At 42.3% G+C, this 57671-nt stretch carries 58 protein-coding genes, 7 tRNA genes, 2 rRNA genes and 1 riboswitch (1 of these 68 running past the window's edge); of the genes, 51 read left to right on the forward strand and 16 right to left on the reverse strand.

What is annotated here, in order from left to right; translation table 11 throughout:
• The 6 genes from NSS80_RS00970 to NSS80_RS00995 form a co-directional block, all read left to right on the forward strand.
• Nucleotides 1–19, forward strand: a 23S ribosomal RNA gene (locus NSS80_RS00970); it begins 2912 nt to the left of the window's first position.
• A 61-nt stretch (nucleotides 20–80) separates the two neighbouring features.
• Nucleotides 81–196, forward strand: a 5S ribosomal RNA gene (rrf, locus tag NSS80_RS00975).
• A gap of 42 nt (nucleotides 197–238) precedes the next feature.
• Nucleotides 239–313: transfer RNA gene (locus tag NSS80_RS00980), tRNA-Asn, on the forward strand.
• Nucleotide 314: 1 nt separating this feature from the next.
• Nucleotides 315–387: transfer RNA gene (locus NSS80_RS00985), tRNA-Thr, on the forward strand.
• A 355-nt stretch (nucleotides 388–742) separates the two neighbouring features.
• A complete protein-coding gene (locus NSS80_RS00990) occupies nucleotides 743–2182 on the forward strand; it encodes a SulP family inorganic anion transporter (RefSeq protein ID WP_041115377.1) in 1440 nt (479 codons plus the stop codon).
• A gap of 62 nt (nucleotides 2183–2244) precedes the next feature.
• Nucleotides 2245–3210 (forward strand): bile acid:sodium symporter family protein, encoded by a 966-nt coding sequence (locus NSS80_RS00995; protein ID WP_041115375.1) that lies wholly within the window; start codon nucleotides 2245–2247, stop codon nucleotides 3208–3210.
• 43 nt (nucleotides 3211–3253) lie between these two features.
• Here the strand turns inward: NSS80_RS00995 and NSS80_RS01000 are convergent, their stop codons facing one another.
• From NSS80_RS01000 to murQ, 6 genes are read right to left on the reverse strand one after another with little or no spacing between them, the layout of a single operon-like run.
• A complete protein-coding gene (locus tag NSS80_RS01000; protein WP_317222263.1) occupies nucleotides 3254–4498 on the reverse strand; it encodes a DUF1343 domain-containing protein in 1245 nt (414 codons plus the stop codon).
• A gap of 11 nt (nucleotides 4499–4509) precedes the next feature.
• Nucleotides 4510–6429 (reverse strand): glycoside hydrolase family 3 protein, encoded by a 1920-nt coding sequence (locus tag NSS80_RS01005; protein ID WP_041115372.1) that lies wholly within the window; start codon nucleotides 6427–6429, stop codon nucleotides 4510–4512.
• Nucleotides 6430–6442: 13 nt separating this feature from the next.
• A complete protein-coding gene (gene pbp4b / locus NSS80_RS01010) occupies nucleotides 6443–7798 on the reverse strand; it encodes a penicillin binding protein PBP4B (protein WP_041115370.1) in 1356 nt (451 codons plus the stop codon).
• Between the two features lie 13 nt (nucleotides 7799–7811).
• Nucleotides 7812–9191 carry a PTS transporter subunit EIIC gene (locus NSS80_RS01015; protein ID WP_041115368.1) on the reverse strand — a complete coding sequence of 460 codons (1380 nt, stop codon included), beginning with the start codon at nucleotides 9189–9191 and terminating at the stop codon, nucleotides 7812–7814.
• On the reverse strand, nucleotides 9188–10057 hold the full coding sequence (locus NSS80_RS01020) for a MurR/RpiR family transcriptional regulator (RefSeq protein WP_041106088.1): 870 nt from the start codon (nucleotides 10055–10057) through the stop codon (nucleotides 9188–9190). Before NSS80_RS01020 ends, NSS80_RS01015 begins: the two co-directional genes overlap by 4 nt.
• A 14-nt stretch (nucleotides 10058–10071) precedes the next feature.
• The gene (gene murQ, locus NSS80_RS01025; protein ID WP_041115366.1) at nucleotides 10072–10983 is read right to left on the reverse strand and encodes an N-acetylmuramic acid 6-phosphate etherase; all 912 of its coding nucleotides are present in this window, start codon (nucleotides 10981–10983) and stop codon (nucleotides 10072–10074) included.
• A 220-nt stretch (nucleotides 10984–11203) separates the two neighbouring features.
• On the opposite strand from murQ, the gene NSS80_RS01030 reads away from it, so the two are divergent.
• From NSS80_RS01030 to NSS80_RS01160, 27 genes are all read left to right on the forward strand, one after another.
• Nucleotides 11204–11278, forward strand: a tRNA-Glu gene (locus tag NSS80_RS01030).
• A 6-nt stretch (nucleotides 11279–11284) separates the two neighbouring features.
• Nucleotides 11285–11360 (forward strand) — tRNA-Val (locus NSS80_RS01035).
• Between the two features lie 3 nt (nucleotides 11361–11363).
• Nucleotides 11364–11436 (forward strand) — tRNA-Thr (locus NSS80_RS01040).
• A gap of 28 nt (nucleotides 11437–11464) precedes the next feature.
• Nucleotides 11465–11549, forward strand: a tRNA-Tyr gene (locus NSS80_RS01045).
• A 4-nt stretch (nucleotides 11550–11553) separates the two neighbouring features.
• Nucleotides 11554–11625, forward strand: a tRNA-Gln gene (locus NSS80_RS01050).
• A 136-nt stretch (nucleotides 11626–11761) separates the two neighbouring features.
• The gene (gene rocF / locus NSS80_RS01055) at nucleotides 11762–12673 is read left to right on the forward strand and encodes an arginase (protein WP_024424450.1); all 912 of its coding nucleotides are present in this window, start codon (nucleotides 11762–11764) and stop codon (nucleotides 12671–12673) included.
• Nucleotides 12674–12857: 184 nt separating this feature from the next.
• Entirely contained in the window at nucleotides 12858–13421 is a 564-nt protein-coding gene (gene sigW / locus NSS80_RS01060) for an RNA polymerase sigma factor SigW (protein WP_024424449.1), read from the forward strand.
• 14 nt (nucleotides 13422–13435) lie between these two features.
• Nucleotides 13436–14062: an anti-sigma-W factor RsiW gene (gene rsiW, locus NSS80_RS01065; protein ID WP_024424448.1), complete on the forward strand. Its 627-nt coding sequence runs from the start codon at nucleotides 13436–13438 to the stop codon at nucleotides 14060–14062.
• 217 nt (nucleotides 14063–14279) lie between these two features.
• Entirely contained in the window at nucleotides 14280–15101 is an 822-nt protein-coding gene (gene cdaA / locus NSS80_RS01070) for a diadenylate cyclase CdaA (RefSeq protein WP_008344027.1), read from the forward strand.
• Nucleotides 15094–16521: a YbbR-like domain-containing protein gene (locus NSS80_RS01075; protein WP_041115364.1), complete on the forward strand. Its 1428-nt coding sequence runs from the start codon at nucleotides 15094–15096 to the stop codon at nucleotides 16519–16521. The genes cdaA and NSS80_RS01075 overlap by 8 nt, the downstream gene beginning before the upstream one ends.
• A 25-nt stretch (nucleotides 16522–16546) precedes the next feature.
• On the forward strand, nucleotides 16547–17893 hold the full coding sequence (gene glmM / locus NSS80_RS01080; RefSeq protein ID WP_034284242.1) for a phosphoglucosamine mutase: 1347 nt from the start codon (nucleotides 16547–16549) through the stop codon (nucleotides 17891–17893).
• 575 nt (nucleotides 17894–18468) lie between these two features.
• Nucleotides 18469–20271: a glutamine--fructose-6-phosphate transaminase (isomerizing) gene (gene glmS, locus NSS80_RS01085; RefSeq protein ID WP_007498541.1), complete on the forward strand. Its 1803-nt coding sequence runs from the start codon at nucleotides 18469–18471 to the stop codon at nucleotides 20269–20271.
• A gap of 134 nt (nucleotides 20272–20405) precedes the next feature.
• The gene (locus tag NSS80_RS01090) at nucleotides 20406–20693 is read left to right on the forward strand and encodes a hypothetical protein (RefSeq protein WP_157840121.1); all 288 of its coding nucleotides are present in this window, start codon (nucleotides 20406–20408) and stop codon (nucleotides 20691–20693) included.
• Entirely contained in the window at nucleotides 20680–21036 is a 357-nt protein-coding gene (locus tag NSS80_RS01095; protein WP_041115361.1) for a DUF2200 domain-containing protein, read from the forward strand. Before NSS80_RS01090 ends, NSS80_RS01095 begins: the two co-directional genes overlap by 14 nt.
• 162 nt (nucleotides 21037–21198) lie before the next feature.
• Nucleotides 21199–21390, forward strand: coding sequence for a PLD nuclease N-terminal domain-containing protein (locus tag NSS80_RS01100; protein ID WP_041115359.1), 192 nt, complete (start codon nucleotides 21199–21201; stop codon nucleotides 21388–21390).
• A 14-nt stretch (nucleotides 21391–21404) separates the two neighbouring features.
• Nucleotides 21405–22322, forward strand: coding sequence for an ABC transporter ATP-binding protein (locus NSS80_RS01105; RefSeq protein WP_041115357.1), 918 nt, complete (start codon nucleotides 21405–21407; stop codon nucleotides 22320–22322).
• Complete coding sequence (locus tag NSS80_RS01110; RefSeq protein WP_041115355.1) at nucleotides 22319–23083, forward strand: ABC transporter permease subunit; 765 nt, start codon at nucleotides 22319–22321, stop codon at nucleotides 23081–23083. The genes NSS80_RS01105 and NSS80_RS01110 overlap by 4 nt, the downstream gene beginning before the upstream one ends.
• A 115-nt stretch (nucleotides 23084–23198) precedes the next feature.
• Entirely contained in the window at nucleotides 23199–23597 is a 399-nt protein-coding gene (locus tag NSS80_RS01115; RefSeq protein WP_041115353.1) for a RidA family protein, read from the forward strand.
• 225 nt (nucleotides 23598–23822) lie between these two features.
• Nucleotides 23823–24545 (forward strand): ABC transporter ATP-binding protein, encoded by a 723-nt coding sequence (locus NSS80_RS01120; RefSeq protein ID WP_041115351.1) that lies wholly within the window; start codon nucleotides 23823–23825, stop codon nucleotides 24543–24545.
• Nucleotides 24538–25959 (forward strand): sporulation killing factor system integral membrane protein, encoded by a 1422-nt coding sequence (skfF, locus tag NSS80_RS01125; RefSeq protein WP_342498393.1) that lies wholly within the window; start codon nucleotides 24538–24540, stop codon nucleotides 25957–25959. The genes NSS80_RS01120 and skfF overlap by 8 nt, the downstream gene beginning before the upstream one ends.
• 19 nt (nucleotides 25960–25978) lie before the next feature.
• Complete coding sequence (locus NSS80_RS01130) at nucleotides 25979–26494, forward strand: HEAT repeat domain-containing protein (RefSeq protein ID WP_041115347.1); 516 nt, start codon at nucleotides 25979–25981, stop codon at nucleotides 26492–26494.
• 157 nt (nucleotides 26495–26651) lie between these two features.
• Nucleotides 26652–26846: a hypothetical protein gene (locus tag NSS80_RS01135; protein WP_317222261.1), complete on the forward strand. Its 195-nt coding sequence runs from the start codon at nucleotides 26652–26654 to the stop codon at nucleotides 26844–26846.
• Nucleotides 26847–26999: 153 nt separating this feature from the next.
• Nucleotides 27000–28127, forward strand: a complete 1128-nt coding sequence (locus NSS80_RS01140) for a DUF418 domain-containing protein (protein WP_041115343.1) — start codon at nucleotides 27000–27002, stop codon at nucleotides 28125–28127.
• A 169-nt stretch (nucleotides 28128–28296) separates the two neighbouring features.
• On the forward strand, nucleotides 28297–28668 hold the full coding sequence (locus NSS80_RS01145; protein WP_003217079.1) for a GntR family transcriptional regulator: 372 nt from the start codon (nucleotides 28297–28299) through the stop codon (nucleotides 28666–28668).
• A 5-nt stretch (nucleotides 28669–28673) separates the two neighbouring features.
• Entirely contained in the window at nucleotides 28674–29549 is an 876-nt protein-coding gene (locus NSS80_RS01150; protein WP_041115342.1) for an ABC transporter ATP-binding protein, read from the forward strand.
• Nucleotides 29533–30138, forward strand: a complete 606-nt coding sequence (locus NSS80_RS01155; protein WP_041115340.1) for an ABC-2 transporter permease — start codon at nucleotides 29533–29535, stop codon at nucleotides 30136–30138. Before NSS80_RS01150 ends, NSS80_RS01155 begins: the two co-directional genes overlap by 17 nt.
• A 286-nt stretch (nucleotides 30139–30424) precedes the next feature.
• On the forward strand, nucleotides 30425–31813 hold the full coding sequence (locus NSS80_RS01160) for an amino acid permease (protein ID WP_041115338.1): 1389 nt from the start codon (nucleotides 30425–30427) through the stop codon (nucleotides 31811–31813).
• A 38-nt stretch (nucleotides 31814–31851) separates the two neighbouring features.
• Here the strand turns inward: NSS80_RS01160 and NSS80_RS01165 are convergent, their stop codons facing one another.
• From NSS80_RS01165 to NSS80_RS01180, 4 genes are all read right to left on the reverse strand, one after another.
• Complete coding sequence (locus tag NSS80_RS01165; RefSeq protein WP_041115336.1) at nucleotides 31852–32733, reverse strand: glycerophosphodiester phosphodiesterase; 882 nt, start codon at nucleotides 32731–32733, stop codon at nucleotides 31852–31854.
• 92 nt (nucleotides 32734–32825) lie between these two features.
• Complete coding sequence (gene glpT, locus NSS80_RS01170; RefSeq protein ID WP_024424430.1) at nucleotides 32826–34160, reverse strand: glycerol-3-phosphate transporter; 1335 nt, start codon at nucleotides 34158–34160, stop codon at nucleotides 32826–32828.
• A 224-nt stretch (nucleotides 34161–34384) separates the two neighbouring features.
• Complete coding sequence (locus NSS80_RS01175; RefSeq protein WP_041115334.1) at nucleotides 34385–35155, reverse strand: SurA N-terminal domain-containing protein; 771 nt, start codon at nucleotides 35153–35155, stop codon at nucleotides 34385–34387.
• Nucleotides 35156–35307: 152 nt separating this feature from the next.
• Nucleotides 35308–37371: a thioredoxin domain-containing protein gene (locus tag NSS80_RS01180; RefSeq protein WP_317222260.1), complete on the reverse strand. Its 2064-nt coding sequence runs from the start codon at nucleotides 37369–37371 to the stop codon at nucleotides 35308–35310.
• 278 nt (nucleotides 37372–37649) lie between these two features.
• On the opposite strand from NSS80_RS01180, the gene NSS80_RS01185 reads away from it, so the two are divergent.
• On the forward strand, nucleotides 37650–38027 hold the full coding sequence (locus NSS80_RS01185) for a multidrug efflux SMR transporter (protein WP_034284218.1): 378 nt from the start codon (nucleotides 37650–37652) through the stop codon (nucleotides 38025–38027).
• Nucleotides 38028–38364: 337 nt separating this feature from the next.
• Here the strand turns inward: NSS80_RS01185 and fabF are convergent, their stop codons facing one another.
• Nucleotides 38365–39597 (reverse strand): beta-ketoacyl-ACP synthase II, encoded by a 1233-nt coding sequence (fabF, locus tag NSS80_RS01190; RefSeq protein ID WP_041115263.1) that lies wholly within the window; start codon nucleotides 39595–39597, stop codon nucleotides 38365–38367.
• Nucleotides 39598–39700: 103 nt separating this feature from the next.
• On the opposite strand from fabF, the gene NSS80_RS01195 reads away from it, so the two are divergent.
• From NSS80_RS01195 to NSS80_RS01230, 8 genes are all read left to right on the forward strand, one after another.
• Nucleotides 39701–40537 (forward strand): helix-turn-helix transcriptional regulator, encoded by an 837-nt coding sequence (locus tag NSS80_RS01195; RefSeq protein WP_111927596.1) that lies wholly within the window; start codon nucleotides 39701–39703, stop codon nucleotides 40535–40537.
• Nucleotides 40538–40699: 162 nt separating this feature from the next.
• Nucleotides 40700–40960, forward strand: coding sequence for a metal-sensitive transcriptional regulator (locus NSS80_RS01200; RefSeq protein ID WP_003217059.1), 261 nt, complete (start codon nucleotides 40700–40702; stop codon nucleotides 40958–40960).
• 124 nt (nucleotides 40961–41084) lie between these two features.
• On the forward strand, nucleotides 41085–41567 hold the full coding sequence (locus NSS80_RS01205) for a DsrE/DsrF/DrsH-like family protein (protein WP_041088802.1): 483 nt from the start codon (nucleotides 41085–41087) through the stop codon (nucleotides 41565–41567).
• A gap of 12 nt (nucleotides 41568–41579) precedes the next feature.
• Nucleotides 41580–41933: a rhodanese-like domain-containing protein gene (locus NSS80_RS01210; protein ID WP_041115258.1), complete on the forward strand. Its 354-nt coding sequence runs from the start codon at nucleotides 41580–41582 to the stop codon at nucleotides 41931–41933.
• Between the two features lie 47 nt (nucleotides 41934–41980).
• Nucleotides 41981–42541 carry a sulfurtransferase TusA family protein gene (locus NSS80_RS01215; protein WP_041115256.1) on the forward strand — a complete coding sequence of 187 codons (561 nt, stop codon included), beginning with the start codon at nucleotides 41981–41983 and terminating at the stop codon, nucleotides 42539–42541.
• 15 nt (nucleotides 42542–42556) lie between these two features.
• Complete coding sequence (locus tag NSS80_RS01220) at nucleotides 42557–43684, forward strand: MBL fold metallo-hydrolase (RefSeq protein WP_317222259.1); 1128 nt, start codon at nucleotides 42557–42559, stop codon at nucleotides 43682–43684.
• Between the two features lie 33 nt (nucleotides 43685–43717).
• Nucleotides 43718–43948 carry a sulfurtransferase TusA family protein gene (locus NSS80_RS01225; RefSeq protein ID WP_034283076.1) on the forward strand — a complete coding sequence of 77 codons (231 nt, stop codon included), beginning with the start codon at nucleotides 43718–43720 and terminating at the stop codon, nucleotides 43946–43948.
• Between the two features lie 58 nt (nucleotides 43949–44006).
• Nucleotides 44007–44780, forward strand: a complete 774-nt coding sequence (locus tag NSS80_RS01230) for a sulfite exporter TauE/SafE family protein (RefSeq protein ID WP_317222258.1) — start codon at nucleotides 44007–44009, stop codon at nucleotides 44778–44780.
• A 36-nt stretch (nucleotides 44781–44816) separates the two neighbouring features.
• Here the strand turns inward: NSS80_RS01230 and NSS80_RS01235 are convergent, their stop codons facing one another.
• Both NSS80_RS01235 and proS read right to left on the reverse strand, forming a co-directional pair.
• Complete coding sequence (locus NSS80_RS01235) at nucleotides 44817–44993, reverse strand: hypothetical protein (RefSeq protein ID WP_164512187.1); 177 nt, start codon at nucleotides 44991–44993, stop codon at nucleotides 44817–44819.
• 143 nt (nucleotides 44994–45136) lie between these two features.
• On the reverse strand, nucleotides 45137–46570 hold the full coding sequence (proS, locus tag NSS80_RS01240) for a proline--tRNA ligase (RefSeq protein ID WP_317222257.1): 1434 nt from the start codon (nucleotides 46568–46570) through the stop codon (nucleotides 45137–45139).
• 387 nt (nucleotides 46571–46957) lie between these two features.
• Nucleotides 46958–47057: riboswitch (purine riboswitch) on the forward strand.
• A 77-nt stretch (nucleotides 47058–47134) separates the two neighbouring features.
• Between proS and NSS80_RS01245 the strand changes: the two genes are divergently transcribed.
• Nucleotides 47135–48307, forward strand: coding sequence for an MFS transporter (locus NSS80_RS01245; protein ID WP_251232553.1), 1173 nt, complete (start codon nucleotides 47135–47137; stop codon nucleotides 48305–48307).
• A 53-nt stretch (nucleotides 48308–48360) separates the two neighbouring features.
• Here the strand turns inward: NSS80_RS01245 and NSS80_RS01250 are convergent, their stop codons facing one another.
• A complete protein-coding gene (locus NSS80_RS01250) occupies nucleotides 48361–49128 on the reverse strand; it encodes a GNAT family N-acetyltransferase (protein ID WP_317222256.1) in 768 nt (255 codons plus the stop codon).
• Between the two features lie 201 nt (nucleotides 49129–49329).
• Here NSS80_RS01250 and NSS80_RS01255 point away from each other — a divergent pair, with 201 nt between their 5' ends.
• The 5 genes from NSS80_RS01255 to NSS80_RS01275 all read left to right on the forward strand — a co-directional run bounded on the left by NSS80_RS01255 (nucleotide 49330) and on the right by NSS80_RS01275 (nucleotide 51937).
• On the forward strand, nucleotides 49330–49788 hold the full coding sequence (locus tag NSS80_RS01255; RefSeq protein WP_034283105.1) for a MarR family transcriptional regulator: 459 nt from the start codon (nucleotides 49330–49332) through the stop codon (nucleotides 49786–49788).
• A gap of 105 nt (nucleotides 49789–49893) precedes the next feature.
• Nucleotides 49894–50124 carry a hypothetical protein gene (locus tag NSS80_RS01260; RefSeq protein WP_046313666.1) on the forward strand — a complete coding sequence of 77 codons (231 nt, stop codon included), beginning with the start codon at nucleotides 49894–49896 and terminating at the stop codon, nucleotides 50122–50124.
• Nucleotides 50121–50582, forward strand: a complete 462-nt coding sequence (locus NSS80_RS01265) for a DUF523 domain-containing protein (protein WP_317222255.1) — start codon at nucleotides 50121–50123, stop codon at nucleotides 50580–50582. The genes NSS80_RS01260 and NSS80_RS01265 overlap by 4 nt, the downstream gene beginning before the upstream one ends.
• A 29-nt stretch (nucleotides 50583–50611) precedes the next feature.
• Nucleotides 50612–51028, forward strand: a complete 417-nt coding sequence (locus NSS80_RS01270) for a DUF5301 domain-containing protein (protein WP_342498394.1) — start codon at nucleotides 50612–50614, stop codon at nucleotides 51026–51028.
• Between the two features lie 81 nt (nucleotides 51029–51109).
• Nucleotides 51110–51937, forward strand: coding sequence for an aldo/keto reductase (locus tag NSS80_RS01275; RefSeq protein WP_034283114.1), 828 nt, complete (start codon nucleotides 51110–51112; stop codon nucleotides 51935–51937).
• A 51-nt stretch (nucleotides 51938–51988) separates the two neighbouring features.
• Here the strand turns inward: NSS80_RS01275 and NSS80_RS01280 are convergent, their stop codons facing one another.
• Complete coding sequence (locus tag NSS80_RS01280) at nucleotides 51989–53071, reverse strand: iron-containing alcohol dehydrogenase family protein (protein ID WP_065215399.1); 1083 nt, start codon at nucleotides 53069–53071, stop codon at nucleotides 51989–51991.
• A gap of 197 nt (nucleotides 53072–53268) precedes the next feature.
• Here NSS80_RS01280 and NSS80_RS01285 point away from each other — a divergent pair, with 197 nt between their 5' ends.
• Together NSS80_RS01285 and NSS80_RS01290 are read left to right on the forward strand one after the other, a co-directional pair.
• Entirely contained in the window at nucleotides 53269–54237 is a 969-nt protein-coding gene (locus NSS80_RS01285) for a rhodanese-related sulfurtransferase (RefSeq protein ID WP_039176148.1), read from the forward strand.
• Between the two features lie 343 nt (nucleotides 54238–54580).
• Nucleotides 54581–56200, forward strand: coding sequence for an APC family permease (locus tag NSS80_RS01290; protein WP_034283122.1), 1620 nt, complete (start codon nucleotides 54581–54583; stop codon nucleotides 56198–56200).
• Between the two features lie 35 nt (nucleotides 56201–56235).
• Here the strand turns inward: NSS80_RS01290 and NSS80_RS01295 are convergent, their stop codons facing one another.
• The gene (locus NSS80_RS01295) at nucleotides 56236–56436 is read right to left on the reverse strand and encodes a hypothetical protein (protein WP_034283125.1); all 201 of its coding nucleotides are present in this window, start codon (nucleotides 56434–56436) and stop codon (nucleotides 56236–56238) included.
• Between the two features lie 185 nt (nucleotides 56437–56621).
• Between NSS80_RS01295 and NSS80_RS01300 the strand changes: the two genes are divergently transcribed.
• A complete protein-coding gene (locus NSS80_RS01300; protein WP_024424409.1) occupies nucleotides 56622–57458 on the forward strand; it encodes a PRD domain-containing protein in 837 nt (278 codons plus the stop codon).
• The last annotated feature ends 213 nt before the right edge of the window (nucleotides 57459–57671 follow it).

Raw genomic sequence — 57671 nt, forward strand, 5'->3', positions numbered from 1 at the left:
AGATCGAGGACTTAACCTATATTCTAATGTGAAGCATGAACATTGTTATCTAGTTTTGAGAGAACATTCTCTCCATCAGGTTTGGTGGCGATAGCGAAGAGGTCACACCCGTTCCCATACCGAACACGGAAGTTAAGCTCTTCAGCGCCGATGGTAGTTGGGGGTTTCCCCCTGTGAGAGTAGGACGCCGCCAAGCTTTTTGTTTATATCCTTCCAATGGAAGAAGTTACTTTATCATTCCGCAGTAGCTCAGTGGTAGAGCTATCGGCTGTTAACCGATCGGTCGTAGGTTCGAGTCCTACCTGCGGAGCCATGCTTCCATAGCTCAGTAGGTAGAGCACTTCCATGGTAAGGAAGAGGTCAGCGGTTCGAGCCCGCTTGGAAGCTTTCCTCTATATGTTGATATGACAAGGTTTCTCGATGATGAGAAGGCTTTTTTTGTTTGTTTACATATATATTAAATTGCTCGATGATCAATAGACTGATGACTTTAGGAAAGCGAATAAAACGGCTTGCACAGCATTGTTGCATCGCTTTTTTACTTATCTCCTTCTTTTTGTTCTTGATTCTTCAGTCTCTTTCTTTTATTCTTACTAAAGTGATATCCGCTATATCAAAAGACTCTGTACGTTCCTCTTTTCCCCCGAAAGTGAAGTATCGTTTGTTTTTCCTTTCTTCATCTCCAGGTATAGTTGATCTTCTTTTTCCATGTACGGAATGTATATAAAAAGGAGTAGATGGTTTGAAAGATTTATTTGCAAAGCAAGAATGGTTTGGACATGTACGTCAGGACGTTCTTGCGGGTATATTAGTCGCACTGGCTTTAATTCCTGAAGCCATTGCGTTTTCGATTATTGCGGGCGTTGATCCGAAGGTTGGGTTGTATGCATCTTTTTGTATTGCGATTGTGATTTCGTTTGTTGGTGGACGCCCAGGCATGATTTCGGCTGCAACAGGGGCTATGGCTCTCGTCATGGTTCACTTGGTTGCTGATCATGGGTTGCAATATTTGTTTGCAGCTACGATTTTGACGGGGTTGATTCAAATTGTGTTCGGATTGTGCCGAGTGTCTCGTTTGATGAAATTTATTCCGAGGTCCGTCATGGTTGGCTTTGTCAATGCGTTGGCTATTATGATCTTCATGGCTCAGCTTCCACATTTCGTTGGGGAATCATTAGCCATGTATATGATGACAGGTGGTGCCCTGCTGATCATTTATTTATTGCCTATGGTGATAAAGGTGATACCTTCCCCACTCATTGCCATTATTGTAATGACGATATTGGCTGTATTTGGACATATTGATGTTAGAACAGTTGGAGATATGGGGGAACTTCCTAGTTCTTTGCCTGTTTTTCTGATTCCTCAAGTTCCGTTTAGCTGGGAAACACTTGCTATCATTTTTCCTTATTCTTTAGCACTTGCGATGGTTGGTTTACTTGAGTCTCTTTTAACCGCACAGATTGTCGATGATATGACAGAGACGTCTAGTAATAAGAACAAGGAAGCGAGAGGTCAAGGGATTGCCAATGTGGTTGCGGGATTCTTTGGAGGTATGGCTGGTTGTGCGATGATTGGCCAATCTGTGATTAATACGAAGGCAGGAGGACGAGGCCGGCTTTCTACCTTTGTAGCGGGTGCTTTTTTAATGGTGCTGATTTTTGTACTAGGTGATGTTGTGGTTCAAATTCCGATGGCTGCTCTTGTGGCTGTGATGTTCATGGTTTCCATTGGCACATTTGATTGGAGTTCTTTTCAGCAGCTAAAAAAGAATCCGAAAACAGATTCTATTGTGATGGTTGTCACGGTCGTGACGGTGGTGTTGACTCATGATTTATCAAAAGGCGTTTTCGCAGGTGTACTGCTTAGTGCGGTATTCTTTGTCGCAAAGATATCGAAGCTTCATATTACGTCTAAAGAAAGCCAGACAGGTACTTGGGAATATCGAGTTAAAGGACAAATTTTCTTTGCTTCTGTCACTGACTTGATCCAAGCTTTCCATCAGGGGAAAGAACTCCAATCTGTTGTGATTGATTTGTCTGAAGCACGTATATGGGATGAATCAGGTGTATCAGCGATAGAACGTATAAAGGAAAGGTATCAAGCAAATGGCGTCCAGGTGGACGTAGTTGGAATGGATACATCAAGTCAAAAGCTTATGAAACAGGTGAGTGGTTCTTAAAAAGGCCTTTCTGTCTGTTACAATAGAAAAGGTAAGAAAGTGAAGGGATGGAGGTGGCCGGCATGCTTGTGTGTTTGAATCAAGTACTCGGCCGGATGATGCCGCTCATTACACCTTTTAGTGTGTTACTCGGTGTTTTATTGGCGGCCTATTTAAAGGATTTTACGTTTTTAGTGCCATGGGTATTTGCTGTTATGACCTTTGCAGGGAGTTTGTCTTCTACTTTTTCGGCTTTAAAGCATACAGTGATGCACCCATTGCCTTTGATTTTATCGTTTATGATTTTGCACGTGTTGATGCCTCTTTATGCTTGGTCAGCGGGACATCTCATATTTGCGGGTGATGCTATGACGATCACCGGTTTGACACTTGCAATGGTGATTCCCACAGGAGTTTCTAGTTTAATATGGGCGGCAATGTATAAGGGGAATGTTGGGTTAACGTTATCCATTATTTTAATTGATACATTGCTTTCGCCATTGATAGTGCCAGCCAGTTTGTCACTTTTGGCCGGTACACAGGTTCATATGGACATGGTCGCGATCATGAAAGGGCTGTTTGGGATGGTGGTGCTTCCATCTATTTTAGGGATGCTCGTTCGTCAATATGCAAAGCCTGCTGTGACAAAAATGATTAGTCAGACACTGTCACCTTTTTCAAAAATAGGCTTGTTTGTAGTGGTGTCGATTAACAGTTCTGTTGTTGCGCCATACTTGCGTGAACTGGATGCCGCATTTTTTAGCAAGGCAGCGACTGTGTTTCTCATTGCGATGAGCGGATATGCGTTTGCATGGTTGATTGGAAAGACGATGAAATGTACTCAAGGAGAGATTGTGGCTATCGTGTATACAGGCGGTATGAGGAACATTAGTGCGGGGGCTGTGCTTGCCATTAGCTTTTTCCCGCCTGCTGTCGCTGTTCCTGTGGTGATTGGCATGCTGTTTCAGCAAGTGCTTGCTGCCTTGTTTGGTTTCTTACTCAATCGTTTTGAGCTGAAAGCACCTGCTGTGACCAAATCTTTCTCATGAAAAAACCTCCATCCTTTGATAGATGGAGGTTTTTTCTGTGATCTTAATAGATGAGATATTTTTTTCGTTTCTTTTCGAATGTTTTGAGGTCGTGATGATAGCGTTTCATCATATGTTTGACGGAAGTTCCTTTATTGATTTCTTCTTTCATCCAGCCATTCCCGATGAGTTTGTCAAAGCTGCCTGTTTGAAGGAACTCAAAGTCATTAGGGTATAAATCATGTATTGCTTTGATGATGGATAACCCCGTTTTCACCGCTTCGAAGGATGAGCGGTCTGTGACATATAACTGCACACCATGAGATAGTGTACCGGCATGTTTAGAAAATGTGGGGGTGAATGACACAGGTCTAAATTGAACGCCTTTTAGTTTTAGCTGATTTAAATGATCTGCCAGCTCGCTGCTATTGATATATGGTGCACCAATGAGCTCGAATGGTTTTGTCGTTCCTCTGCCTTCAGAGACATTTGTGCCTTCAATTAATCCTGTGGCAGGATATACAAAGGTACTATCTACTGTTGGCATGTTAGGAGAAGGAAGGACGAACGGCAGCTTTGTATCATCGAATGTCATGGACCGCTTCCAATTTTTCATTTTGATGACTGTTACATCAGCATTGATATGAAACTCTTTGTTAAACAGTTTTGCAAGTTCACCAGTGGTCATTCCATGTCTTAATGGGATGGGATAGAGCCCTACAAATGAGGCGTGTTCAGGCTCTAAAACAGGTCCTTCTCCTTTTAGTCCGCCAATGGGATTTGGGCGGTCTAGGACAACAAAGGGAATGTTGTTTTCCTTAGCGGCTTCCATCGCATAGGCCATCGTGTAAATATAGGTGTAATAACGAGTACCAACGTCTTGAATATCAAACAGCAGGACATCTACATTTTTCAGCATTTCAGAAGTTGGTTTTCTTGTTTTTCCATAAAGAGAGTAAACAGGAAGCCCTGTTTTTTCATCGGTATAGGATTCGACGCCTTCTCCTGCTTGTGCATCGCCGCGTACGCCGTGTTCAGGTCCATATAAAGCAGTGAGCTTGATATTTGGATGTTCAAATAGGAGATCGACACTGCTTTTCATATTTGCATCGATGCCAGTCGGGTTTGTAATGAGACCAATTCTTTTCCCTTCTAGCCATGAAAGATTGCTTGAGAGTAGTGTTTCGATCCCTGTTTTGACTGATGCTTTTTTCCCTTTTGTGACTGTTCGTTCTTCTGCGGGAGAGGCAGCGGTCAATGTGCTCATCATGAGAAAGCTTGCGAGTATGAAACTGACTGTTTTCTTCAAGAGAATCCCTCCTATTTGATCTGTTTCCCTTTCAAGTTGAGGCCATAGCCGAATGGGTAAAGGGTTTGATTTGGATGAGTGACAGATGGGATATCAACTGGCAGTTTCCCTTTAGGTGATGCAGCTCCAAATATCACTTCTAGTCCAGCAGGAATATTTGGCTGATTGAATTGTCCGTTTGAGTAGCCTTTAAAACCGTACACAGCTAGTAAGGCATCGGCTTCTTCAAAATTTGCCGCATCATAAGGATTTCTAAGACTCATGATGACCATTTTTTTGTTTTGTGCTGCTGCTTCTTTCATGACAGCACGAGGGAAGGCGGTTGCCCATTTTTTCGGATCCTGGACATTGTCATCAATTACGCCATCATTCACTGCTGGATCATTTTGGACAACGTAAGAGCCAGTGATGACATAGTCAGCTACTTGAATCAGTTTGGCTGTATCTTTGGTGAACGTTTTATCCGCAAAAGCATATGACTGGATGCGTACAGGTTTGATCTTTTTTTGTTTCATGAGAGATTCGACTGTGACAGACATTGCTTTTGTCTGATCTTCGTAAGGTGCCATGACCACGATTTTGTCATTCTTTTTAGGCTTGAAAGGTAAGGTTTTTTTGTTGTTTTTAAGCAGGGTGATCCCTTCACGTGCCATTTTTTGTTCTGCTTTAAGGTGCGACTTTTTCCCAACGACTTGAGTGGCTTTTTTGATTTTTTTCTCAAGACTGATTGGTTTTTTGGAGGAAATAATGCCGCGTTTGATTTTCAATTGAAGAATTTTTTCGACAGATTCGTTGATCTGCGACATCGGAATCTCTTTCTTTAAAATCGCTTGTTTGACAGCATTGAATACATTCTCTAGGTTTTTCTCTGTTTTTAACGAGGTGACTGGTGCTGGCATGAGAGCGATGTCGACACCTGCCTTAATGGCCATCACGACGGCTTCTTCCTGTCCGAAATTATCTGCAATCGCTTTCATGTTTAGAGCGTCTGTCACAACAACACCTTGAAAGCCCATCTCTTCTTTTAATAAGTGTGTGATGACTTTTTTTGATAAGGTTGCTGGAACCATGATGTCCTCGCCATCTTTTTTGCTTCGATACGTTGTGTCATCAATGGCAGGAAATTGCACATGAGCGGTCATGACCATATCTGCACCAGCATTGATCGCTTGTTGGAACGGATACAGCTCAACCTTTTTTAAACGATCTAGGTCATGCTCTACGAGTGGCAAGCCGTAGTGACTATCGACGGCTGTATCACCATGTCCCGGGAAATGTTTTAGTGTGGAAATGGTCTTTTCCTTTTGAAGTCCTTTCATGGTTTGAAGGCCAAGTCTAGAGACAAGAGCAGGATCAGAGCTAAAGGAACGGACACCAATGACGGGGTTGTTTGGGTTATTATTCACATCAAGCACAGGAGAGAAGTTTGTATTGATGCCTAAGGCGTTTAATTCTTTTCCGATGATTTTTCCTGTGTCATATGCATTTTTTTTGCTTCTAGAGGCACCAATCGACATATTTCCTGGGAAATGTGTTCCCTTTTGTAACCTTGTAACGATTCCGCCTTCTTGATCAATGGAAATGAGTAAAGGAATGTTTGGTGATGCTTTTTGAAATTCATGGGTTAGTTTCACGGTTTGTTTTGTATCAACGACATTCTCGGCAAATAAGATGACACCGCCTAGATGATATTTTTCTACTAGGTGAGATACTTCGTTATTCATCTTTGTGAAGCCTGTAGGTGCGGATTCATCTTTTGTTTGCCAATTGCGAAAGTCCGGCATGAGCATTTGACCTATCTTTTCATCCAGTGACATGTCTTGAACCATTTGTTTAGCGGTTGGCAGAGAGGCAGAGCTAACCTTTTCCGTTGGAATGGAAGAGGTTAGCAGGGCTAAAACCAGTGCAGCGGGAAAGAGAGCTTTCAACATCGAATTCCTCCTTTTACTGAAAAGATTCGTAGATTGCGGTCATGATGCTTCCATAAGTACCAGTTGGGAACAGGTCACCTTCAAATTGATTAGGATTTGTTTCTGGTGAAACAACGGGTGAATGTTTCTTATTCGTCAGCAACACGACACCTAAATTGTGTTTAGGATCAATCAACGTCATGGTGCCGGTCCAGCCAGTATGCCCATAGGCTTCGTTACTTGCATATTTTCCAAACATCCATTCCATGTCAGTATGACCGTTTTTTCGCCAGCCTAGCCCGTAAGTTGGGTTCGTATCAGATGAGTCTGTAAAGAGATCGATAGAAGCCTGATCAAAGATGGTTGTTTTTCCATAGCCTCCTTTATTAAGCATCAGCTGAAGCAGCACGGCCATATCTGAGGTATTCGAGAAAAGACCAGCGTGGCCGGAGATACCTGCCATTGAGTAATATGCTTTCTCGTCATGTACTTCACCTAGCAGGGTGTACCGTCGGATGTTTTCAAAATCGATGATACCGTCTCGTGAATTGCCTAAACGTTCAGTTGCTGCAAAATGCTTCGGCTTGAACCCTTTTTGCAGTGGATTGAACATTGTATGTTTGAGACCTAGCGGCCGATAAATCGTTGACTCGACATATTGATCAAGAGGCATGCCTGTTTTCTTCTCGATGATCATGCCTAGCAGCATGTAATCAATGTCACTATAAATGTGCTGGGTACCTGGCTTGTATTGCAGCGGTACCTTTGGCAGCCATTTCATCGTTGTTTTTCTGTCTTGAGAATAAAAAGAGCCAGCTGATTCTTTGCTATAAAATAAGACACTGGAAGGGAGACCCGCAGAATGGGTGAGAAGATCTTTTACCCTGAGCTGGTCTTTACCGGTTACTTTTGCATCAGGTTCATCCTGAAAATCTGGAAGGATGGTCTGTATTTTTTCGTTGACATCAAGTTTTTTCTCGTAGACAAGCTTTTGCAGGGCATAGTTGGTCGCATACATTTTTGTATTGGATGCCAAATCGAATAGTGTGTCCTTTTTCATTTTTTTATACGATTTGAGCTCTGTTGTGCCATCGTATTTTTGCCGGTAGCCATAGGCTTTTTGATGGACGATTCTTCCGTCCTTGATAATGATGAGAGCGGCTCCTGGAAATCCTGCTTTGATGTCATTTTGAATCATTTGATCAACCTTCCTCAGCTGCCTGGAAGAAAATCCTACTTGTTCCGGTCGTTTTGCTTTTTTTAAAACGGGATATTCTTCAGGTGCTGTTTTAGACAAAGACGATACAGGATGGGAGCTAGTTGCAAATGTTTGTACTGGTAACCCAAGGAGCATGAACAGACATGTGATCAAAAGAAAACATTTCTTCAAGGTCTAGACCTCCTTATTGATTGTGATCCTCGAATTCAACAGCCATATCATCATGAAATCCAAATAAGTATGTGAAGAAAAATCCAGCAACATATGCGATAAATAGTCCAATTAAGTAAAGAAGCATTTGATGTGTGTGAACAATAAAGGTTAATGGAAGACCGGATACCCCGATGGCTTTCGTCGCAATTTGGAAGTAGGCTTGAAATGCGCCGCCGATTCCTGCACCAAGACAAGCGGTGAGAAATGGTCGTCCCAGCGGGAGTGTGACACCGAAAATGAGTGGTTCGCCAATGCCCAGCATCCCTGAAGGAAGTCCGCCAGCGATGGCTCTTTTGAGCTTTTTCTTTTTTGTTTTCATATAAATGGCGAATGCAGCGCCGACCTGTCCTGCACCGCCCATAGCGAGAATTGGCAGAAGCGGGTCATCTCCAATTGAATTGATGAGTTCCATATGAATCGGTGTCAGCCCTTGGTGAAGTCCTGTTACAACAAGTGGGAGGAAGGTAGCACCAAGAACAAATCCTGCGAAAATTCCGCCCATATTCAATAGATAAGTCAGTCCTGAGGTGATGGCATCAGATATAAATCCGCCGACTGGCATGAAGACAACGTACGTGAAAATGCCTGTAATGAGTAGTGTGATGGTTGGTGTGACGATGATATCAAGTGATTGCGGGACGAAGCGTCTAATTCGGGTTTCCACAAGTGCCATAAAGATGGCGGCTAGAAGAACACCGATGAGTCCGCCTCTGCCTGGTAGAATATTTGTGCCAAATAACATAATGTCTGCGGAGGCTGGGTTAATAATGAGGATACCAGCTAATGCGCCTAATGCAGGAGAGCCTCCAAATTCCTTTGCGGCATTTGTTCCGACTAATATCCCGAGATAAGCGAAAAGTCCAGAACCGATAACCGTTAAAATAATCGCAGCTTGAGATTTTTCGTCAAGCCAGCCTGCTTGCACGATTGCTTTTGTTATCCCGGTAATCAGACCTGATGCGACAAGTGCAGGAATAATTGGAATGAAAATGCTGGCAATCCGCCGTAAGAACAGCTTGAACGGTGTGCGGTTCTTTTGTGAAATGGCTTGCTTGTTTTTTTGTGCTTCGTTGTTTAAATCATAAGAGCCAGAGGCATTTAGCAGCTCTTCAAACGCACTTGATACTTGGTTGACAACGCCAGTGCCTAAAATGATTTGAAGCGTTTCTGCTTCGACGACGCCAATGACGCCATCGAGTTCTTTGATTGCTGTGATGTGAACTTTTTCATTGTCGATCGGTGTAATTCGGAGCCTTGTCATACAATGTGTATGGGAAGAGATATTTTCAGAACCACCACAGAGTGAAAGAATATCTTTCGCCAACTGCTGATATTTCTTTTGATGACTCATGTTGAATCCCCCTTTGATTTTCGTTTCATGGAGCGGATGGCATGCCTTGTCTTGTCAATATATTGCGCTGTCTCTTCATATTGACGAGAAGCTAAACTGAGGAACAAGACATCAATTAAGTAGAGCTGTGCCATTCTAGAGGAAGTGGCAGCACTGCGAAAAGGTGCTTCATTGGAACCGGACGTCGATAGGTGAACATCACATAAAGCAGAAACGCTTGTATGACCTGGATGTGTTAAAGCAATGGTTTTCACTTGGTTGTCTTTTGCAAGCTGAAGGGCTTGAATGATGTCTAACGTTTCTCCTGAAAAGGAGATACCAAACACAATGTCATTCTCTCCCGCATTTGCAATGACCGTAGATGCAATGTGCATGTCAGTGAAGGCTGTCGCTGCATAGTTAATTCTGAGAAATTTCTGCTGGGCATCAGCTGCGACGATGCCAGATGCACCAACTCCGATAAAATGAATTTGATTTGCATGCAGCAGTAATTGAACAGCCTTTTCTAAAGCTTCTGGATTTAAAATAGAAGCGGTGTCCTTGATCGATTGAATTGAGTTTCCTGCTGTTTTTTGAATAATGGATTGAAGCGGTTCATCTTGTTCGATATCTCTGTAGCCTTGTTTATCGTCATGCATCAAGTCTCCAGCGATCCGCATTTTTAAATCGTGATAGCCATCCAGCCCGAGAGATTTACAAAGACGGATGACTGCAGAGCTGCTTGCGCCGGCTGCCTGACTGATTTCGTGTACTGTACTTTTAATGACTTTGTCAGGATGGGCAAGGATATAGTCTGCAATGATTTTTTCAGATTGTGGAAGCTTTGATTTGATTGTGTGTAGTAGGGTAAGTCCACCTGCTGACATGAGCTCTGCCTCCTTTAGGATTGATAACGTGAGATCGCTTTGTCGATGTGGCCATTCGTTTTGTTGAGTAAATCTTTGGCTGTTTTCTTGTCTGTGTTTGTTTGGAGCATGACGATGGCCGTTTTGACTTCTAAGTCTGCTGCTTCAAGAGTCTTCACGGCTTGTTCGTAGGAAGCGTTTGTCACATGTTGAATGATGGTGATGGCGCGTTCTTTTAATTTATGATTGCTGACTTTTACATCAACCATCAGATTTTCATATACTTTGCCTTGTCTAATCATGACAGACGTGGAAAGCATATTTAAAATCATTTTATGAGCGGATGCTGCTTTCATTCTTGTTGACCCAGTGATGGCTTCTGGTCCTACAATGACCTCAATGGCGCAATCTGCAAGCTCGCTAATTTCTGCTTGTTCATTGCAGCTGAGTGCTACTGTTTTAGCTCCAATTGACTTTGCATAGTTTAAAGCGCCGATGATATAAGGTGTCCTGCCGCTTGCGGCAATACCGACGACTGTATCTTTTGATGTCAGGTGGATGTGTACTAAATCCTGTTTGCCGGCTTCTTCACTGTCTTCCACATCTTCGGCAGCTTGAGAAAAGGCTGAGTCTCCGCCTGCCATGATGCCTACAATGACATCAGGTGAGACGCTATAGGTTGGGGGACATTCGACAGCATCCATTACGCCAATTCTGCCGCTTGTTCCGGCGCCTAAATAAATGAGTCTGCCTCCATTTGAGATGGATTCATAAGCAAAGTCACTTGCTGTTTTGACATGTGGAAGTACAAGGTTGACTGCTTGAGCGACCTTCATATCTTCTTCATTGATCATCTGGAGTATTTCAAGCGGATCTGCTTGAGAAATTCCCATTGTGTTTGGGTTTCTTGATTCTGTTGTCAAAGAACGCAGTTGAGATGGCTGCATGTGACATACCTCCTTATTTCTTCATTTTCAGTATATTGAGTATGATATGAAATTTCAATATTATATTTGAATATTGAAATTATATTTCAGTCAAATTGTTGAACGAATAGGGAGTAAATAGTTAGAAAATAAAAAAAATAAAAATCCCCTTTACAAAAGGGGGACAACCTGTATATAATAACTTTTGTCAGCTTCACGGAAACAACAAACTTGACAAACTGGCCCGTTGGTCAAGCGGTTAAGACACCGCCCTTTCACGGCGGTAACACGGGTTCGAATCCCGTACGGGTCACCATGATGTGGAGGATTAGCTCAGCTGGGAGAGCATCTGCCTTACAAGCAGAGGGTCGGCGGTTCGAGCCCGTCATCCTCCACCATATGCCGGTGTAGCTCAACTGGTAGAGCAACTGACTTGTAATCAGTAGGTTGGGGGTTCAAGTCCTCTTGCCGGCACTGTTTTTTCTTTATCAATTCCATATGTGGAGGGGTAGCGAAGTGGCTAAACGCGGCGGACTGTAAATCCGCTCCCTCCGGGTTCGGCGGTTCGAATCCGTCCCCCTCCACCATTTTTGGGCTATAGCCAAGCGGTAAGGCAACGGACTTTGACTCCGTCATGCGTTGGTTCGAATCCAGCTAGCCCAGTTAAGACACCTTTTTGAAAAAGGTGTCTTTTTTTATGTTGGCAGAGGGACTGTATAACTATTCAAAATGTTGTCGAGTTGAGTCAGAAGGCATCAAGAAAGTAAAATATAAGCATGAACGGAAAGGGGATGTACATATGGGAGAGCAAAAGAAGGTCACGATTATTGGAGTTCCAATGGACTTGGGTCAAACGAGAAGGGGCGTCGATATGGGCCCGAGTGCGATTCGTTGTGCAGGCGTAAAAGAAAAATTGGAAACGCTCTCATTTGATGTAGAGGATCTTGGAGATATTCCAGTTGAACAAAGAGATGATGAGAAAGGTTTATATACAAGTGAAAAGCTGAAAAATTTGACGGAGAATGCTGGGGCAAATCAGCTGCTTGCTGAGAAGGTTGACAGTATTGTGCAATCTGGTTCGTTTCCGCTCATTTTAGGCGGTGATCACAGCATTGCGATTGGCACACTTGCTGGGGTAGCCAAGCATTATGAAAACTTAGGGGTCATTTGGTATGATGCACACGGGGATTTGAATACGGAGGAAACCTCTCCTTCTGGAAATATTCATGGCATGCCGCTTGCTGTCAGTCTCGGTTTTGGGCATGCTGATTTAACGAACATTGGCGGTTATTCGCCTAAATTGAAGCCTGAAAATGTCGTTATAATTGGTGCTCGATCTTTAGATGAAGGAGAGCGGGCATTGATTCGAGAGAAAGGCATTAAAGTGTATACGATGCATGAAATTGATCGTTTAGGGATGACAAGGGTGATGGAGGAAGCGATTGCGTATCTAAAGGAGAGAACCGATGGTGTCCATCTGTCGCTTGATTTAGATGGATTAGATCCAGCGGAATGCCCTGGTGTAGGTACTCCGGTAGCAGGCGGCATTAGTTACCGGGAGAGTCATCTCGCAATGGAGCTTTTAGAGGAGGCGGGTATTTTAACGTCTGCTGAATTTGTTGAAGTAAACCCGGTTTTAGATGAGAAAAACAAAACCGCAGAAGCGGCAGTTGCGTTAATTGGTTCATTAATGGGTGAAAAGCTATTGTAGAGCGGGACTTGTTCCCGTTCTTTTTTTGTTTTGGGAAAATTTAAGGATATGTTAAGGTTTTTACCGGTTGATAAGCGTAACACACTGTCAAAAATTTGTTACACTATTTTTTAGAGGAGAATGAAACCTTTTGGAAAGAGGTTCGTATACATAAAGACCGGTGAAGGCAGAGGTTGAATATACTATGGACACAATGATTAAAAAGAGAATTAAGCAAGTGAAAAAAGGCGACCAGAACGCATTTGCAGACATCGTAGACCTGTATAAAGACAAAATTTATCAGCTGTGCTACCGTATGCTTGGGAATGCACATGAAGCGGAGGATATTGCGCAGGAGGCGTTTATTCGTGCTTATGTGAATATCGAAAGCTTTGATGTGAATCGCAAGTTTTCCACGTGGCTGTACCGCATTGCAACCAACCTGACCATCGACCGTATTCGCAAAAAAAAGCCGGATTATTATTTAGATGCAGAGGTGGCAGGAACAGAAGGATTAAATATGTATTCTCAAATTGCTGCTGATGGCATTTTGCCAGAGGATGAGGTGGTGTCTCTTGAATTATCGAGTACCATTCAGCAAAAAATTTTAAGATTACCCGACAAATATCGTTCGGTCATCGTATTAAAGTATATTGATGAACTCTCGTTAAAAGAAATTAGTGAGATTCTGAATATACCAGTTGGTACGGTGAAAACGAGAATACACAGGGGTAGAGAGGCTCTCCGGAAACAGTTGAGAGACCTTTGAGTGAGGTGATTTTGATGAGCTGTCAGGATAGAATCGTCCAGCTTATGCATCAGTATTTAGACGGGGACATTGAGCCCCAAGACGAAAAAGAATTAAAAAGCCATCTGCAATCGTGTGAGGAGTGCCGTACTCATTTTCAACAAATTGAGAAATCCATCGCGCTAGTGCAGAGTACATCTCATATAGAAGCACCATCTGATTTCACTGCAAAGGTGATGGCAGGTCTTCCAAAGGAGAAAAAGCGTGTGTCGGTTCAAAGATGGATCAAAGCTCACCCGCTGATGGTAGCCGCTGCCCTCTTTCTCATTTTAATGGGAGGCAGTCTGTTTACGAGCTGGAATACCGATCATAATTTCAGTGTGTCAAAGCAGCCGAATCTCGTCGTTGAAAATGATACAGTGACCGTACCTAAAGGGGAAACCGTAAAGGGTGATGTCACTGTCAAAAATGGCAAGCTGATTGTAGAAGGCAAGGTTGATGGAAATGTCACCGTCGTCAATGGGGAACAGTTGACTGCTTCTGCCGGACAAGTCACTGGTCAAATTAATGAAATTAATGAAGTATTTGATTGGATCTGGTACAAAATGAAATCAACAGCACAAAACGTGATGCGGGTCATTGGTCCAGAGGAGCAAAAGTAACTCAAGCGGTTTAAGAGCAGTCTCTAAGGGGGGCTGCTCTTTTTCTATACATTGCTGAGATTCAAGCATACTAGCAAGTCAGCCAGATATGGCAACTATTTTCCTTGCTGAAACAAAATGTGGTATAATAGCCACGCTATGTATTGATACATAGGCTCTTTTTTTATTAAAAAATGCATCAAACGAAGAATAACTGAAAATTCTGGAGGACGAGGAAATGGCTTTAGGGGATATTCCTTTTTTGCAGTACCTCGGTAATGCTGTTGATATTCTCGTTGTTTGGTATGTGATATATAAATTAATGATGGTCATCCGCGGAACAAAAGCGGTTCAGCTTTTAAAGGGAATTGTGGTCATTGTTCTCGTCAGGATGGGAAGTGCGTATCTCGGTCTTAACACACTTCAATGGCTGATGGATCAAGCGATTACGTGGGGATTCCTTGCGATCATTATTATTTTTCAGCCAGAGCTAAGGAGAGCGCTTGAGCAGCTTGGGCGCGGCCGTTTCTTCTCAAGAAGCGGGACACCTGTAGAGGAACAGCAGCAGAAAACGATCGAGGCAATTACAAAAGCAATTAACTATATGGCGAAACGCAGAATCGGCGCGCTGCTGACAATTGAGCGCGATACCGGAATGAATGATTACATAGAGACAGGAATTCCTTTGAATGCAAAGGTGAGTTCAGAGCTGCTCATTAATATTTTCATTCCGAATACACCGCTTCATGACGGTGCTGTCATTATGAAGCGGGATGAGATTGCAGCTGCAGCTTGCTATTTACCGCTGTCAGAAAGTCCTTTTATCTCTAAGGAGCTTGGGACGCGTCATAGGGCTGCAGTCGGAATTAGTGAAGTGACAGACAGCTTAACTGTCATCGTTTCTGAGGAAACTGGCGGTATTTCTGTCGCAAGGAATGGTGATCTCCACCGAGAATTGACAGAAGAAGCGCTTGAAGAAATGCTGATTGCTGAATTTAGTAAGAACAGCAAAGATGCTTCCTCGACCAAATGGTATTGGAGGGGCAAGAAAAATGGATAAGATTTTGAATAATCGCTGGGCCGTTAAGCTTCTTGCATTGGTCTTCGCTTTATTGCTGTATGGTGCAGTCAATTCAGCGCAAGCGCCCACGCCGAAAAAAATCGGTGAATCCTTTTTCCCAACATCGACGACAGATGAAGCAACTTTAACCGACATTCCTGTTAAAGCGTATTATGATGACGAGAAATACGTCGTCACTGGTGTGCCGCAGACAGTCAATGTCACGATTAAAGGATCAACTAGTGCTGTGAAAACAGCAAGACAAACAAAGAATTTTGAAATTTACGCAGACATGCAGAACTTATCGACAGGTACACATAAAGTGGAGCTGAAGGCAAGAGATGTATCGAAGGGACTCACACTATCGATTAATCCATCTGTGACGACTGTGACGATACAAGAAAAAACGACAGCTGAATTTCCTGTTGAAACCGAGTTTTATAATCAAAATAAAATCAAAGACGGCTATTCACCTGAACAGCCCATTGTGAATCCGAAAAAGGTCACAGTTACTGGATCAAAGGACGTCATCGACAAAATTTCTGTCATTAAAGCTTTTGTGAACTTAGAGGATGTCGATCAGCAAATTGAAAAAGAGGCGAAGCTCACTGTGTATGATAGCAGCGGGAATGAGCTGCCAGTTGAAGTAAGTCCGTCCGTGGTGGATATTACGGTCCCAATCTCTAGTCCAAGCAAAAAGGTTCCTTTTAAAATTGAGCGGACGGGCAGCTTGCCAGAAGGGATCAGCATCTCAAGCATTGAGACAAGCCCGAGTGAGGTCACAGTGTACGGCTCTCAAAAGGTGCTGGATGCCCTTGATTTTATTGATGGCGTCAAGCTGGACTTAAGCAAGATCAAAGATGATACGGAGATTGATGCCGAAATTCCCCTGCCAGATGGTGTGAAAAAGGTATCACCCGAAACCGTTAAGATCAAAGTGAAGGTTGCAACAGCTGAAGAAAAAAAGATCGATAATGTACCGATTTCTGTCGTGGGTTTGAGCAAGGATCTCACTTCTGATTTTGTGAGCCCCTCTTCTGGACGGCTCACGTTAACAGCAAAGGGATCAAAGAGTGCGATTGATAAACTAAAGGCTTCAGATGTTGAAGCCTATATCAATGCAGGGGACTTGAACGAAGGAACCCATGAGGTCAAAGTTCAAGTGAATGGTCCTCAAAATGTGACTTGGACATTATCGAGATCAAAGGTCAAAGTGAAACTCACTTCTACTGATACAGAGGATCAGCCGGCTTCGACGAATGATCGGAAGAATCAAAAAGATCAACAAGATCCATCAACTGATGACGATGATCAGGGTGAGAAGAGTAAAGAAGAATCCACGCAAGATAAAGCAAAGAAAGAATCGAGTCAAAGACAGCGGGTCAAAGAAGATAAAAAAGAGGACGAAGCGTCCTCTTGAATGGTAAAAAAGGAGCGATTGAAACATGGGCAAGTACTTTGGAACTGATGGTGTAAGGGGTGTAGCGAATAGCGAATTAACGCCAGAGCTCGCATTTAAGGTTGGGAGATTTGGCGGCTATGTGCTCACGAAGGATAAAGAACGTCCAAAGGTACTCGTTGGTCGAGACACACGTGTATCTGGTCATATGTTAGAAGGAGCGCTTGTTGCAGGCTTACTTTCAATTGGAGCTGAAGTGATGCGTCTAGGTGTGATCTCAACTCCTGGTGTGTCTTATTTAACGAAGGCAATGGATGCTGAAGCGGGTGTCATGATTTCTGCTTCACACAATCCAGTTCAAGACAACGGCATTAAATTCTTCGGAGGTGACGGCTTTAAGCTGTCAGATGAACAGGAAAACGAAATTGAGCAGCTGATGGATCAGCCAGTCGATCAATTACCACGCCCGGTTGGAGCCGATCTTGGAACGGTGAACGACTACTTTGAAGGCGGTCAGAAATACCTGCAATTCTTAAAGCAGACAGCGGACGAGGATTTTACAGGTATTCACGTGGCGCTTGACTGTGCACACGGTGCAACCTCTTCTCTAGCGACACATTTATTTGCAGATTTAGATGCTGATGTGTCCACAATGGGAACATCTCCAAACGGATTGAATATCAATGATGGTGTAGGTTCCACTCATCCAGAGGCACTTTCTGCTTTTGTGAAGGAGAAGGGTGCAGATATTGGTCTTGCGTTTGATGGTGACGGTGACCGTTTAATTGCAGTCGATGAAAAAGGTGATATCGTAGACGGCGATCAAATTATGTACATATGTGCACGTTATTTGAAGGATGAAGGCCGGTTAAAGGATGACACCGTCGTGTCAACGGTCATGAGTAACCTTGGTTTCTATAAAGCGCTTGAGAAACAAGGCATTAAGAGCATTCAAACAGCTGTTGGTGACCGCTATGTGGTCGAAGCGATGAAAAAGGACGGCTATAATGTCGGCGGTGAGCAGTCAGGCCATTTGATTTTCCTTGATTACAATACGACAGGTGATGGCATGCTTTCTGCGATCATGCTTGTGAATACGCTCAAAGCGACAGGGAAAACATTATCAGAGCTTGCAGCGGAAATGGAAAAGTTCCCGCAGCTATTAGTGAATGTGAAAGTGTCTGATAAATATAAAGTAGAAGAAAATGAAAAAGTAAAAGCGGTGATCCAAGAGGTCGAAAAAGAGATGAATGGTGACGGCCGCATTCTTGTTCGTCCATCTGGAACAGAGCCGCTTGTACGTGTCATGGCAGAGGCGAAAACAAAAGAGCTGTGTAATGAATATGTGGCTCGAATTACAGCTGTTGTGAAAGAAGAAATGGGTATTGAGTAATAGATGAAAGCAAATCGCTAACAGCGGTTTGCTTTTTTTTCGAATAAGCGACATAAATGGATGGATTTGTACGAATCTTATAAGCGAGGGCAATTTGCCGCTGTCTTCATACATAGGAGAGCACATCAAAGGTAGAACGAGACAAGCCTCATCGCATATAGTGTATGGAGGTCTCACTTTCTCAAATGAAGGGGATCACCCGCACATTGTGATTGACGGAGGTCAGACCTTATAGTACAATCATCCTTGTGTTACTGGATTTTTATTCTATCAGGAAAGGCAGGGTAGATGTTCAGAAACTCTCTTATAATTATAGCGCCCGAACTAAGCGATCGGACGAAAGATGCTTAGTTGACGAGGATGGAGGTTATCGAATTTTCGGCGGATGCCTCCCGGCTGATCAAAAAAAGAGATCACAGCCGTAAGTGTTTCTTTAAAGCAAAGAGGTGACTCTTTGTACAAAGGGAATACACATGATCTCCCAAATTAAACATGTAGAGAGGGACGAAGAAATGTCCCTTCTATTTTAGTAGGCTTTCTTTGTCCCTTTCACATGATCGGGAGGAAGAATATTTATGTGTGGAATCGTAGGTTATATTGGTCAGAATGATGCGAAGGAAATCTTATTAAAAGGTTTAGAGAAGCTTGAGTACCGCGGGTATGATTCAGCAGGTATCGCTGTGGCAAACGAAGATGGCGTGCATGTGTTCAAAGAAAAAGGACGTATCGCTGAGCTTCGTGAAGTCGTGGATGCAAACGTGGCATCTTCAGCAGGAATCGGACATACACGCTGGGCAACTCACGGTGTACCAAGCCATCTAAATGCGCATCCGCATCAAAGTGCTTCTGGCCGTTTTACGCTTGTTCATAACGGTGTCATCGAGAACTATGTACAATTGACACGCGAATATTTACAAGACGTCACACTAAAAAGCGACACAGATACAGAGGTTGTTGTTCAAGTCATCGAACAATTTGTAAACAGAGGTCTTGATACAGAAGAAGCTTTCCGTCAAACGCTTCTTCAACTAAAAGGCTCTTACGCAATTGCTCTTTTCGATAACGAAAACAAAGAAACAATCTATGTGGCGAAAAACAAAAGCCCATTATTGGTTGGTTTCGGCGAAGATTTCAACGTTGTGGCTTCTGACGCAATGGCGATGCTTCAAGTAACAAACGAATATGCGGAATTAATGGATAAAGAAATGGTCATTGTTACTAAAGACGAGGTTATTATTAAAAACCTTGACGGTGATATCATGACACGTCCTTCTTATATCGCTGAGCTTGATGCAAGCGACATTGAGAAAGGCACATATCCTCACTACATGTTAAAAGAAACGGATGAACAGCCGCTTGTTATGCGCAAAATCATCCAAGAATATCAAGACGAAAACGGCAAACTGTCAGTCGCTGGCGATATCGCAAGCGCAGTAGCAGAAGCAGACCGCATTTACATTGTGGCTTGCGGAACGAGCTACCATGCTGGACTTGTCGGTAAACAATACATTGAAGACTGGGCAAAAGTACCTGTAGAAGTCCATGTAGCAAGTGAATTCTCTTACAACATGCCGCTTCTATCGAAAAAGCCGTTGTTCATCTTCCTTTCTCAATCTGGAGAGACTGCGGACAGCCGTGCTGTACTTGTTCAAGTCAAAGAACTTGGTCATAAAGCATTAACGATCACAAACGTACCAGGATCTACGCTTTCTCGTGAAGCGGACTTCACATTGCTTCTTCATGCAGGACCAGAAATCGCAGTGGCTTCAACAAAAGCCTACACAGCACAAATCGCTGTACTTGCAATCCTTGCATCAGTTGCAGCTGAATTAAACGGTCAATCTCTTGACTTTGATCTTGTCAAAGAGCTTGGTATTGTAGCAAACGCAATGGAAGCCCTTGTCGATCAAAAGGATGAAATGGAACAAATCGCTCGTGACTTCTTCACAGTGACACGTAACGCATTCTTTATCGGAAGAGGACTTGACTACTATGTGTGCCTTGAAGGTTCATTAAAACTAAAAGAGATCTCTTACATCCAAGCAGAAGGCTTTGCTGGCGGAGAACTCAAACACGGCACAATTGCTTTAATTGAAGAAGGCACACCGGTCATTGCCCTTGCAACACAAGAGCACGTGAACCTTAGCATTCGCGGTAACGTCAAAGAAGTCGTTGCACGCGGAGCAAACCCATGTGTCATCTCACTAAAAGGCCTAGAAGACGAAGGCGACCGTTTCGTCCTTCCAGCTGTACACCCAGCACTTGCACCACTTGCATCTGTTGTCCCATTACAGCTGATCGCTTACTACGCAGCCCTTCACCGCGGGTGTGATGTGGATAAACCACGTAACCTTGCGAAGAGTGTGACGGTGGAGTAGGTTTTAAATAAAATCGGATTTTTGATACCCCTTTAGATATAATTGTCTAAAGGGGTATTTTTGTGTCTAAAGAGCTGAATAAAATGAAAGATAGATTCGATAAAATCGTATATTTTCAAGGGAGCGGGTTCATTATGAGTGAATATTTAAATAAGGAAAAACGGGGAATTGTTTTTTTCTTCATCGTTTATATCGCATTGTTTATAAGCTCTTATTTGTTGATTGGCGGTCCTGCTACCATCGAAGGACCGGTTTGTGTATTTCTAGGATTCTGTTTCGTTCAATTTCATAAATATAGATCTTTCAAAAAAGATGCAGGTAATAAAAAGAGAATAGGCATACTAAGAGAGCAGCATATAGAGAAGGCCATACAGCTTGAATATTTTATAAAGAAAGAGAGAAAAACAAATGACCAAACATAAACTTTACACAATGAGTTTTGCAAAAGTATATCCTCTCTATATCGCAAAGGCAGAGAGAAAGGGAAAAACGAAAGCTGAAGTCGATACGATTATTTGTTGGTTAACAGGCTACAGTCCAGAAGAGCTGGAGGAACAGGTAGATAAACAGATAGACATTGAAACTTTTTTTGCTGAGGCTCCTGAGCTTCATCCTTCCCGTAGTTTAATCAAAGGAGTCATCTGTGGTGTACGGGTAGAGGACATTGAGGAAGAAACCATGAAAAATATTCGTTATCTAGATAAGCTGATTGATGAGTTAGCGAAAGGAAAGACGATGGAGAAGATTTTGCGAGGTTCATCATGAGAATAACAAGCAAGCCCAATGAACTAACCTTCACTGGGCTTTTTTATATCTTATAGATCAATCGATCGATAAAAATAAAATCCGTTTGAACGAATCCCCTCTTCATGTCGTCAAAAGAAGTGATATCAAAATAAATTGGTGTTTGAAAAGGGAGTGGCGTGGATGGATATGAAGATGATACTACCTCTTATTTTGCTGCAAGCGATTTTGATGGTGATTGGTTTGTTCGATTTGCTGAAAAGAGATCCATCGAGAATCAGAGGAGAGTTGAAGTGGGTTTGGGCTTTGGTGATTGTGTTTGTGGCCAGTGCCGGCCCTATTGCGTATTTCATTTTTGGTCGTAAACAATCTTAGTAGGGGGGATTCGCTTGAATATGTTGGAGTGTCACGGGCTGACGAAATCGTATGGACGGCATGAAGTGTTAAAAGATGTCTCGTTTTCTGTTGGGGAGGTTGGATGTGTCGGTTTTTTAGGAGCCAATGGAGCGGGGAAGACAACGACGATCCGGATTTTGACGGGGCTTGCTCGTCCTACTTCTGGGGTCGTGAAGGTGGCTGGTTTGGATGTCACAAAGGACATGGATCAAATCAGTCATGTGATTGGGTATTGTCCGCAGCATCCTGCATTTTATCAGGATATGACGGGGCAGGAGTGGATGCATTGGGTTGGCGGGTTATTTCATTTAGAGAAAAAAATCATTCGCTCCAAAACAGAGGAGCTGTTGAAGCTTTGCCGCATATATGAGGCGAAGGATCGTGCCATTGGCAGCTATAGCGGAGGCATGAAGCAGAGGCTTGCCATTGCGCAAGCGCTTATCAACAGCCCGAAGGTTCTCATCTTGGATGAACCTGTGTCTGCACTTGATCCCATGGGGAGAAAAGACGTTCTGACATTGATCGAGCGTCTGAAACAAGAGATGTTAATCTTTATGTCGACCCATATTTTAGATGACATTGAACGTGTGGCAGATCATATTATCATGATCAACAGTGGCAAAATTGAGATGTCTTCTTCCATGAAACAGATCAAAGAAGACTATATCCAGCCAGTGATTGAATTTCAATTAGAACAACAGGATACGAAATTATTGGCTTTGTTAAAGGAGCGGGATTGGGTGGAGGAATGCTTTGAGACAGGAGATGCTTATCAGGTGCGAGTGAACAATCAACAAATAGCATTGAAGGAGCTGCCTCGTCTCATCACTGAATCTGGCGGTGTTCTCCTCCATTATCGACTATCTAAGCTGACGCTTGAAGATATTTTCATGAAGGTTGTGAATGCATGATGATGTTGAAAAAGGAATTTAGGGAGTTATTCACTAGTTATAAAATGTTGTTTGTGCCAATCATTTTTACGATTTTAATGATTACGCAGCCTATTACGCTCAAAATGCTGCCGGATCTTCTATCGAAATCAGCTAATTTACCTGAAGGATCTACATTTTACATACCAGAGCCTAGTGCAGGAGAGGCTTTGGCGAGTGCATTGAGTAAATTTGATTCGCTAGGTGTGTTTATCCTGATTATGATCGTGATGGGGACGATCGCTGGAGAGCGTGCCTCTGGAGTAACCGCGATGATTATGGTGAAACCGATCAGTCGAACGAGTTACTATGTCTCGAAAATATGCGCCTATGCCTGTTTGACTTTGTTTAGTCTGGTGGTGGCGGTGCTTGCTTCTGTTTATTATGTGGACATTCAATTTGGTCATGTGGATTGGGTCAATGTGTTAAAAGGAACACTTCTTTATTATCCAAATTTATTGCTGATTGTGGTATCGACCATTTGTGCTTCGGCGTTCTTTCAACGTTCTGTCACAGCTGGCGGTGTGTCGCTTTTGATCAACCTTATTCTGTTTACCGTCCCTTCATTTTATGAAGAGACATTAGGGAAGTTTGCGCCTAAAGGCGTGACAAGTGCAGCCGAAGAGGTGATTCATAAGGGGACTTATTCGGATCAGGCATTTACAAGTTTTCTAGGTGTATCGGTATTGATTGTTTTCTTTTTTCTCATCGGATGGTTTCTTTTTAGAAAACAGGAATTATAGCAGGCTGTTGCGATTGTTTCTTCAGGTTTACCATGAGCATAAAAGTCTGAATACGGTAGAAAGTTTGATATGATGATAAAAATTGACTGTATTTTCAGAAAAGGGGTTTTTATTCATGAGAATATCACGTAATCCTGAGACCATTCACCCGCCAGTTGCACCATATACCCATCAAATAGAGACAACTGGACCACAGCGATGGCTAACCCTGTCAGGTCAGGTGGGAATGGAGGCGGATGGAACAATTCCAGTGAGCCCGTTGGAGCAGCTAGAGCTAGCGTTAGAGAATGTGAAACGAAATGTAGAAGCGGCAGATATGGCCACGGAAGATATAACGAAACTAGTTTTTTATCTCGTGGGAGAGTTCGATGCTGAGAGCAGGAAACGAATCATGGGGCAGTTTTTAGGCGATCATCTGCCTTGTATGACAATGATTTATGTGGTGGCATTGGCTTCTCCTGCTTTAAAGGTAGAGGTGGATGCTTGGGCGTGTCAGGAGATCGTTTTGGGTTAATAGATAAAAGATTGGGATACTGCAACCCAATCTTTTTTTATTTTGTACATAATCTATTTTCTTTTTCCGTTGTATATAGAATAGATTACCTCATTCCTATTACCTTGTTATTCTCTATATGGTAATATTAGGGTTAGAGATTAGTAGGTCTAATGACATTCGTTTTTTGATTTTATAACACACCATAGATAAGCATACATCACTCTAATCAAAGGGAGAGATTTGATGCCATTCATGGAGGTTCAGAATGTAAGCAAACGATATAGCAATGGTGATGGGATAGAGGATTTGTCGTTTTCCATCGAAGCAGGTGAGGTTGTGGCGCTGCTTGGTCCTAATGGTGCCGGGAAGACGACAACGATTCGGTGTGTAACAGGTCTATATAAACCAGATGGAGGGGAAATTCTCATAGAGGGTTTCCCGCCTGGTCATGCCCATGTTCAAAAACAAGTCGCGCTTATTCCTGATCACCCCTATTTGTATCCAGACCTAACGGCTGCTGAACATGTTCAATTCCGTGCTCGTGGATATCATAAAGGCTTAAAACAGATCAAGGAAAAGGTATATGAAGCGTTGAAAGAAGTACATATGGAAGAGAAGATGAATGAACTGTGTGGAAGGCTTTCAAGAGGCCAAAAGCAGCGTGTCGTCTTAGCAGGAGCGATTGTTCAAGATGCCTCCCTTTTTATATTAGATGAACCGACTGTTGGGTTAGATATACCGTCAAAACAGTGGCTGTCGGATTGGCTGAGACAAAAAAGCAGTCAAGGTGGGTCGGTCTTCGTGTCGACTCATAGTCTGGAGTTCGTTCTCGATACAGCCAGCAGGGTGGTATTGATTCGAGACGGTGCCATCATGAAGAGTATGGATGTTCCTCAAATAAAGGAAGAACAGATTGAGTGGAGGGCAGAAGTTATTCAACTTTTGGGGGAGTGGTCAAGTGAATAACACACTCTCCCTTTTATGGATGAAATCTCAAAGGCGCTTGATCAGTAAAAATCAAGAAAAGAAAATGCCTTTTCTGATTTTACTTCTCTTTATTGCGGCAATTGGTTTTCAGCTTAGCGCGGTTTCAAGTATGGGTGATTGGGATACGAATGCAGCAGGATGGATTATTGTCTGTTTGTTTGTTCTTTATACGGGGTTTGGCTTGTTTACGAATCGGCTGCCTAGTCAGATGAACGATATCATTTGGTTATATGGAAATGGCGCTTCTTTATGGACGGTTGTTATCAGTGTGTGGATGTATCACATTTTTTGGCGAGGGGCTCTTCTCATTATCTCTGCTTTGGCTGCGGATCTACTTCTGTTTTTTATGACGCATCAGTACCCGTTTCTGCTTGGAAAATCACTCATCCTGACAGGGCTGGTATGTTTGGTCGAAACTTGGATGATTGCGGTGTCTTGTGCTAGAACTATTCGAGTATACAAGCGTTTGCTCTTAATCAGTTTTTTATTGATGTTTTGCTGCTTTGCAGTGCTCGCTTTGAATCAGTTGATGATGAAACAGCCCTCATTAATGAACATTGCTGATTCTTTGATGTTTCAAGCTGGGCGTATGATCGAAGAGTTCTCCATTCTTTCTGTCTTCATTTTTATTGGAGTGATGTTTCTATCTTTCATGATGATGTACAAGGCTAGTCATCGTTTAGAGATGAAGGAGTCTTTAGTCAAGGAAGCAGTATTTTGGGAGGAATTTGAGGGGAAACATATTCAATCAAGTCCAATCGTTCAAAAAAAGAGCAGGACATGGTGGGGACTTCCGGCATTAACGGGCATTTGGGCTTTTCTTTGGATTGAATTATTGCTGATAAAAAAATATATCACCTTCCATGTGCTATTTACCATGCTGTTAATTGGTACTTACTATGTCGTCTTTACTTATTTTTCAGATTGGCTGAATCTATTCTTGATCGTCATCGCGGCATCCGTTCTTTTTAGTTCATATTATGCAGGGATTGTAAGACACGCACAAACAGGAGTGCTCTATCTTTTTCCTGGGGCTTTATATCAAAAAATCATTCTGTTAGAGGTGTTTCAAACCTTTTGGCTGTATGCGTTCTACTTGGTTTCTCTTGTATTGGCTGGTATTCAGGATGTATTGTATTGGACCTTATTTGGTGGAGGAGTTTATATATGGTTTTTGGCCATACGGCTCTTTGCCTTTATGCAGCCCCTGAGACGAGAAAGGAGTTTTGCTTTAGCCGCCTATTATCGATCCTTACTATTTGCTTCTGTGATCAGTGCGATGGTCATGATTAGTATTCATCTCATCACTGATGGCTTGTTGACTACAATTGTATCTCTAGTGGCTGGGTCTGGATCTTATGTGCTTTGTTATCGATACCGTGCGGTTCATTAAAAAGAGGAGTTGATTGTAAATGAAACCAGAAAATAAGCTGTCTCAATCCGTTCAACAATTGGCTAATACAAATGAAGTAACGATCGTTCAAGCAATAGGAGATTTGAGAAAATATGGAAAAGATGCAGTGCCCGTCCTTGTTGAGGCTTTAAAAGAAAAAGGCTCTCTGCGGAACATTGCAGCAGCTGTACTTGGTGAATTTGGAGCAGATGCGGGGGACGCAGCAGAACCGCTAGCTCGGCTATTAGAAAGTGACGAAGAAGATACAAGAATGGCCGCTGCCATGTCACTCATGAGGATTGGGAAACCTAGCTTGCCATTTCTTCTGGCACTGGCTAAACGTTATGAGGGACCTACTTGTTTCTGGGCATCATGGTGTATCTCTTGGATTGATCCATCAAAAATTGAAAAAAACATGTACGAGTGCTTAAAACAAGAACAAGAAAATCCAACAGGCAGCGTTACTCCTTTTGCAGCAGAGGAAGCATTAGGAAAAATCATCGCCTTCCAGCTAAAAGATAAGGGGGATGAATAGTGGAAACGCAGAAACTCAACTGACCTGAAAATCTACCTTGGATTTACCCTTCAGATTAAAGGAGTTTTTAGGGTCAGTTAATAGCTTGGAAAATGGGAGATACCGGCTGGTTAGAAAAATATTCAATTGGTTAGTAAGTATCAAGGAGGAGAGAGTGTTGTTTCAATCAAACAAAGAATTAAAAAGAAACTTCATTTTTTTCGCAGGTGTTGGAGCGGTTTTGCTGATTTTAATGATGCTGAAATGGCTGCCGATTTCTGCAGACTTGGAAATGGCGTTGATTTTATTCGGTTTGGGAATTTTGTTTTATTTGAAGCGTGTGCTGCGGGAAGAAGAAAGTCATAAGTTATAAGTATTCAGTATGATACCTAGAATATAGATTCTAGGTTTTTTTATTAAATTTACCTTAAAACGCACTTTTTCACATGGGGATGGAAACCATTTTTTTAAAAGTGTGGTAGGATAAATATGCTTTATCTTTATATTGTCCGAAGGAGCTGTCGTGTTGAAGGGATCTAGAATTGAGTTTATTGATAGTTTACGTGGTTTTAGTTTATTAGGTATTTTGATTGTGAATATGCTTAATTTCCAATATGATTATGATTTTGAGAAAATGTTTGATTCGAGTTTTTGGGGACAGGAATTCGGTGTATATGTGACGGAAATTTTGTTCCAAGGGTCTTTTTATCCGATTTTCTCCTTTTTGTTTGGGTATTCTTTTATCAAGCTGATTGAATCGACGAAGGCCAAGGGGCTGAATACGAATGCCATTGTCGTTCGCCGTGGTTTTGGTTTGATTGTGCTTGGGATGCTGCATTACATCTTTATTTGGAACGGTGACATTCTTCTTTATTATGGAGCTTGTACGTTTTTCTTGATGATGTTTTTGAGCAGCCGGATTAAAACAATGCTTATTTGGTCGGGTGTGTTAGGTGCGTTGTCATTAGTCGTTTTGCCATACATGATGAAATTTGTTTATGGAACTGATGATTTATTAACCGATGTGTATGCAAAAGGTGATTATGGGGATATTTTGCTCAGCCGGATTACGGTTGAAGACGATATGATGATTGTGACCATGATTCTGGCGATCGTGACCATTACGCTTATGCCGATATTAGGTTTTCTTTTTGGTACGATCATGGTTGGCCCGTTTGCACTGCTTGGCATGGCGATCGGGAAAAAGGGTCATTTGACAGAAGAAGATCGAGGCATGGCTTATCGTAAAGGCTGGGTTTGGATGATTATCATCGGGCTCGGTTTAAAATGTGCGACGTTCATTGATGCTCCTTGGAGTGAATTGGTGATTACGCTGGGTGCCTATGTGCTCACGATTGGGTATATTCAAGCCTTTATTGTTTTCTACTATTCGAAGGCAGCTCAAGGTCTCAAACGTCTGCTTGCAGGGCTTGGCCGTTTGTCTCTCTCAAACTATTTGGCGCAGTCGATTATTTGTACAACGATTTTCTATTCTTATGGACTTGGTCTATTTGGACAATTGGGATCAATGTTTGGGCTGCTGCTTGCTGTCGGACTGTACACAGCACAGCTGTTCATCAGCTATCTCTATTTGAAAAAATGGAGAAGAGGTCCTGTGGAGTGGCTTATGGGAAAATGGGTATATTGGAAGTAAAGCATTTTGTTAAAGAACCGCATGGCTTAAGGGCTGTGCGGTTTTTTATTTTAAAAAAATGAGGAGAACACTTTTTAAAATGCTTGAATATTCTTTTAGTGTGTATATAATGTATATATAGTGTATATACAATATTTTGTTTCAACTATCTGAAAAAAGAGGTTTTTATATGCAAATTACGATTTCAAACCATTCTAAGGAGCCTATCTATGAGCAAATTACGAATCAAATCAAATCGATGATTTTAACGGGTGAGCTTGCGGAAGGTGCAGCGCTGCCGTCTATTCGAAAACTGGCGAAGGATCTACAAATTAGCGTGATTACAACAAAGCGAGCGTATGAAGAGTTAGAGAAAGCGGGATTTATTTATTCGATTGTAGGCAAGGGATCTTTTGTTGCCGAACAAAACCTAGAAGTGATGAGAGAGAAGAAATTGAAGGTGATCGAGGAACAGCTTGGAGCGGTTGTCACAAACGGCAAAGAATTAGGCTTATCTTTTGATGAATTGCAGCAGTTATTAAAGTTCTTATATGAGGAGTGAGATGAGTGGAGCATGTGATTGAATTCAAAGGAGTATCGAAACGATTCAAGGATTTTTCCGTTCAGGATCTTGATTTACGGGTTAAGAAAGGCTTTGTTACAGGGTTTATTGGAGAGAATGGAGCGGGTAAGTCGACCACCATTAAAATGATCATGAATTTGTTAAAACCCGATTCAGGTGACATAAAGGTCTTTGGATTGGATTATCATACTCATGAAAAAGAGATTAAGGAAAGAATCGGATTTGTTTACGATGCAAATGTTTTTTTTCCAGGGTTGAATTTAAAGGACATCAAACGGATTGTGGCTCCTGCCTATAAACGCTGGGATGACCGGCTTTTTGATCAATATATTGAACAGTTTGGTCTGCCGCTGAATAAAGCGATCAAAACATTTTCAAAAGGGATGCAGATGAAGGCGTCACTTGCGATTGCGCTGTCACATCATGCAGAGCTGATTATCATGGATGAACCAACTGCTGGTTTAGATCCGGTTTTTAGAAGAGAGCTGCTCAGCACGTTACAAGAATTGATGATTGATGGAAATCGGACGATCTTTTTCTCGACGCATGTGACGACTGATTTAGACCGGATTGCGGATTATATTGCGTTTATACAAAATGGAAGATTGGTGTTTCAACAGTCGATTCATGAAGTGGCAGAGAGTTATGCGCTTGTGAAAGGAAGCCTGGAGTTATTGGATCGAGACACAGAAAAGGCCTTTGTCCATATCCAGCGTACAGCAGCCGGATTTGAAGCATTAACCGATCGGGTTGATGAGGTGAAACTTATTTTTGGGGATGCTGTCGTGATTGAACCGGCGTCGCTTGAGGATATCATGTTTTATTTGAAAGGCGGGGTTGCGCATGTTTCATTTAATTAAGCGTGATGTGATTTTGCAAAAGAAGCAGTTACTTATTTTTATTCCGTTTATCTTATTTTTTATTTTCATGGATGTCCATCCAGTATTGACGTTTCTAGTCGCTAGTGTCTTTATTCCATTTAACACATATGCGTATGATGAAAAGGCAGAAACGAATATTCTATTAAACTCCTTGCCCTATACACGTAAAGAAATTATCGCATCACGTTATCTTGGCGCCATTTTCTATATGAGTATTGCGATCGTGCTGACAAGTGCTGCATTACTTGTGTTTGGGAAGCTGTTTTCGCTGTCAGATATTGCGATTGGCAGCGGGTTGTTTTTATTGTTCGCGGCGTGTACGTTTCCATTGTTTTATATCTTAAAGCCTGGTTATATCACAACGGCAGTGATCTTTGGCTTTATCGTATTATCTGCTATGGGACCGCCTGTTGTTCTCTATTTGGCAGAGCAATTTAGTGGGATCACTGATTTTATTATGAATTTATCGATCCCTGTTTTATATACGGGGTCAGCTGTGCTGATTATGCTCTTCTACTTGCTGTCTTGGGGACTTTCTACTGTGATTTATCAGAGGAAAGTGTTTTAGGAAAGCAATTGCTGATGTTCCTATAAATTTACAGTTTGAGCTTAGAAGACCGTGTGAGCGGTCTTTTTTTGAAGATTTTTCTGGTTATTGATTATATCAATATAAAACAATTTGAATTTAATTTTATGTCAGAATATTTTGTTAATAGTGTTTTCCTCAAAAAAACAATTGTTTTTTAAGGGTAGATTTATTATGATAATATACATCGAAAGATTGATGTTTCTCAATCAGAATGAAAATTCTGATTTTTATTTTTTATGTTGTTTGTTGATGAGGGGGAAGAAAAGTGGCTCAAAAGGAATTAAAGAGAGGGTTAAGTGCCCGCCATATTCAAATGATCGCTCTTGGCGGCACAATCGGTGTTGGCTTATTTATGGGGTCAGCGAAGGCCATTCAGTGGACAGGTCCATCGGTTCTTCTAGCGTACGCGGTGTGTGGTATTTTTATCTTTTTTATTATGCGTGCGATGGGAGAAATGTTATATCTTGAGCCGAGTACAGGGTCATTTGCTACATTCGGGCATCAATATATTCATCCGCTTGCAGGGTATATGACGGCTTGGAGTAACTGGTTCCAGTGGGTCATTGTCGGAATGTCTGAAATTATTGCGGTTGGGGCTTATATGAAATATTGGTTCCCAGAGCTGCCTGCGTGGATTCCAGGGTTAATTGCGATGATCATTTTAGGAGCAGCCAACTTGATTTCGGTTAAGTCGTTCGGTGAGTTTGAATTTTGGTTTGCGATGATCAAAATTGTGACAATTATCTTGATGATTATTGCAGGTTTAGGCATTATTTTCTTCGGTTTTGGAAATGGCGGAACTCCTATTGGGCTGTCTAACCTTTGGGCGCATGGCGGGTTCTTTACAGGTGGGTTTAGCGGATTCCTGTTTGCATTGTCTCTAGTTATTGCTGCTTATCAAGGTGTCGAGCTGATTGGGATTACAGCCGGTGAGGCGCAAAATCCGCAAAAGACGCTGACAAATGCCATCAAAAGTATCATCTGGCGTATTTTGATTTTCTATATCGGTGCGATCTTTGTCATTGTGACTGTGTATCCTTGGGATCAGCTGAATACCCTTGGCAGTCCATTTGTGGCGACGTTTGCGAAGATCGGGATTACAGCAGCTGCTGGTATTATTAACTTTGTTGTCATTACAGCAGCGATGTCCGGCTGTAATAGTGGTATTTTCAGTGCGGGCCGTATGCTTTATACATTAGGTGTGAATGGTCAGGCGCCTGCTTTCTTTACGAAAATTTCGAAGAACGGTGTACCGTATTTTGGGACATTCGCTGTGCTGATTGGTTTAGCGATAGGAGTGGTCCTGAATTATGTTTCTCCGCCAAACATTTTCGTCTATGTGTATAGTGCGAGTGTCCTTCCTGGGATGGTGCCTTGGTTTGTCATTTTGATTAGTCATATTGGCTTCAGAAAGGCAAAGGGGGCAGCACTTGATCAGCACCCGTTCAAGATGCCGCTAGCACCGTTTTCTAACTATCTTACAATCGGATTTTTATTGATGGTTCTTGTGTTTATGCTCATTAATCAGGATACGCGTATTTCTCTTATTGTAGCAATTGGATTCTTGATTTTAGTGGCACTTAGCTTTTTTGTATTTGGAATTGGAAAACGAAAGCCGATTGAAACAGCTTCTTCTGATCAAACGGTGAAATAATCAAAAGCCTTGCGGGATGGACCGCAAGGCTTTTTTATTTAGAGTGAAGCTTTTACACGGTTAAAGACATCTGGAAAGTTGGTGAAAAGACCGGTGACGCCGTATTGCAGTAGACGGGTCATGTCTGCTTCGCTGTTGACTGTATATGGATGAAGGAGGAGTCCGTGGCTTCTGACCTGCTGGACGTTTTCAGGTGTTAATGCTCTGAAATTCGGTCCAACACCCACGGCGTACGTTTTGATAAAGTCGAGCTGATCGTCTGTGATGGATGTCATTTGGTTTCTGTCTAATAGCTGTACTTTTGGCAGGCGTGGAGCTAATTTCTGCAGCTTTATCAGGCTGTCCTGACTAAAGGATTGTATGATAACCTGCCCTTTTCTTGTGTGTTTCCCAAGAAGATGATGTTTCTTTAAGGCGGCCAATAGTTTTTCTTCCATTTGCGGATAAAGGTCTGGTTTTTTTGTTTCAATATAATAATTCTCTCGTTTACCGAAATAGCGCAGCACCTCATCTAATGTCAGGACTCTCTGTCCGATATAGTTGGCATTTTGTCTGTCGGGATTGGCTTCGTTAAACCAGGTACCAGCATCAAGCTGTTTGATTTCGGCAAGTGTGAGGTCTTTGACCCAGCCTGTTCCGTTTGTGGTCCGGTCAACGGTTTCATCATGCATCACGATGAGATGTCCATCCTTTGTCATTTGAAGGTCGAGTTCGAGGTAATCTGCATTCATCTTTGTGGCGAGCTTGTAGGAAGCCAGGGTATGCTCTGGTGCATACCCTGATGCTCCGCGGTGTGCAACGGTTAAGATGCGATCTGGAGATAAAAGGTTTTCATGTGCCGATACGGTGGCCGGCACCCACGCAAAAGACAGTAAAGCAAAAGAGAGCAACACGAAAGCAAGTAATCTACTTTTCTTCATATTTTATCCTCCTTTTACGGTAACTGCCTCCATCATAAGAAATAGATGTAAAGAGCATGTTGGGCGGATATGAATCTTTTATGTGGTTTTCATTAAGCTTGCTCTACGCGCTTTCCTGTATTCCATGTCATGGCGAGGAAAACAATCGCAAGCACACAAGAACCAACCAGTAAAATGAAGCCTCCTGTCCAGTCATAGTGATCCACGACGACACCCATCATGGCATTGGCAAAGGCAGAGCCGCCAATGTAGCCGAAGAAGCCTGTCAGTCCGGCTGCAGTGCCAGCCGCTTTTTTCGGAGCGAGATCAATGGCTTGAAGTCCAATGAGCATGACAGGTCCGTAAATCAAAAAGCCGATGCTGATAAGGGCAATGTTATCGACCATTGGATTGCCTGCAGGGTTTAGCCAGTAAACGAGAACGGCAATTAACACCCCGGCCATAAAGATGACGCCAGCTGGTGCGCGGCGGCTTCTGAAGAAGCGGTCACTAATCCAGCCGCACAATAATGTACCGGGAATGCCTGCATATTCATAAAGAAAATAAGACCAGCGTGAATGCTCTGGTGAAAAGCCCTTTGCTTCTGTTAAGTAGGTCGGCGCCCAGTCAACAACACCGTAACGGACGAAGTATACAAACACGTTGGCAATGGCGATATACCATAGGAATTTATTGTTGAGTACATATTTAAATAAAATTTCTTTCACTGTTAATTCTTTTTCTTGATCCTCATAGTTTTGTGCCGGATAGTCATTTCGATATTCCTCGATTGGCGGAAGACCAGTGGATTGCGGGGTATCCCGTACAAGAAGAATGATCACGAAGGAGACGATAATGGCAATGATGGCAGGGAAGAAAAAGATACTTTTCCACGTCGCAAACAGCACAATTCCCAATGTGATAAGCGGTGCAAGAATCCCCCCGCCGATATTGTGAGCGACGTTCCAAATGGACATTTTCGTACCACGTTCACTAACCGAAAACCAGTGCGCCATCGTACGTCCGCATGGCGGCCACCCCATGCCTTGAAACCAGCCGTTTAAGAACATGAATAAAAACATGATCCATACACTGGATGTGACCCATGGAAATGAGACAAATAGGATATTGATAAGAGCTGATAAAAAGAGTCCGGCAGCTAAAAAGTATCTGGGGTTACAGCGGTCTGAGATCATCCCCATGATGAATTTACTAAAGCCATAAGCAATGGATACGGCTGCGAGTACAAAGCCTAATTCACTTTTTGTGAACCCCTCTTCCTGTAGATATGGAATAGCAAAAGCGAAATTTTTGCGCAGCAAATAGTAGCCCGCATACCCGATAAAGATGCCTAGAAAGACTTGCAGCCGCAGCCGCTTATACGTCTCGTCTGTTTTGGCATCATCAAGCCTGTCGATATGTGGAGCAGGTTTAAACCATTTGAACATAATGATCCTCCTTTTGTAGATGTCCGATTGACTGAAGCAAAAGTACGAGAATTGCTTTTGATCCTGTACCTTTTCAGAGACAAAAGAATTGTTAGCGCTTTCTTTTGTACTCCCATCATATCGGATGGAAGAGACGTTTATGATGAGGCTTTTGTCATAAATTTGGAAAAATAGTTCATGAAGTAACAAAAAAATCCGCACAATGGCGGATTTTTTCTTAGCGGTTATAGAGAAACATTAATTTTCGCAGATTTCTTTAGTTTTTCAATTTCTTTTTGGATTTCTTTTTGCTTTTCTTGAGATTCTAGCTGTTTTTTAATTTGTGATTTAACCTCTTTGTATTCTGGTGCTTTTTGCTTTTGTTTTTTCATTTGGTCTGCGTATTGATCATAGTACGCTTTGACGTCTTTCTCAGAGACGGAGGCTGATTTGATTTCTTTATCGACATATTGGCTGTATTTGATGCTGTCGGCAATGTCACTCTTCAGCTGATCCAATGTGAGTCCGCTCTTTTTAAGTGCTTCTTCAAATTGAGCGTTGTCTTTGAACTGTTTCTTTTCTTCCTTTAGCTGCTTATCTACCTCTTTGTCAGAGGCTTTGAAGCCCTTCTTCTCAGCATCTTGCAGGATGAGCTCTTGTCCTACGAGCGCATCAATGGTTTGTTTCTTGACTGCTTTCTCGCCTTCTTTAGAAGTTGGGTCTTGCCCAGACTGCTGAAACTGGCCTTGAATGGTAGATAAGGCGCTATTGTATTCACTGCCTGTGATTTTGTCTTTGTTGACGGTCGCAACGACCTTTTGATCATCGATTTTTTGTGCGTCTAATTTCTTTTGCATTTCTTCCATTTGCTTTTGCTGCTCTTTTTGATCAGCCTGTGTTGTTTCCTTGTTTTTGGCTGCGTCGTTTTGCTTATCTTGTTTGGCATCGTTTGACGAGCAGGCTGCAAGTCCAACAGATAACAAACAAGCGATGAGTGTGTATGATACCTTTTTCATCATTTTCTCTCCCTTCGGTATGAGAACGTCTAGTGCGCATTCTAACCGTTTTTTAGGAAAAATAAAACCGTACAGACAATTTGTTAGCGGATTGACATGTTTTTTATCTGTTTGTCCTCATTTTGTCTTCTCATAGTCATCTCATGACAAACTCAATTGTGGAATAATTGTTCCATCACTTCGTCGATATCGGTGATTGGCTGGCGGCAGCTGTAATTTTCACAAATATACACGGTGGTTTTGCCATCGATTGTTTTGTAATCTTTTGTAAAGGGCGCGAGCTTCGCTAATTCTTTCCCTGTTTCGGCAGTCAATATGATATCAAATGGAACGAAGCGTTTTTGAAGCGCCTGTAAAAGCTGTTCTTTTTGAGGGTCGCCGTTTTTTCCGAGAATGATGATTTCTCTTTTCGCCGCATATTGACTTAGGAGCCCTTGCAGAAACGCTGTGTGTCCGCTTGGGTAGGAAGAGACATCCACATAAAAGGCTTTGAACATCTGTTCTAATGTTTTCAGCCAGTCTTGACGTCCTGTCATTGTGCTGAGTTTCAAAAGCTGATGGAGTGCGGTGCTGTTACCAGAAGGCATGGCGCCGTCGTACACTTCTTTTTCTCGAACGAGGAGCGCTTCCGCATCTGATCCCGAGAAGAAAAAGCCCCCTTTTTCCTTGTCCCAAAACAGCTCAAACATGTTCTCGGCAATGGCTGCCGCCTTTTCCAGCCACGCTAACTCAAAGGTCGCTTCGTATAAAGACATATACGCTTTTAGCATATGCGCATAATCCTCGATAAAGCCGAGATGCTTCACGTCACCTTCTCTGTAGCGGACCATGAGCCGCTCATGTTGAACAAGATGTGTTTCTAGAAAAGACATCGCCTGCTTCGCCATATGGATCGCTTCCTCTGCATCAAAGACCCTTCCTGCTTTGGCGAGAGCTGCGATCATCAGCGCATTCCAAGATGTAAGCACCTTGTCATCGACAAGCGGCGCGGGTCGCTGCTGTCTGACTGATTGTAAAATATGCCGCGCTTCTTGCAGCTTGGATTGAAGGGTTTTATCGTCGATCGAAAAAGAGGCTTTGATGTCCTCAAAAGAGGTAGAAATGGTATGAGGGATGTTCTCCCCTTCAAAGTTCCCCTCTTCTGTGATGTGATAGACGTCGCAAAATAAAGCGCCAAGCTCCTCCCCTAAATGGGTGATGATCTCATCTTTTGCCCAGACGTAATATTGTCCTTCTTTCCCCTCAGAATCTGCATCTATCGCTGAATAAAAGGAGCTGCTAGAATTCATCATATCTTGTTTAATGAATTGGATCAGGCGTTGGACAAGTTTTTCATACTCAGGTTTTGAGGTGAGCTGATACGCTTCTGTGTAAGCTTCCATCAGCAGCGCGTTATCATACAGCATTTTTTCAAAATGCGGCACAAGCCATTTTTCATCCGTCGAATAACGAGAAAAGCCCGACCCAATATGGTCATATATACCGCCATTTGCCATGCCATCTAACGTTTTCGTGACTGCATACAGCGCATTCTCCTGTCCTGTCCATTCGTAATAGCGCATCAAAAATGAGAGCATATGAGGTGCAGGGAATTTTGGCGCGGAGCCGAATCCGCCATATAGCGTATCAAAGCTGCTCATGAGCTGATAATAGGCTTTGTGAATTGCTTCTTGAGACAGCGTGTTTTCTGTCTGTCCTGCTGCTTTAATCCGCAGATTATTTGTCGCTTTCTCTGCCAATGATTCAATATGATCCCGGTCGTTATGGTACGCATCCAGCAATTGTGTCAGTGCCTCGATGAAGCCAGGCCGCCCGTAAGCACTTCTTTTCGGGAAATATGTCCCAGCATAAAAAGGCTTTTGATCCGGCGTGACAAACACGTTCAACGGCCAGCCGCCTTGCCCCGTCATCATCTGACAAACCGACATATACATCGAGTCGATATCTGGACGCTCCTCACGATCGACTTTAATCGAAATAAAATGCTCATTTAAGATGTCAGCGACTTGTTGATCTTCAAAGCTTTCGTGTGCCATGACGTGGCACCAGTGACAAGTGGCGTAACCGATGCTGACAAGCACCGGTTTATCTTCACGTTTGGCTTTATCGAATGCTTCTTGCCCCCACGGGTACCAATTCACAGGGTTATGAGCATGTTGAAGTAAATATGGAGACTTCTCAGCGATTAATCTATTGGGTTTATTGTTAGTGGGCATGGGATCACCTTCTTTCACTTTTCATTATTTGTTTTTATGTTTACTGTACCATAGTGCAGTTTAGTTTATATCTTATTAGATTATCTAGATTAGATTTTATCTACTGGACTAAGGATCACCACTCATTTTGCGCACAATTTTTTTGAAAAATAAAGACTTAAAAACATTTTTGGTTTCTTGTAAAGTTGTACTTAATAAAGATTTAGTGAAGTAAACCTATAAAGGTTTAATACAGTTTTTTAAGTCGTTGATTTTTTATACAGGAGGAGAGAGTAATAATGGCATATTTATATTTATTGCTCGCAATTATTGGTGAACTTATTGGTTCTTCTATGCTCAAGGCTGCAGAAGGCTTCTCAAAACTTTACCCTACTATTGGTACAATTATTTCTTTTATAGGCTCCCTGCTCTTCTTATCACTTGCAATGAAGACCATACCTTTGAATACCGCCTATGCACTTTGGTCTGGTATAGGTATTATTCTTACTACAATAATCTCAATTTTGATTTGGAAAGAAAAAATTAACGTTGCCAGTGTTACTGGGATTGTTTTGATACTTGTAGGAGTTGTAATATTAAATCTTTTCGGGCCAGGTCATGGTGAAGCACATAGTGTTGAAAACGCAAGCGCTACAACAAACAATGAAGCTGAGTGATTAGAAAAGCATGAACATAAATATTAAAGCGGAGGATAACTTTTGTTATCCTCTTTTCTTTTTTTTTGCATTTCAACATCTATCATGTCAAGACATGAAAGTATTGCTATTGCAGCAAAGAAATGCAATCAAATTGCTCGCGCGTAGCCAAAATGTACCTTTTTACATTAAGAATTGTAAATGGATTTTTGATCTAATATATTACAATTAATATAAATATAGTATAATATTATAAATCTGTGGGGTTAATATATCAGATTGAGGCCCTTCATAATTTGTCTGTGAGGTATTCCCAAAATGTAAAAAAATCAAGGGCTATAAACCCTTGATAGCTACATCAATCGTAATGCTTTAACAAGATGGCTGAATTATGTCCTCCAAAACCAAAAGAATTGGATAGCCCGTATTTCAAAGGAAGCTGTCTCGCTTCTAATACAACATCTAAGTTGCAGTCTGGATCTTGATTCTCTACATTAATAGTTGGCGGAATCATTCCTCGTCTCAAACTTTCCACTAAAGCAATGGCTTCTACTCCGCCGGCAGCACCAAACATATGCCCTGTCATTGATTTGTTTGCCGTTGTTGGAACTTCACCTGAACGTTCACCAAATAATTTCTTAATAGCTAGAACTTCTGAACGATCACCTACTTGTGTACTTGTTGCATGTGCACTAATAACATCAATATCATCTGTTGATATGTTTGCACTTCTCAACGCCTTTTTCATGGCTAAGTAGGCACCTTTACCTTCTGGGTGGGATGCTACCATATGATGAGCGTCTGAACTAGCTCCGTACCCCACTACTTCACATAATATCGGCGCATCTCTAAGAATCGCGTTTTCTAATGATTCTAATACTAAGATACCTGCGCCTTCACTCATCACAAAGCCATCTCTATCTGTATCGAATGGACGGCTGGCTAGGCTTGGGTCTTGGTTTCTAGTAGATAGTGCATGTGCGTTTCCAAAACTAGCCAAAGATATCTGTGAGACGGCAGCTTCTGCTCCTCCGGCAAATATAATATCTGCATCATTATTTCGGATCGCATTGAAAGCTTCGCCAATAGAGGTGTTCCCAATAGAACAAGCTGTGACTGGTGACAATGATGGCCCTTGTGCCCCTAATTTAATGCTGATTTGGGCCGCAGCTGCATTTGAAATCATCATGGGGACAAGGCTGGGGCTTACTCTTGAGGGACCACGTTTATCTAATACATTGACATGATCAACAAGCGATTGGATTCCCCCGATTCCTGAACCAACATATACGCCTAAACGTTCAAGATCAACTTGATCTAACTGTAATTGCGAATTTTTTAATGCTTGTTCGGCTGCTGCTAAGGCAAACTGGCTAAAACGATCTAAACGTTTTGCTTCTTTTCTTCCCAATATTTCATCTGCATCGAAATCACGAACGATTCCAGCTATTTTTGTTTTATAATCAGTTGTATCAAAAGAATCAATGAGAGATATTCCCGATTGTCCTTTGATTAGTTGATTCCAAAAGCTATTTACATCATTTCCAAGTGGAGAAATAATTCCCATTCCAGTAATGACAACTCTTTTCATGATCATTCCCTCCTTGTTTTTATTAACTTTATCCATTGTGTTATCCTATTACAAGTTGTTGTTTATCCTAGTATAATTAATACTCTTTTAAAGGGAGATCTAAATGAAACCTGAAACTAGACTTCAAGCGTTATCAGAATTTCTAAAAAACCAACGTTCGAAAATTACGCCCCAAATGGTTGGTTTACCTGTAGGAACCCGCAGAAGAACACCAGGACTGAGAAGAGAAGAAGTGGCTCAACTAGCCGGTGTGAGTCTTACTTGGTATACATGGTTAGAGCAAGGCAGAGATATAAAAGTATCTACTTCGGTATTAGATGCGATTTCTCGAGCATTACAATTAAATAACGATGAAAGGAGATATTTGTACGCTTTAGCGTTAGAGGAAGGAGTGAAACAATCCTTTATCATTGAGAATGAGAAGGAAATCAGTCCGGCTTTAGTGAAAATTTTGCAGGAACTTCGTTATTGCCCGACGATTGTATCGGATAGAAGAAGCCAGATTGTTGGCTGGAATCAAGCAGCTGCGAACGTATTTTTGGACTTTGAACAAATCATCCCGGCAGAAAGGAATATCATACGCTTACTATTCGCAAGAAAGGAATTTAAAAGTTTAGCGGTGAATTGGGAGCATTTTGTTAGAGGATATATCGCCATATTTAGAACGTATTACGGACAGTATGTGGCAGATGACTGGTATGAGCAATTTATAGAAGAAATGGAGCAGGCATATCCTGAGTTTCGTAAAATTTGGAATGAAAATGAGATCAGCTATGCACCTGAAGTATTAATTGAATTTCGTCATGCTAAGGGAGGTAAAATGTTGTTTAATCTCACTTCATTACAAGTGTATGGGGATACTGATTTAAGATGCAGCGTCTATACTCCGGTTGAGGATACTGATACGGAGCTTAAGTTAAAGCGTTTGATTGAAGGGTAGTTATCTTCAATGATTTCTCGTTGGTTGTTAATCTTGTTGATAAATGGTGGAATGTGCAATTCTCTTCACATTCTCTACCAATGAGAAGGGCAAGTCGTTTGACTAAATACCTCTTAGGGTATACTATCTGTTCATAGAAAGAATAGAAAGGGGTACTTGTGCATGGAATATAATCAGCAGATGAAGAACCGTCTTCGCCGGATTGAGGGGCAGATAAAAGGGGTTCTTGCGATGATGGAGCAGGGAAAGGATTGCCGCGAGGTGGTGACGCAGCTGTCTGCATCACGCAATGCCATTGATCGGGCAATGGGTGTGATTGTGAGTACAAATCTTGAGCAATGTGTTCGTGAAAGTCTTGAACAAGGCAAGGATACGGAGGGGCTTGTGAAAGAAGCGGTTGAGCTATTGGTAAAAAGCCGGTAAGAAATTCTTCAGCCTTTGAAGGTTGACGGATTTTTTTACTTGTTATAATATACCCTTACCGGTATATGTATATATTTTTTATTTTATGTATACCCCCAAGGGTAATTGAAAAAGGAGGAGCAGGATGGAAGAACAGAAAAAACGCACGACGATTGTGCTATTTAGTGGAGATTATGATAAAGCAATGGCGGCTTACATTATTGCCAATGGTGCAGCGGCCTATGATCATGAGGTGACGATTTTTCATACCTTTTGGGGGCTGAATGCCTTGCGCAAGGATGAGATGGTACCGATGAAGAAAGGATTTTTAGAAAAAATGTTTGGTAAGATGATGCCGCGCGGGGCTGATCGAATGGGCATTTCAAAGATGAATTTTGCTGGAATGGGTCCGAAGATGATTAAGCACGTCATCAAAAAGCACAATGCCATGACCTTGCCGCAGCTTATTGATATGGCGAAGGAACAGGAGATTAATCTCGTAGCATGTACAATGACGATGGACCTTTTAGGGCTGCAGGAGAAAGAATTATTAGATGACATTCAATATGCTGGTGTGGCGGCGTATTTAGCAGAGGCTGAAATTGGGAATGTGAATTTATTTATTTAGTGAGGTGATGAAATGATTCAAACGATTTTGTTCATCCTGATGATTGGCTTACTCGTGAGCCGGTTCCTACCAGTACGAGGTGTTAACCAAATGGATGCTGCCGATATGAAGAAAAAGCTGAAAAACATAGATCAACAACTAATTGACGTACGATCTCCAGTAGAATTTCAAACAAACCATATAAAAGGATTTCGAAACATTCCTTTACCTCAGTTAAAAGAACGAGCTTCTCAGCTTGAGAAAAATGAAGAGATCTATGTCATATGTCAAAGTGGAATGAGAAGTATGCAGGCAGCGAAAATATTGAAGAAGCAAGGATTTACTCATATTACAAACATCAAGGGTGGTATGAATGCTTGGCATTAAGCACGCATAAAAATATACCCCCACCCCTATATAAAGGAGGACATCACATGCAGCAACCAACAGTCATTTTAGATGCAAAAGGATTGGCATGCCCGATGCCGATTGTGAAAACAAAAAAACAAATGAATGAGCTTTTGCCAGGAGATGTGCTTGAAGTGCAAGCTACCGATAAAGGATCAGCAGCGGATTTAGCGGCTTGGTCAAAAAGTGCCGGTCATGAGTTTTTAGGAACAAGAGTAGAAGGACAGGTGCTTCATCATTTGATTCGTAAGGGCGGAGCGCAAGAGAAAGAAGGGGAGTCAATGATTTCGGAAATGCCTTTGAATACGTTCCAACAGAAGGTAAAAGAAGATCAATCTTTGTTTATTTTAGATGTACGAGAACTGGATGAATACGAGGCGGGGCATATTCCAGGAGCTGTTCACATCCCTCTTGGAGAAGTCGAACACCGTGCAGAAGAATTGAGCCAGGATACGCTTATTTACCTCATCTGTCATTCAGGCAGAAGAAGTGAATTAGCCGCGCAAAAGTTAAAAGAAAAAGGATTTCAACAATTAGTGAATATAGTGCCAGGCATGAACAGCTGGACAGGAGAGATTGAAAAATAGGAGCTGAATAAAACGATGTCTGTAAAAGCAATGACAGCAGAACAGTTAACAAAAAAGATCGTGGGCAAAGAGCCCATCTTTTTGTTAGATGTACGAAACGAATCAGATGTGCAGGACTGGAAGATTGAAGGAAAAGCCGTTGATTATGTCAATGTGCCTTACTTTGAGCTTCTCGATGGCGTAGAGGATATGGTCGAGAAAGTACCAACAGACCGAGAAGTGCTCGTTGTGTGTGCCAAAGAGGGCTCCTCTATTATGGTGGCGGAGATGCTGTCAGAGGCTGGCGTGCCTGTTCGTTATTTACAGGGCGGCATGAAGGCATGGAGTGAGCATCTAGAGCCAGTGAAAATAGGTGATTTAAGCGGCGGCGGAGAGCTGTATCAATTTGTACGGATGGGCAAAGGGTGTCTGTCCTATATGATCATGTCCAATGGAGAAGCCGCGGTTGTGGATGCAGCTCGAATGACGGAGGTCTATATTGATTTTGCGAAAAAGCATGATGTCTCTGTGACGCATGTGATGGATACTCACCTTCATGCAGATCATATTTCTGGTGGGAAAAAGCTGGCTGAACAAACTGGTGCTACCTACTGGCTGCCGCCAAAAGATGCAGAAGAGGTAACCTTTGAATATGAACGTCTTGAAGAAGGACAGCGGATAACGATTGGAACAGCTTCTATTGATATTCAACCCATTTATTCCCCGGGACATACGATCGGCTCAACATCTTTTATCGTAGACAATCATTATCTTCTTTCAGGTGATATTTTGTTTATTGATTCAATTGGAAGACCTGATCTTGCTGGAATGGCGGAGGACTGGGTAGATGATTTGAGAGAGACGCTTTATGAACGGTATATGGCGTTTTCAAAGGAATACATCGTTCTGCCTGCGCACTTCATGACCAAAGAAGAAATGAATGAAGACGGCAGTGTTTGGAAGGAGCTCGGCTCACTTTTAAAAGAAAATCATGGGCTTCATATTGAAGATCAACATGTGTTTAGAAAGATGGTGACGGAAGGTCTGCCTGCACAGCCGCATGCCTTTCAAGAGATTCGTCAAGCCAATATGGGGAAGCTGAACCCAGATATGGAAGAGCAGCGGGAAATGGAAATGGGTCCAAACCGTTGTGCGATTCGGTAATGTCCAATAAAATAAGAGAAGAGGAACAATCAAATGACATCAGATCAAATTTTAGACGTAACAGGGCTAGCATGCCCAATGCCGATTATTCGAACGAAGAAAAAAATGAACGACTTGGCGGAAGGTCAAGTTTTAGAAATACATGCAACAGATAAAGGGGCTAAAGCTGACTTGGCCGCATGGGCGAAGTCAAGCGGACATGAATTGATCACGCAGACAGAAGAAGGTCACGTACTGAAGTTCTGGGTGAGAAAAGGGTCCTAAAGGATGTAGGGGTATCTGCTGAAGATCCCCTTTTCCTTTTGCAAAGGAGGAGACCAGCGTGGATTTTGCATTTTTGATTACACTTTTTATCATCGGATGTATTGGTTCCTTCTTATCAGGAATGGTGGGGATCGGCGGATCTGTGATCAACTATCCCATGCTGCTTTATATCCCGCCTCTTTTTGGTGTGGCACTATCAGCACACGAGGTATCAGGGATTGGCGCCATTCAAGTGCTTTTTTCGACGCTGGGTGGTGTACTCGCTTATCGGAAAAGCGGATTTTTACATCGCTCGCTGATTTTATATATGGGAAGCAGTATATTGACGGGCAGCTTATTAGGCAGTTATGTATCACATTTTATGCCGGAGAAAGGGATGAACCTCGTCTATGGATTACTCGCCATTGTGGCGGTTATTCTCATGTTGATTCCGAAAAAAGGACAGCGTGCAGACGCAGAGGGAGAAGTTACTTTTCATAAAGGGCTGGCATCAGCCATTGCCTTTGTGATTGGCAGTGTTTCCGGGGTATTAGGTGCAGGCGGCGCATTTATTTTAGTGCCTGTGATGCTGTCTATTTTAAAAATTCCTGTACGGATGACGATTGCATCGTCACTTGCGATTACGTTTCTTTCTGCGATAGGCGCATCGACTGGAAAGGTATTGACGGGTCAGGTCATGCTTCTTCCTGCTGTTGTGCTGATGGCGGCAAGTTTGATGGCAGCTCCGATTGGTGCGAAGGTCGGTCAGAAAATCAACGCCGTCTACTTGCAATGGGCACTTGCTGTAATGATTACAGCGACAGCGGTCAAAATTTGGCTGGATATTTTATAAAGAAAAGACCAACAGAGCAAAACATGTTGGTCTTTTTTATTTGACGTCATCGTGCTCGATATACGTTTCTAGTGCGGGGTGGTACTCTTTTTGATAATGAAGGTTGGGACATGTTTTCACGACTTTGCCTTGCAGGGCATTGGACTTTGAGACTTCTAATGCTGTTCTACATTTAGGGCAGCGTTCGGCAAAAAATGAGGGCCAGCGTTTCATGTATCACCACTCCAGTTAAAGTCTTAAAAACCGATTATATTAATATGAATTATAGGGGATCATGCAGGTGAGGTCAATGGGTGTTTGGGTCTTTTTAACAAAAAAAGAAGCATCATGAGAGATGCTTCTTATTGTTTATATTCTTAATAGGCTTTCGCCCAGAACACCATATCAGATGCAGGTTTTCCGCAGCAGACACATGTGTCAGAAATGGTTTCCTGTTCGAATGGGATACAGCGTGAGGTGGCACCTGTTCTTTCTTTAATGTCGTTTTCACAGGCTTCATCACCGCACCACATGGCTTTAATCAATCGGTTTTCTGCCGCAAGAATTTGCTCGATATCTTCGATTGTGTGGGCGTGTGATGTCTTTTCATGTAATCGTTCTTTCGCTTTTTCGTACATCGTCCGCTGGATGTCTTCAAGCGTTGCTGTGATGGTTTGTTCAAGGGCATCTAACGTGACAGCTTGCTTTTCACCAGTGTCTCGTCGTGCGAGCATCACTTGTCCTTTTTCGATGTCCTTTGGTCCTACTTCTACACGCAGCGGAATACCCTGCATTTCACATTCGTTGAATTTCCAGCCTGGCTGTTTATCGCTTGCATCGATGTCAGCACGTGCGATGCGGGCGAGGCGATCCTTCAATTCGTAGGCATGATCCAGCACCCCTTCTTTATGAGAAGCGATTGGCACGATACGCACTTGGGTTGGTGCAATATTTGGCGGGAGGACGAGCCCTCTGTCATCGCCATGCACCATGATCATAGCGCCGATAATTCTTGTTGTGAAACCCCAAGAGGTTTGCTGGACATGCTCTAGTTTTCCTTCACGGTTTAAGAATTCGATGCCAAATGCTTTGGCAAATCCGTTCCCGAAGAAATGAGAAGTGGCCGTTTGAAGCGCTTTTCCGTCATGCATCAAGCTTTCAACCGTATAGGTGAAGCGAGCGCCGGCGAATTTTTCCTTCTCTGTTTTTCTCCCTTTAATGACAGGAATGGCAAGGAGATCTTCGCAAAGAGAAGCGTAAGTGTGAAGCATTCTTTCTGTTTCTTCAATCGCTTCATGCTCAGTCTCATGGCACGTGTGTCCCTCCTGCCATAGGAATTCAAGGGTTCTGAGGAAGGGACGTGTTGTTTTTTCCCAGCGGACGACATTGGCCCATTGGTTATATAGCTTTGGTAAATCGCGGTAGGAATGAATAATGTTTTTGTAATGCTCAGCGAACAGCACTTCAGAGGTTGGTCTGACGCAGAGCCTTTCTTGTAATTTGGATTCACCGCCATGTGTGACCCACGCCACTTCAGGAGCAAAGCCTTCGATATGATCTTTTTCCTGCTGCAGCAGGCTCTCTGGGATAAAGAGGGGCATATAGACATTCTCATGACCCGTTTCTTTAATCTGGCGGTCAAGTTCGTCGCGAATATTCTCCCAAATTTTAAAGCCATACGGCTGAATGATCATACTGCCTCTCACGCTTGAATAATCGACGAGCCGCGCTTTTGTGACAACATCTGTATACCACTGGGCAAAGTCGTCTTCCATGCTTGTAATTTTTTCAACAAATTGTTTTTTTAACATTGCAGGTTCCTCCTTTTTTAAAACAAAAAAGCTGTACTTTAAGTTAGGGACCATTCCTGGTGGTACCACCCTAATTTAAAGCACAGCTTTACACTCAATCATGATAACGGTATGAACCGCTGTATGAAACAGAACTAAATCGGCAGGTTCACTTGAAGATGTCAGTAGGAACTTCTCAGCACCGTTCCCTCTCTGTTAAAGATCGATTCAAGCTACTATTCCAGATCTACGTTGATCCTTGTTCGTTGATTTTCCATCAGTTTACCTGTAAATGGGGGAGAAAGCAAGCTGTTCTGATTCCTTTTACAGCGCCTTTTGTTTAGGTAACGGAATGGCAGTATTTTTCTATTTTTACAGCTTGCGAGTTATGTAAGGCTGTGCTAATATATGTGAAGAAAAAAATAGACTTGTATAACCTCAATAATATGGTTTGAGGGTTTCTACCAGGATCCGATAAATCCTGATTACAAAAGCGCGCTTTCCTTTTTTGTAATCAGGGTTTTTTTGTTTGTCTGCACCCTGTATCAAAAGTGAAAGCGATGATATACAGAAGGGATGTTAGACATGAACTGGAGAGTATATTTATTAGCCGTTTCTACTTTTGCGGTTGGATTAGTTGAGCTTGTGGTTGGTGGCATTCTGCCAAGTCTTGCAGAGGATTTGAATGTGTCTCTTGCAACAGCCGGACAGCTCATTACGGTATTTGCGATTGTGTACGCCATTTCAGCACCCGTGCTGCTGACTGCGACAGCCAAAATCGAACGAAAGCGCCTTTACTTAATCGCGTTATTGGTGTTTACAATAGGAAATGTGTTCACTTATTTTAGTTCGACCTTTGCCCTTGTCATGATATCTAGGGTGTTGATTGCGATGAGTACAGCGCTTGTGGTGGTGTTGTCTTTGACGATCACTGCCAAATTGGTGGAACCAGCGCATCGTGCGAAAGCATTAGGGCTGATTTTTATTGGTATTAGCTCCTCACTTGTTCTCGGTGTACCGATCGGTATTTTTATTACAGAGAGCTTTGGCTGGAGAGTGATGTTTTTAGGAATCAGTATTCTTTCTGCCATATCGATGGTGCTGATCTATTTTCTATTGGAAAAAATGCCTGTTGAAAAAGTGACGCCTCTTAGAGAGCAGATTCGTTCTTTAGGGCATCCGAAAATTTTTAGTGCACACTTGATCAGTTTGTTTATGCTTGCAGGCCATTATATGCTTTATTCTTATTTCACTCCATTTCTGATGGAAGTTCTGCATATGACCCCGTTTTGGATTAGTATTTGTTATTTGATCTTCGGACTTGCGTCTATAGGCGGGAATGGGTTTGGCGGCTGGCTCAGTGACAAACTGGGTTCAGGAAAAGCCATTTTGCTTGTGACTATGGCGTTTGCGATCGTCATGTTTATCCTTCCTTATACAGCGGGTGTGTTCGCGCTCTTTATGATCATGGTTGTCCTTTGGGGAGCGCTCAGCTGGGCACTGACGCCTGCTTTGCAGAGTTATTTGATTCAAACAGATCCTGTCACGTCTGATATTCAGCAGAGCTTAAATACATCTGCCTTGCAAATTGGCATTTCGATTGGATCTGCGGTTGGCGGAGTCATGTTTACGATGACCGGTTCCTCTGTTGATCTGGCTAAATTCGGTGCTGTGTTTGTACTGATTGCCTTTAGCTGTGCGGTGATTTCGCTGAAGAGACCGCCGCTTTATATGGATCGTCAGCATCATGCTGAATAGCTGCCTAAAGATAGGCAGCTTTTTTATGTTCATTTCAAAGGGAAAGTACCTTTCTATTCAAAGACGGCCATTTCGCCGATTGCTTGGAAGCCGGCACGTTGATAAATATTTTTACCGTCTGCTGATGCTTGTAAGATGACACATTTTTGTTTATTCTCTGTCTTGGTCAGAAGGTAATGGAACATGTCACTGCCAAGTCCTTTTCCGCGGTGTTCTTCCCTCGTCATGACATCATAAATACCGTAGCTGTCGTTTGTCTCGAATAATAAGCCTGTTGTGACCGGCTTGTGGTGTTCATACCCCACGAACATGCGAGCTTTTGAGTGTAATTTTTTAATCGAAAAATGCTGGAAATAGTCTTCTAAGGCGGCGGCCTCAGTCGATCCTTTGAATAGTTCAATAAAGATATGTTTGTAATCAAATAGTGTCTGCTCATCAAGTACTTCCTTGATTGTAAGTGATGAGGATGTGACTGGATCAATGTCACCTGTATGCTCAAGCATCATGATGGTATTGCGTTCGACCTCTTGAAGGTGATATTCCTTTAATAAATCAGCCCAATCAGGATGGAGTAAACGGTGATCGACCCATGTGCTGAAGATGAGTTTCTGTGACCGCATGTGTTCAATGGCAGCTTTCACTTTTTTTGGATCTTGGATTTGAGCTGATGTCGGTAAGAGCAAATTGAACGTGTCAGTCGATATTTGAGTATTGGATAGAACGAAATCGTCCGATGCATGGAAGGTTCCGTTCACAGCAGAGGAAAACAGATGTATCTTTTCTTCTAATTGGCGAATGGCCATTAGTTGTTCAGGTTTCATTTAGCTCACCTTTTCATTATGATAAATTGAATGACATCCCCATGATTATAGCATGTGACAGGATGAGGGGAATCTAGTATAAAAGTACATATACAATTTTAAGGTCTGATGACCTATTATTTTACTAACAACCACATTTCTTTTGACTCCTTTCTTCATTATTAGTACCATTTTATTAACCAGTTAAGAGTGGAGGTTCAGATGGAAACAAAAGAGCAGATTGTATTAAAAGCGATTCAAGATCTGATTATGCATAGGGAAAAGAGACGGAATGATCCAACAGATCCACTGATTACCACGACTGATACACTCAAACAAGAATGGACACTCACACAGCTTCACATTTTATCGATGATTCAAGCCAATCCAAACGAATCAAACAATACATTTCTATCTCAACAACTAAAACTATCAAAGCCAGCTATTACAAAGGCTGTGAAAAAACTAATTGAAAAAGGCATGGTGGACTATTGCCACCGGCAGGGTGATAAGAAATCAGTCTATTATTCTTTGACAGAGGAAGGCAAGCAATTGGCAGCGCTTCATGACGAGCTGCATGAAAAAGCAGTCACGTCCTATTTAGAATTTCTTCAGCAGTTTCATGAAGATGAATTACAAGTGATTGAGCGCTTCTTAAAGGCTTGGAAAGAAAAGATATAGATAAAAAACCGAAACCATCGTAAAAAGGAGATGATTTCGGTTTTTTATGGTAAAATTAACATATATTGATGTTGTTTGAAGCCATGATGAAAGGGAGGGAGCTCATTGGAGAAAGAAATGATAGAAAATTATAAAAAATACGTATTCATCATGCCATTTGTGGGATTGTTTGTCAGCGTGCTATTATTTGTTTATTTTTTTGGTATTGCAGGACCTGGAGAACCAATTTGGGCTGCTGCTTTGTATTGTGCTCTGCCCTTTTTGGTGAATACGATATGTTTCTTGCCTGTATGTATTTATTTTAAAGTCAGCAAAAAAAGTGAGGAACATACATGATTGTCGTCAGTGCTTGTCTTGCTGGGTTGAAGGTTCGTTATAATGGCAGCCATCGATTAGATCAGCGAATTGAGGAGCTTGTTCAGGAGGGAAAGGCAGTCACAGTTTGTCCTGAGCTGCTTGGCGGCTTCTCCACGCCAAGGCCTCCCGCAGAAATCATTGGCGGAGACGGACATGATGTATTACAGGGCCTCGCCTCCGTGATTGATGTACATGGAAATGATGTCACGGAGATGTATGTAAAAGGCGCGAAGGCCGCGCTGGAACAGGTTCAGTCTCTGAAAGCGACGGCAGTTGTGTTAAAACAGTACAGCCCTTCCTGCGGCAGCCGGATGATTTATCGCGGAGATTTTAACGGGGGAACAAAAGCTGGAGATGGAGTGACATCCGCCTTGCTTAAACAGCACGGAATTCAAGTGTTTTCTGAGGAGGATGATTGGACTTCACTGTTTTTATAGGTGTGGTGTGAATAGAAGGAGGAGTTAGGTTGAAAAAGTGGATGATTGGTTTAGTCGTCATTATTTTATTAGGAATTGGTATTTATTTTCTAATCAATGCAAATATATACTCTTTTGATGATGTGGCCTCAATTGATCAGAACAAGGTGACTTCGATTCAAATTGAGCATGATAATGAGCGTGTTAAAGTGGAAAAGAAAGAGGATATTCAAAAGCTGCTGAAGGAATTTTCGGGTATGAAATTAAAGAAAACGAATGAAACTAAAAAAACTTCAAAAGCGTCTTATTGGATCAGAGTGTATGAGAATGAGAAGGAAACATATGGTCTGACTTTTTACGATCAAACATTTTTAGAAACATATGATTTTTCTAAAACAAAAGATCAAACCAGCGAATATCAAATCGTTGACACCAATCAAGTTGATATAGGAAAATATATCAAATAGCTCAGCCAGAATTTCATGCATGATCAATTGAAAATTAGGGTATAGTGCTTGGTAATTAAAAAGGAAGCGGAGGTTTGTTTGATGAGTGGATTAACAGATACAGTCACATTAGCAAACGGAGTAAAAATGCCGAAGCTAGGCTTTGGTGTATGGCAGGTAAAAGATGGGGATGAGGCTGTAAATGCCGTCAAAGACGCTCTTGAAGCGGGCTACCGCAGCATTGATACAGCAGCCGCCTATCAAAATGAAGAAGGGGTAGGCAAAGCCATTCAGCAATCAGGTATCTCGCGCGATGATCTATTCATTACGACAAAGGTCTGGAATAATGATCAAGGCTATGAATCAACACTCGAAGCCTTTGAAACAAGTATGAACAAGCTGGGATTAGATGTATTAGATCTTTATTTGATTCATTGGCCAGTTGAAGGCAAATATAAAGAAACATGGAAAGCGCTAGAGAAACTATATAAGGATGGACGCGTTCGAGCGATCGGAGTGTGTAATTTCCATCAGCATCATTTAGAGGATTTATTGGAAGAGGCAGAAGTTGTGCCAATGGTGAATCAAATCGAGCTGCATCCGAAGCTGACGCAGGAGCCTTTACGAGACTACTGCAAATCGAAAGGAATTCATGTAGAGGCGTGGTCGCCATTAGGCAGCGGGAAGCTTCTAAACCATCCTGTTCTCCAGGATATCGCGAAAAAACATGACAAGTCAGTAGCGCAAGTGATTCTTCGCTGGGACTTGCAGCATGGCATTATCACCATTCCAAAATCTGTGACGAAGAGCCGAATCATCGAAAACACACAAGTTTTTGATTTCGAGCTGTCCGCACGTGAGATGGGTGTCATTGATCAGCTCAATGAAGATGAGCGCACAGGTCCAGATCCAGATAACTTTGATTTTTAATCGAAGGAAAAGCACAGGTGCGATGCCTGTGCTTTTTTATTTCCCTCATCTTTAGACAGATTTTTGGGGGTGATAGGTCTCAATGATTTGAATGGCGTCAACAATCTGTTCTTTAGAATAGTCTCCAATCAAACAAAAGGTTTCATCTTTACGTGCCGCATGGTTTGCTACCGTAAGTGCCGCTTCTTCCAGTTGAGTTGTCATACCAAGATCGCGCATATTTCTAGGTAATCCGAGTGTTTGGTAGAGTTCAAGTAATTCCTCAACCTCGGACATTCGGTTTTCTGCGGCAAGCTGGACGAGGATGCCATAAGCTACTTTTTGTCCATGTAACACATGATGCGTTTCTTCAATAAATGTCAATCCATTATGAACGGCATGGGCTCCTGCCATTCTTCCATAGCGTCCCCCATAGCCGCCGACTGTTCCTGCTAACGTAATAATCGTATCTGTCACATCCGCGAATGCTTGTGAAATCTGACCTGTTTTTAAGCTGTTGACAGCTTCTTCACTATGAGAAAGAAGAATGTCTCGAACATATACCGCCTGCTTTAGTGCTGCATGTACCATGAGCGGCAAGGCGCCTTTTGTGTTACGAATAATCGCTTCTGCTTCATACCATTTTGCCAGCGTATCACCAATTCCGCTTTGAAGATAGGAAAGAGGAGAGGAAAGCAAAAAAGTATGATCAATTAAGGTGAGGTAGCTGGATCGTTTATGATAATCAACTCTCATGAAGTTTCCTTTGTCATCATAAATGACGCTGAGAGGTGTAGACGCAGCACATGTGCCGGGAATCGTTGGAACCATGATGACTTCGATTTGAAGAACGTCTGCAACTGATTTTGCGGTATCTAAAATCGTTCCGCCCCCGATGCCGATGATCACATCTGACCCGTTAAGCTCTTCTGCGATCTGGGTGACCGCATTAGGTGAACTGTATCCTTTGTGCTGAATGAAAGGCCACTCGGACGGCAGCTTTGTGTATTGTGAAAAAGCTTGGTATGAATCATATCCTGTCACTACAGCAGGTGACTGAAAAGGAGAAACAAGGGATTCAAGTTCATGATAGATTCCTTTTTGAGAAATAAATTGGTTAGGGCCGCTTCTGACAATATCTTCTGGCTGGATCATGGATCATTGCTCCTTTACACATCATATTGTTCATAAATCATCTCATTTTACAGAAAGTTCTGTCAAATATTCTAATATATGAGAAGAAAGGCCCTTCCGTTTTATGGAATTGAGCCGCCGACATTGCCTTTAGGTATGTATTTCCTGTATGATAAAGAATGGTATGTTTTGATTAAATTTAAGAGGTGTTTATATAGATGGAAAAACAATATCGCGTTTTACTTTACTATCAATATGTCCCCATTGAGGACCCAGAGACGTTTACAGCAGAGCATTTAGCATTCTGTAAGGAGCTTGGTTTGTTAGGCCGTATCCTCGTATCAGCAGAAGGCTTGAACGGAACGGTTTCTGGAACTATTGAGCAAACGGACAAGTACATGCAAGCGTTAAAAGAAGATCCGCGCTTTGCGTCTATGCCGATCAAAATTGACGAAGCAGATGGTCATGCGTTTAAAAAAATGCACGTCCGTCATCGGAATGAACTAGTGAACCTCAGCCTTGAGGATGATGTGAATCCGTTGGAATTAACGGGGAAACATCTTAGCCCGGTTGAATTTTACGAGCAAATGCAATCACCTGATACTGTTGTGATTGATGCGCGTAATGATTACGAGTTTGATGTTGGTCACTTCAGAGGGGCAGTTCGTCCTGATATTGAGACATTCCGTGAATTACCTGAGTGGATTCGTGACAATAAAGAGATTCTTGAAGGCAAAAAAATCCTGACTTATTGCACAGGCGGCGTACGCTGTGAGAAGTTTTCAGGCTGGTTAAAGCGTGAAGGCTTTGAAGATGTCTCTCAGCTTGACGGCGGAATTGTCACTTACGGAAAAGACCCAGAAGTACAAGGGAAGCTATGGGACGGTCAATGCTATGTGTTTGATAATCGCTTAACAGTACCAGTGAATCAAACAGAGCATGTGGTTGTCGGAAAAGATTTCTTCACTGGTGAGCCTTGCGAGCGTTATGTGAACTGTGCGAACCCTGCATGTAACCGTAAGATGATTGCCACTGAAGAGAGTGAGCATAAGTATATGCGCAGCTGCAGTCATGAATGCCGCACAAGTGAACGGAACCTGTATGTGAAACAGCACAATTTATCTGAAGAAGAAGTTCAAGAAAGACTAGCTGTTATTGAAAAAGAACAAGCGATTTCACAAGGATAGAGGGAACCCCCCTTTATCCTTTTTTTCTTTACATGGCGTGGGTTAGAAGGGAGAGGAAGTCATTTCCTCTATCTTTTTTGTTTTGTTTTTTTCAAAATAAGGGTAAAGGTAGTTATTCAGTCTAATAGATTGAACAGGTGAAAAAGCGCTTTCTTTTGAAATAAGCATGTTCGACTATTTCAGAAAATGAAGAATTGAGAGATAATATAACAGGCGAAAAAATGAACAAGAGTAAAGGTTCATTAGAAGAAATATTTGCCAGTAAAATGAAAAGTGAGCTGCTTTGAAAGAAAGACGCTTGCTTGACACATGCTCTGTATTTTAATCGAAAGGTGTTATGAACATGAATCATTTGCATCGTAGGATGGGAACTTTCGCTTTAATGATGGTAGGTCTTGGCTCAATCATTGGTTCAGGATGGCTCTTCGGTGCTTGGCGTGCGGCTCAAATCGCCGGCCCTGCTGCTATTTTATCCTGGTTGATTGGGATGGTTGTGATTTTATTTATCGCTTTGTCTTATAGTGAACTCGGATCGATGTTTCCAGAGGCAGGCGGAATGGTGAAATATACGCAATATTCACACGGATCTTTTATTGGGTTTATTGCAGCTTGGGCGAACTGGATCGCCATTGTCTCCGTGATACCAGTGGAGGCGGTTGCTTCCGTCCAGTACATGAGCTCATGGCCTTGGGAGTGGGCAAAGTGGACATCTCATTTGGTTACAAAAGGGGTATTGACGACAGAAGGTCTTATGGTTGCCAGTGTGCTGCTTGTGATTTACTTTCTGCTTAATTATTGGACAGTTGGGTTATTTTCAAAAGCAAATACATTCATTACCGTGTTTAAAATTGTCATTCCAGGATTAACAATTGGTGCGCTCTTATTCGTAGGTTTTCATAGTGAGAATTTTACTTCTGGAACAAGTATTGCCCCTAACGGCTGGGCGAGTGTGCTGACAGCTGTTGCGACATCTGGGATTGTGTTTGCCTTCAATGGCTTCCAAAGCCCGATTAACATGGCCGGTGAGGCAAAAAATCCAGGCCGGTCGATTCCAATTGCCATTGTCGGATCGATTTTCATTGCGACTGTGATTTATGTCCTTTTACAAGTCGCCTTTATCGGTGCTGTTGATCCATCTATGATCGTGAATGGATGGGGTCATTTGAATTTCAACTCGCCATTTGCGGACCTTGCCATTGCGCTTGGTATTAACTGGCTTGTTCTGATTTTATATGCGGATGCGTTTGTGTCGCCTTCTGGTACGGGAATTACGTATACCGCAACGACGTCTCGTATGATTTATGGAATGGAAAAAAACAAATACATGCCAAGTGTGCTTGGCCGTCTGCACCCTATTTACGGCGTGCCTCGTCCAGCAATGTTTTTTAACTTAGCCGTATCGTTTATCTTTCTGTTTTTATTTAGAGGCTGGGGTGTACTTGCTGAAATTATCTCTGTCGCAACACTCATTTCTTATCTGACTGGACCAGTGACCGTCATGACGCTGAGAAAGACAGGGACAGATTTATATCGACCGCTTCGAATAAAAGGACTCAGCATCATTGCTCCTCTCGGTTTTGTCTTTGCCTCATTGACACTGTATTGGGCAAGATGGCCGTTAACAGGTCAGGTGCTGTTCATTATTCTCATTGGTCTTCCTATCTATTTTTACTATCAAGCAAAAGCGAAGTGGAAAGGCTTCGGCCGCAACTTTAAGGCGGGTGCTTGGATGGTTGTGTACCTGCTTGTGATGATGACGATTTCCTGTCTTGGCAGTGATAAATTCGGCGGTTATAACATCATTCATTATGGCTGGGACATGGCACTGATTACGGTGGTAGCTCTGCTATTTTATATGTGGGCACTCAAAAGTGGATATGAAACAGAGTTTTTAGAGGATGCGAAAAAAATCAATGATGAGCTGCGTGCTTCTCAGAAGGAAGCTGCAGCAACCAAAGAATAAAGAAACGGCTGCCTGAACACTCGGGGCAGCCGTTTTTATTTGGAGGAAAGGTGCATCACATGCCGTTTCAGCCAAGTGGTGACGCCGCGTAAAACGGCCGCTGTGACAAGTGAAATGAGCACATATCTCCAAAGCTGGCCTAAGCCTTGTCCACTCAGCCAGAATACGATGCCTAGAATGATGAGGGTAAACATGAGCAAGAATAAAAATGATGCAGACCAGAAAAAAGATTTCACAGAAGGTCACCTCCTCAGGAGTATTGTATGCAGGCAATTGAAGGAACAGACCATCTATGAAAGGGTAGAATCATGGTGAAATCTATTGCAAAAGTCAGATAAAAGCACCAAGTGATTTGACAATTGTGTTAAGATGAGAGCATATTTTGAGTAAAGTTGTTGGTCATAGACGGAGGTGTTTGGAAATGCAGATTCAAAAGGTTCTAAACAATAATGTCATTAGTGTCATAGATGAACATGGAAAAGAAATCGTCGTCATGGGCAGAGGCATCGCTTTCCAGCGACGTCCCGGGGACCCGGTGGACGAATCGTTGATTGATAAAGTCTTCCGCTTGGAGGATCATTCCGTTCACGAGCGGATGAAAATGCTGCTTCAAGAGGTTCCGTATGATGTGGTCAAGGTGACCGAGGAAATGATCCAATATGCACATACAAAGCTGAACCGAAGATTAAACGAAAGTCTGCATGTATCGCTGGCAGACCATATTCATTACGCCATCGAACGGCTGAAGAAAAATCATCTGATTGAGAATTCGCTTATTTGGGAGATTAAACGCTTATACAAAGATGAATTTCTTGTGGCAAAGGACTGTCTTGAGATGATTGAAGAGCGTCTTCATATTGAACTGCCTGAGGATGAAGCAGGTTTTATTGCCATGCATATCATTAACGCAGAGCTCAATGAGGATATGAATACGACGGTCAATATCACAAAGGAAGTTAATGCCATTCTCACCATTGTGAAATATCACCTCAACATGGAATTTGATGAGGACTCACTCAACTTCTATCGTTTTCTCACGCATTTGCGCTTTTTCGTCCAGCGTCTGATCAATGAAACACTCCTTGTCAGCGAAGATCAGGACTTATATCAGCTCATCAAAGTGAAATATCCGAAAGCATACGATTGCGCAAAGAAAATCGCAGAATATGTCTATCAAACCTATCACCGGGATCTCACATCAGAGGAGATGCTGTATCTATCAATTCATTTGAATCGACTGATCAAACGAGAAAAATAAAGATAGATTTTAAAAGAAAGCGTTGACATGAGAAAAGGTGAGTGGTACTATTTGCTCATAAACATAAAAGAATACGGTTTCACAATGATCGTCTTAGAGGATTGTGACTGTTCGGCAGGCAAAACCTAAACGTTCACTGAAAAAGCGCAACAGCAAGCTGCGACTATTTTTGGTGCCCGTTTAGGTTTTTATTTTGCCCAAAAACGTATTTTT

The organism is Bacillus sp. FSL M8-0350 (genome assembly GCF_038593345.1).
Classification (GTDB): domain Bacteria; phylum Bacillota; class Bacilli; order Bacillales; family Bacillaceae; genus Bacillus; species Bacillus safensis.

Bases quoted from the DNA above. Each gene is read 5' to 3' on its own strand.
- NSS80_RS00995 (WP_041115375.1), top strand. From the start codon at position 2,245: ATGCTTGTGTGTTTGAATCAAGTACTCGGCCGGATGATGCCGCTCATT.
- NSS80_RS01005 (WP_041115372.1), bottom strand. From the start codon at position 6,429: ATGTTGAAAGCTCTCTTTCCCGCTGCACTGGTTTTAGCCCTGCTAACC.
- NSS80_RS01015 (WP_041115368.1), bottom strand. From the start codon at position 9,191: ATGAGTCATCAAAAGAAATATCAGCAGTTGGCGAAAGATATTCTTTCA.
- NSS80_RS01020 (WP_041106088.1), bottom strand. From the start codon at position 10,057: ATGTCAGCAGGTGGACTTACCCTACTACACACAATCAAATCAAAGCTT.
- murQ (WP_041115366.1), bottom strand. From the start codon at position 10,983: ATGCAGCCATCTCAACTGCGTTCTTTGACAACAGAATCAAGAAACCCA.
- rocF (WP_024424450.1), top strand. From the start codon at position 11,762: ATGGGAGAGCAAAAGAAGGTCACGATTATTGGAGTTCCAATGGACTTG.
- sigW (WP_024424449.1), top strand. From the start codon at position 12,858: ATGGACACAATGATTAAAAAGAGAATTAAGCAAGTGAAAAAAGGCGAC.
- rsiW (WP_024424448.1), top strand. From the start codon at position 13,436: ATGAGCTGTCAGGATAGAATCGTCCAGCTTATGCATCAGTATTTAGAC.
- cdaA (WP_008344027.1), top strand. From the start codon at position 14,280: ATGGCTTTAGGGGATATTCCTTTTTTGCAGTACCTCGGTAATGCTGTT.
- NSS80_RS01075 (WP_041115364.1), top strand. From the start codon at position 15,094: ATGGATAAGATTTTGAATAATCGCTGGGCCGTTAAGCTTCTTGCATTG.
- glmM (WP_034284242.1), top strand. From the start codon at position 16,547: ATGGGCAAGTACTTTGGAACTGATGGTGTAAGGGGTGTAGCGAATAGC.
- glmS (WP_007498541.1), top strand. From the start codon at position 18,469: ATGTGTGGAATCGTAGGTTATATTGGTCAGAATGATGCGAAGGAAATC.
- NSS80_RS01090 (WP_157840121.1), top strand. From the start codon at position 20,406: ATGAGTGAATATTTAAATAAGGAAAAACGGGGAATTGTTTTTTTCTTC.
- NSS80_RS01095 (WP_041115361.1), top strand. From the start codon at position 20,680: ATGACCAAACATAAACTTTACACAATGAGTTTTGCAAAAGTATATCCT.
- NSS80_RS01100 (WP_041115359.1), top strand. From the start codon at position 21,199: ATGGATATGAAGATGATACTACCTCTTATTTTGCTGCAAGCGATTTTG.
- NSS80_RS01110 (WP_041115355.1), top strand. From the start codon at position 22,319: ATGATGATGTTGAAAAAGGAATTTAGGGAGTTATTCACTAGTTATAAA.
- NSS80_RS01115 (WP_041115353.1), top strand. From the start codon at position 23,199: ATGAGAATATCACGTAATCCTGAGACCATTCACCCGCCAGTTGCACCA.
- NSS80_RS01120 (WP_041115351.1), top strand. From the start codon at position 23,823: ATGCCATTCATGGAGGTTCAGAATGTAAGCAAACGATATAGCAATGGT.
- NSS80_RS01130 (WP_041115347.1), top strand. From the start codon at position 25,979: ATGAAACCAGAAAATAAGCTGTCTCAATCCGTTCAACAATTGGCTAAT.
- NSS80_RS01145 (WP_003217079.1), top strand. From the start codon at position 28,297: ATGCAAATTACGATTTCAAACCATTCTAAGGAGCCTATCTATGAGCAA.
- NSS80_RS01155 (WP_041115340.1), top strand. From the start codon at position 29,533: ATGTTTCATTTAATTAAGCGTGATGTGATTTTGCAAAAGAAGCAGTTA.
- NSS80_RS01165 (WP_041115336.1), bottom strand. From the start codon at position 32,733: ATGAAGAAAAGTAGATTACTTGCTTTCGTGTTGCTCTCTTTTGCTTTA.
- glpT (WP_024424430.1), bottom strand. From the start codon at position 34,160: ATGTTCAAATGGTTTAAACCTGCTCCACATATCGACAGGCTTGATGAT.
- NSS80_RS01175 (WP_041115334.1), bottom strand. From the start codon at position 35,155: ATGAAAAAGGTATCATACACACTCATCGCTTGTTTGTTATCTGTTGGA.
- NSS80_RS01180 (WP_317222260.1), bottom strand. From the start codon at position 37,371: ATGCCCACTAACAATAAACCCAATAGATTAATCGCTGAGAAGTCTCCA.
- NSS80_RS01185 (WP_034284218.1), top strand. From the start codon at position 37,650: ATGGCATATTTATATTTATTGCTCGCAATTATTGGTGAACTTATTGGT.
- fabF (WP_041115263.1), bottom strand. From the start codon at position 39,597: ATGAAAAGAGTTGTCATTACTGGAATGGGAATTATTTCTCCACTTGGA.
- NSS80_RS01195 (WP_111927596.1), top strand. From the start codon at position 39,701: ATGAAACCTGAAACTAGACTTCAAGCGTTATCAGAATTTCTAAAAAAC.
- NSS80_RS01200 (WP_003217059.1), top strand. From the start codon at position 40,700: ATGGAATATAATCAGCAGATGAAGAACCGTCTTCGCCGGATTGAGGGG.
- NSS80_RS01205 (WP_041088802.1), top strand. From the start codon at position 41,085: ATGGAAGAACAGAAAAAACGCACGACGATTGTGCTATTTAGTGGAGAT.
- NSS80_RS01210 (WP_041115258.1), top strand. From the start codon at position 41,580: ATGATTCAAACGATTTTGTTCATCCTGATGATTGGCTTACTCGTGAGC.
- NSS80_RS01215 (WP_041115256.1), top strand. From the start codon at position 41,981: ATGCAGCAACCAACAGTCATTTTAGATGCAAAAGGATTGGCATGCCCG.
- NSS80_RS01220 (WP_317222259.1), top strand. From the start codon at position 42,557: ATGTCTGTAAAAGCAATGACAGCAGAACAGTTAACAAAAAAGATCGTG.
- NSS80_RS01225 (WP_034283076.1), top strand. From the start codon at position 43,718: ATGACATCAGATCAAATTTTAGACGTAACAGGGCTAGCATGCCCAATG.
- NSS80_RS01235 (WP_164512187.1), bottom strand. From the start codon at position 44,993: ATGAAACGCTGGCCCTCATTTTTTGCCGAACGCTGCCCTAAATGTAGA.
- proS (WP_317222257.1), bottom strand. From the start codon at position 46,570: ATGTTAAAAAAACAATTTGTTGAAAAAATTACAAGCATGGAAGACGAC.
- NSS80_RS01245 (WP_251232553.1), top strand. From the start codon at position 47,135: ATGAACTGGAGAGTATATTTATTAGCCGTTTCTACTTTTGCGGTTGGA.
- NSS80_RS01250 (WP_317222256.1), bottom strand. From the start codon at position 49,128: ATGAAACCTGAACAACTAATGGCCATTCGCCAATTAGAAGAAAAGATA.
- NSS80_RS01255 (WP_034283105.1), top strand. From the start codon at position 49,330: ATGGAAACAAAAGAGCAGATTGTATTAAAAGCGATTCAAGATCTGATT.
- NSS80_RS01265 (WP_317222255.1), top strand. From the start codon at position 50,121: ATGATTGTCGTCAGTGCTTGTCTTGCTGGGTTGAAGGTTCGTTATAAT.
- NSS80_RS01275 (WP_034283114.1), top strand. From the start codon at position 51,110: ATGAGTGGATTAACAGATACAGTCACATTAGCAAACGGAGTAAAAATG.
- NSS80_RS01280 (WP_065215399.1), bottom strand. From the start codon at position 53,071: ATGATCCAGCCAGAAGATATTGTCAGAAGCGGCCCTAACCAATTTATT.
- NSS80_RS01285 (WP_039176148.1), top strand. From the start codon at position 53,269: ATGGAAAAACAATATCGCGTTTTACTTTACTATCAATATGTCCCCATT.
- NSS80_RS01290 (WP_034283122.1), top strand. From the start codon at position 54,581: ATGAATCATTTGCATCGTAGGATGGGAACTTTCGCTTTAATGATGGTA.
- NSS80_RS01300 (WP_024424409.1), top strand. From the start codon at position 56,622: ATGCAGATTCAAAAGGTTCTAAACAATAATGTCATTAGTGTCATAGAT.